General features: G+C 70.4%; 48 protein-coding genes and 1 tRNA gene. 22 read left to right on the top strand and 27 right to left on the bottom strand.

Going from position 1 to position 57,671, the window contains the following annotated elements:
- Window positions 1–683: 683 nt before the first annotated feature.
- The 4 genes from rplI to rpsF form a co-directional block, all read right to left on the bottom strand.
- Entirely contained in the window at window positions 684–1,139 is a 456-nt protein-coding gene (rplI, locus tag AHOG_RS27845; RefSeq protein ID WP_093943950.1) for a 50S ribosomal protein L9, read from the bottom strand.
- Between the two features lie 17 nt (window positions 1,140–1,156).
- Window positions 1,157–1,405: a 30S ribosomal protein S18 gene (gene rpsR, locus AHOG_RS27840; protein ID WP_069853009.1), complete on the bottom strand. Its 249-nt coding sequence runs from the start codon at window positions 1,403–1,405 to the stop codon at window positions 1,157–1,159.
- A gap of 76 nt (window positions 1,406–1,481) precedes the next feature.
- Complete coding sequence (locus AHOG_RS27835) at window positions 1,482–1,982, bottom strand: single-stranded DNA-binding protein (RefSeq protein ID WP_093943949.1); 501 nt, start codon at window positions 1,980–1,982, stop codon at window positions 1,482–1,484.
- Window positions 1,983–2,000: 18 nt separating this feature from the next.
- Window positions 2,001–2,297 carry a 30S ribosomal protein S6 gene (gene rpsF / locus AHOG_RS27830; protein ID WP_093943948.1) on the bottom strand — a complete coding sequence of 99 codons (297 nt, stop codon included), beginning with the start codon at window positions 2,295–2,297 and terminating at the stop codon, window positions 2,001–2,003.
- A 181-nt stretch (window positions 2,298–2,478) separates the two neighbouring features.
- Here rpsF and AHOG_RS27825 point away from each other — a divergent pair, with 181 nt between their 5' ends.
- Both AHOG_RS27825 and AHOG_RS27820 read left to right on the top strand, forming a co-directional pair.
- Window positions 2,479–3,249 (top strand): deoxyribonuclease IV, encoded by a 771-nt coding sequence (locus AHOG_RS27825; protein ID WP_093943947.1) that lies wholly within the window; start codon window positions 2,479–2,481, stop codon window positions 3,247–3,249.
- Between the two features lie 102 nt (window positions 3,250–3,351).
- Window positions 3,352–4,734 (top strand): glycosyltransferase family 87 protein, encoded by a 1,383-nt coding sequence (locus AHOG_RS27820; protein WP_221438903.1) that lies wholly within the window; start codon window positions 3,352–3,354, stop codon window positions 4,732–4,734.
- 495 nt (window positions 4,735–5,229) lie between these two features.
- On the opposite strand, the gene AHOG_RS27810 is transcribed toward AHOG_RS27820, so the two are convergent.
- The 3 genes from AHOG_RS27810 to AHOG_RS27800 all read right to left on the bottom strand — a co-directional run bounded on the left by AHOG_RS27810 (window position 5,230) and on the right by AHOG_RS27800 (window position 11,533).
- Window positions 5,230–6,723 (bottom strand): glycosyltransferase family 87 protein, encoded by a 1,494-nt coding sequence (locus tag AHOG_RS27810; protein WP_245857116.1) that lies wholly within the window; start codon window positions 6,721–6,723, stop codon window positions 5,230–5,232.
- A gap of 447 nt (window positions 6,724–7,170) precedes the next feature.
- Window positions 7,171–9,927: a transglycosylase domain-containing protein gene (locus tag AHOG_RS27805; protein ID WP_157737082.1), complete on the bottom strand. Its 2,757-nt coding sequence runs from the start codon at window positions 9,925–9,927 to the stop codon at window positions 7,171–7,173.
- A 1,201-nt stretch (window positions 9,928–11,128) separates the two neighbouring features.
- Window positions 11,129–11,533: a DUF5318 domain-containing protein gene (locus AHOG_RS27800; RefSeq protein ID WP_093944884.1), complete on the bottom strand. Its 405-nt coding sequence runs from the start codon at window positions 11,531–11,533 to the stop codon at window positions 11,129–11,131.
- Between the two features lie 187 nt (window positions 11,534–11,720).
- Between AHOG_RS27800 and AHOG_RS27795 the strand changes: the two genes are divergently transcribed.
- The 3 genes from AHOG_RS27795 to AHOG_RS27785 all read left to right on the top strand — a co-directional run bounded on the left by AHOG_RS27795 (window position 11,721) and on the right by AHOG_RS27785 (window position 14,111).
- The gene (locus AHOG_RS27795) at window positions 11,721–12,287 is read left to right on the top strand and encodes a PadR family transcriptional regulator (protein WP_093943944.1); all 567 of its coding nucleotides are present in this window, start codon (window positions 11,721–11,723) and stop codon (window positions 12,285–12,287) included.
- An 85-nt stretch (window positions 12,288–12,372) separates the two neighbouring features.
- Window positions 12,373–13,464: an inositol-3-phosphate synthase gene (locus tag AHOG_RS27790; protein WP_093943943.1), complete on the top strand. Its 1,092-nt coding sequence runs from the start codon at window positions 12,373–12,375 to the stop codon at window positions 13,462–13,464.
- Window positions 13,465–13,598: 134 nt separating this feature from the next.
- Window positions 13,599–14,111: a YkvA family protein gene (locus tag AHOG_RS27785; RefSeq protein ID WP_093943942.1), complete on the top strand. Its 513-nt coding sequence runs from the start codon at window positions 13,599–13,601 to the stop codon at window positions 14,109–14,111.
- A 34-nt stretch (window positions 14,112–14,145) separates the two neighbouring features.
- Here the strand turns inward: AHOG_RS27785 and AHOG_RS27780 are convergent, their stop codons facing one another.
- Window positions 14,146–15,480: an erythromycin esterase family protein gene (locus tag AHOG_RS27780; protein WP_093943941.1), complete on the bottom strand. Its 1,335-nt coding sequence runs from the start codon at window positions 15,478–15,480 to the stop codon at window positions 14,146–14,148.
- Window positions 15,481–15,916: 436 nt separating this feature from the next.
- Between AHOG_RS27780 and AHOG_RS27775 the strand changes: the two genes are divergently transcribed.
- Together AHOG_RS27775 and AHOG_RS27770 are read left to right on the top strand one after the other, a co-directional pair.
- Window positions 15,917–18,055 carry a PhoX family protein gene (locus AHOG_RS27775; RefSeq protein ID WP_093944883.1) on the top strand — a complete coding sequence of 713 codons (2,139 nt, stop codon included), beginning with the start codon at window positions 15,917–15,919 and terminating at the stop codon, window positions 18,053–18,055.
- Between the two features lie 203 nt (window positions 18,056–18,258).
- On the top strand, window positions 18,259–18,945 hold the full coding sequence (locus AHOG_RS27770) for an SDR family oxidoreductase (RefSeq protein ID WP_093943940.1): 687 nt from the start codon (window positions 18,259–18,261) through the stop codon (window positions 18,943–18,945).
- A 657-nt stretch (window positions 18,946–19,602) separates the two neighbouring features.
- Here the strand turns inward: AHOG_RS27770 and AHOG_RS29205 are convergent.
- Entirely contained in the window at window positions 19,603–19,758 is a 156-nt protein-coding gene (locus AHOG_RS29205; protein WP_169725915.1) for a hypothetical protein, read from the bottom strand.
- A gap of 419 nt (window positions 19,759–20,177) precedes the next feature.
- Between AHOG_RS29205 and AHOG_RS27765 the strand changes: the two genes are divergently transcribed.
- The gene (locus AHOG_RS27765) at window positions 20,178–20,810 is read left to right on the top strand and encodes an SIMPL domain-containing protein (RefSeq protein ID WP_093943939.1); all 633 of its coding nucleotides are present in this window, start codon (window positions 20,178–20,180) and stop codon (window positions 20,808–20,810) included.
- A 57-nt stretch (window positions 20,811–20,867) separates the two neighbouring features.
- Here AHOG_RS27765 and AHOG_RS27760 read toward each other — a convergent pair whose 3' ends face one another.
- From AHOG_RS27760 to AHOG_RS30305, 4 genes are all read right to left on the bottom strand, one after another.
- Window positions 20,868–22,253, bottom strand: a complete 1,386-nt coding sequence (locus AHOG_RS27760; protein WP_093943938.1) for a dihydrolipoamide acetyltransferase family protein — start codon at window positions 22,251–22,253, stop codon at window positions 20,868–20,870.
- Window positions 22,254–22,265: 12 nt separating this feature from the next.
- On the bottom strand, window positions 22,266–23,342 hold the full coding sequence (locus tag AHOG_RS27755; RefSeq protein ID WP_093943937.1) for an alpha-ketoacid dehydrogenase subunit beta: 1,077 nt from the start codon (window positions 23,340–23,342) through the stop codon (window positions 22,266–22,268).
- A complete protein-coding gene (gene pdhA / locus AHOG_RS27750; RefSeq protein WP_093943936.1) occupies window positions 23,342–24,580 on the bottom strand; it encodes a pyruvate dehydrogenase (acetyl-transferring) E1 component subunit alpha in 1,239 nt (412 codons plus the stop codon). The genes AHOG_RS27755 and pdhA overlap by 1 nt, the downstream gene beginning before the upstream one ends.
- A gap of 242 nt (window positions 24,581–24,822) precedes the next feature.
- Window positions 24,823–24,948, bottom strand: coding sequence for a hypothetical protein (locus AHOG_RS30305; protein ID WP_260404346.1), 126 nt, complete (start codon window positions 24,946–24,948; stop codon window positions 24,823–24,825).
- A 247-nt stretch (window positions 24,949–25,195) separates the two neighbouring features.
- Here AHOG_RS30305 and AHOG_RS27745 point away from each other — a divergent pair, with 247 nt between their 5' ends.
- From AHOG_RS27745 to AHOG_RS27715, 7 genes are all read left to right on the top strand, one after another.
- Window positions 25,196–26,599: a M20/M25/M40 family metallo-hydrolase gene (locus tag AHOG_RS27745; protein WP_093944882.1), complete on the top strand. Its 1,404-nt coding sequence runs from the start codon at window positions 25,196–25,198 to the stop codon at window positions 26,597–26,599.
- Between the two features lie 322 nt (window positions 26,600–26,921).
- Window positions 26,922–27,704, top strand: coding sequence for an ABC transporter substrate-binding protein (locus AHOG_RS27740; RefSeq protein WP_157737081.1), 783 nt, complete (start codon window positions 26,922–26,924; stop codon window positions 27,702–27,704).
- Window positions 27,705–27,799: 95 nt separating this feature from the next.
- A complete protein-coding gene (locus AHOG_RS27735) occupies window positions 27,800–28,735 on the top strand; it encodes an ABC transporter substrate-binding protein (RefSeq protein WP_211290727.1) in 936 nt (311 codons plus the stop codon).
- Between the two features lie 227 nt (window positions 28,736–28,962).
- On the top strand, window positions 28,963–29,793 hold the full coding sequence (locus AHOG_RS27730) for an amino acid ABC transporter permease (RefSeq protein ID WP_093944880.1): 831 nt from the start codon (window positions 28,963–28,965) through the stop codon (window positions 29,791–29,793).
- Window positions 29,790–30,605, top strand: coding sequence for an amino acid ABC transporter ATP-binding protein (locus AHOG_RS27725; protein WP_093943934.1), 816 nt, complete (start codon window positions 29,790–29,792; stop codon window positions 30,603–30,605). The genes AHOG_RS27730 and AHOG_RS27725 overlap by 4 nt, the downstream gene beginning before the upstream one ends.
- A 343-nt stretch (window positions 30,606–30,948) precedes the next feature.
- Window positions 30,949–32,223, top strand: a complete 1,275-nt coding sequence (locus AHOG_RS27720; RefSeq protein ID WP_093944879.1) for a M20 family metallopeptidase — start codon at window positions 30,949–30,951, stop codon at window positions 32,221–32,223.
- A 180-nt stretch (window positions 32,224–32,403) separates the two neighbouring features.
- Window positions 32,404–34,053 carry an AbgT family transporter gene (locus AHOG_RS27715; protein ID WP_157737080.1) on the top strand — a complete coding sequence of 550 codons (1,650 nt, stop codon included), beginning with the start codon at window positions 32,404–32,406 and terminating at the stop codon, window positions 34,051–34,053.
- Window positions 34,054–34,087: 34 nt separating this feature from the next.
- Here AHOG_RS27715 and AHOG_RS27710 read toward each other — a convergent pair whose 3' ends face one another.
- Complete coding sequence (locus AHOG_RS27710) at window positions 34,088–34,927, bottom strand: SDR family NAD(P)-dependent oxidoreductase (RefSeq protein WP_311770186.1); 840 nt, start codon at window positions 34,925–34,927, stop codon at window positions 34,088–34,090.
- 149 nt (window positions 34,928–35,076) lie between these two features.
- On the opposite strand from AHOG_RS27710, the gene AHOG_RS28965 reads away from it, so the two are divergent.
- On the top strand, window positions 35,077–35,238 hold the full coding sequence (locus tag AHOG_RS28965) for a hypothetical protein (RefSeq protein WP_157737079.1): 162 nt from the start codon (window positions 35,077–35,079) through the stop codon (window positions 35,236–35,238).
- A 316-nt stretch (window positions 35,239–35,554) separates the two neighbouring features.
- Complete coding sequence (locus AHOG_RS27705; RefSeq protein WP_157737078.1) at window positions 35,555–36,469, top strand: septum formation family protein; 915 nt, start codon at window positions 35,555–35,557, stop codon at window positions 36,467–36,469.
- 93 nt (window positions 36,470–36,562) lie between these two features.
- On the opposite strand, the gene AHOG_RS28960 is transcribed toward AHOG_RS27705, so the two are convergent.
- From AHOG_RS28960 to AHOG_RS27690, 4 genes are all read right to left on the bottom strand, one after another.
- Window positions 36,563–36,748, bottom strand: a complete 186-nt coding sequence (locus AHOG_RS28960; RefSeq protein ID WP_157737077.1) for a hypothetical protein — start codon at window positions 36,746–36,748, stop codon at window positions 36,563–36,565.
- A 454-nt stretch (window positions 36,749–37,202) separates the two neighbouring features.
- The gene (locus tag AHOG_RS27700) at window positions 37,203–39,023 is read right to left on the bottom strand and encodes a phosphoenolpyruvate carboxykinase (GTP) (protein ID WP_093943931.1); all 1,821 of its coding nucleotides are present in this window, start codon (window positions 39,021–39,023) and stop codon (window positions 37,203–37,205) included.
- A gap of 307 nt (window positions 39,024–39,330) precedes the next feature.
- Entirely contained in the window at window positions 39,331–40,224 is an 894-nt protein-coding gene (locus AHOG_RS27695; RefSeq protein WP_093943930.1) for a DUF6802 family protein, read from the bottom strand.
- Window positions 40,225–40,457: 233 nt separating this feature from the next.
- Window positions 40,458–41,057: a TetR/AcrR family transcriptional regulator gene (locus AHOG_RS27690; protein WP_093943929.1), complete on the bottom strand. Its 600-nt coding sequence runs from the start codon at window positions 41,055–41,057 to the stop codon at window positions 40,458–40,460.
- 102 nt (window positions 41,058–41,159) lie between these two features.
- On the opposite strand from AHOG_RS27690, the gene AHOG_RS27685 reads away from it, so the two are divergent.
- On the top strand, window positions 41,160–41,582 hold the full coding sequence (locus tag AHOG_RS27685; RefSeq protein ID WP_093944877.1) for a VOC family protein: 423 nt from the start codon (window positions 41,160–41,162) through the stop codon (window positions 41,580–41,582).
- 93 nt (window positions 41,583–41,675) lie between these two features.
- On the opposite strand, the gene AHOG_RS27680 is transcribed toward AHOG_RS27685, so the two are convergent.
- The 5 genes from AHOG_RS27680 to AHOG_RS27660 all read right to left on the bottom strand — a co-directional run bounded on the left by AHOG_RS27680 (window position 41,676) and on the right by AHOG_RS27660 (window position 48,868).
- Window positions 41,676–42,548, bottom strand: coding sequence for a siderophore-interacting protein (locus tag AHOG_RS27680; protein WP_093943928.1), 873 nt, complete (start codon window positions 42,546–42,548; stop codon window positions 41,676–41,678).
- 279 nt (window positions 42,549–42,827) lie between these two features.
- Entirely contained in the window at window positions 42,828–44,669 is a 1,842-nt protein-coding gene (locus AHOG_RS27675; RefSeq protein WP_093943927.1) for a dynamin family protein, read from the bottom strand.
- Window positions 44,666–45,040 carry a nucleotide exchange factor GrpE gene (gene grpE / locus AHOG_RS27670; RefSeq protein WP_376700079.1) on the bottom strand — a complete coding sequence of 125 codons (375 nt, stop codon included), beginning with the start codon at window positions 45,038–45,040 and terminating at the stop codon, window positions 44,666–44,668. Before grpE ends, AHOG_RS27675 begins: the two co-directional genes overlap by 4 nt.
- A 233-nt stretch (window positions 45,041–45,273) precedes the next feature.
- Window positions 45,274–46,890: a dynamin family protein gene (locus AHOG_RS27665; RefSeq protein WP_245856485.1), complete on the bottom strand. Its 1,617-nt coding sequence runs from the start codon at window positions 46,888–46,890 to the stop codon at window positions 45,274–45,276.
- Window positions 46,891–47,026: 136 nt separating this feature from the next.
- Window positions 47,027–48,868: an acyl-CoA dehydrogenase gene (locus AHOG_RS27660; RefSeq protein WP_093943925.1), complete on the bottom strand. Its 1,842-nt coding sequence runs from the start codon at window positions 48,866–48,868 to the stop codon at window positions 47,027–47,029.
- Window positions 48,869–49,159: 291 nt separating this feature from the next.
- Between AHOG_RS27660 and AHOG_RS27655 the strand changes: the two genes are divergently transcribed.
- Window positions 49,160–50,299, top strand: a complete 1,140-nt coding sequence (locus tag AHOG_RS27655) for a polysaccharide pyruvyl transferase family protein (protein WP_093943924.1) — start codon at window positions 49,160–49,162, stop codon at window positions 50,297–50,299.
- A 3-nt stretch (window positions 50,300–50,302) separates the two neighbouring features.
- Here AHOG_RS27655 and AHOG_RS27650 read toward each other — a convergent pair whose 3' ends face one another.
- On the bottom strand, window positions 50,303–51,733 hold the full coding sequence (locus tag AHOG_RS27650; RefSeq protein WP_093943923.1) for a sugar porter family MFS transporter: 1,431 nt from the start codon (window positions 51,731–51,733) through the stop codon (window positions 50,303–50,305).
- Between the two features lie 143 nt (window positions 51,734–51,876).
- Here AHOG_RS27650 and AHOG_RS27645 point away from each other — a divergent pair, with 143 nt between their 5' ends.
- On the top strand, window positions 51,877–52,863 hold the full coding sequence (locus AHOG_RS27645) for a cation diffusion facilitator family transporter (protein ID WP_093943922.1): 987 nt from the start codon (window positions 51,877–51,879) through the stop codon (window positions 52,861–52,863).
- A 184-nt stretch (window positions 52,864–53,047) separates the two neighbouring features.
- On the top strand, window positions 53,048–53,749 hold the full coding sequence (locus AHOG_RS27640) for an HAD-IA family hydrolase (protein ID WP_093943921.1): 702 nt from the start codon (window positions 53,048–53,050) through the stop codon (window positions 53,747–53,749).
- A 95-nt stretch (window positions 53,750–53,844) separates the two neighbouring features.
- Here AHOG_RS27640 and dcd read toward each other — a convergent pair whose 3' ends face one another.
- Window positions 53,845–54,426, bottom strand: coding sequence for a dCTP deaminase (gene dcd / locus AHOG_RS27635; RefSeq protein ID WP_093943920.1), 582 nt, complete (start codon window positions 54,424–54,426; stop codon window positions 53,845–53,847).
- A gap of 66 nt (window positions 54,427–54,492) precedes the next feature.
- On the opposite strand from dcd, the gene AHOG_RS27630 reads away from it, so the two are divergent.
- A tRNA-Gly gene (locus AHOG_RS27630) sits at window positions 54,493–54,563 on the top strand.
- Between the two features lie 472 nt (window positions 54,564–55,035).
- Here AHOG_RS27630 and AHOG_RS27625 read toward each other — a convergent pair.
- Both AHOG_RS27625 and AHOG_RS27620 read right to left on the bottom strand, forming a co-directional pair.
- Complete coding sequence (locus tag AHOG_RS27625) at window positions 55,036–55,461, bottom strand: hypothetical protein (protein WP_093943919.1); 426 nt, start codon at window positions 55,459–55,461, stop codon at window positions 55,036–55,038.
- A gap of 323 nt (window positions 55,462–55,784) precedes the next feature.
- A complete protein-coding gene (locus AHOG_RS27620) occupies window positions 55,785–56,618 on the bottom strand; it encodes an SDR family oxidoreductase (protein ID WP_093944876.1) in 834 nt (277 codons plus the stop codon).
- Between the last annotated feature and the right edge of the window lie 1,053 nt (window positions 56,619–57,671).

Below are 57,671 nucleotides of genomic sequence, written 5' to 3'. Positions count from 1 at the left end.
GAACCGGGTCCACGCCGGAACAGGGTCATCGCCGAAGCCCAGTCGCCGAGAGCGAGTCGCCCCGGAGCCGGTTCGCCCGAGGACGACCCGTCGGCCTGCCGCTGCGGCGCGGCGGCCCCACGCCGCCTGCCGGACCCGGGCGCCGGCACCCGGAGACCGAACGCTAGATCCCTCTTCTGGAGCAGGCAAACACTCCTGTGGACGTGCCTGTGGATAACCTGGGGATGTGTCCGGCGAACTGACCACAGCCTGCGGCAAGCCTGGGGACAACCTGTGGATAACTTGGGTGGCCTTGATGAAATGGCCAGGTCAGCGCCTGTGGATAATGTGTGGGGAAACTACTCGGGACACCAATCGGCGTGTCGCGAAATCTGATCCTTCGGCGTGTCGTTCGACTGGATCGGGCGAAATGATCCACAGGGGCCGGCCAAGCTGTCCACTAGTGCTTCTGAGTGATAACACTGGGCCGATCGGCGCGGTGACGGGCGGGGCGCACGGCGCACGGCACTCGGCTCATCACACTCGGCGAAGTGCTCGACCCGACAGGGGGCAACACGACTCACCTCGCCGAGTGTCGGGTTAGAGGCACTTCACGCTCCGATCGGACCCGAAACAGACGACCGCGACGCCGCCCTGTCGAGACAGGAGCGACGCCGCGGCCGGTGCAGCAGTCGTCGGGCCGATCACTCGGCCGGGGCGACCTCGAGGTTGAACGACACGGTGACCTCCGGGTGGAGCCGGACGCTCACCGGGTGCTTGCCGGTCTTCTTGATGTGACCGGGCAGCTGGATCGCCCTCTTGTCGAGCAGCGGGCCGCCCGCGGCCTTGACCGCGGTGACCACGTCGGCCGTCGTCACCGAGCCGAACAGCTTGCCGCTGTCCTGCGAGGCGCGGACCTGGTGACGTACCGCACCGAGGCCCTCCAGGCTCGACTTGATCTCCTTGGCGTGGTCGAGGTCGCGGATCCGCCTGCCCTCCTGGGAACGGCGGATCGTGGCGACCTGCTTCTCCGCGCCGCGCGTGGCCAGGATGGCCAGGCCTCGCGGCACCAGGAAGTTGCGGCCGTAGCCGTCCTTGACCTCGACGATGTCGCCGGGGCCGCCGAGACCGCTGACGTCAGCGGTGAGGATGAGCTTCATCTTCGCTCCCTACCCTCTCAGCGAGCAGTCGACGTGTAGGGCAGCAGCGCCATCTCACGGGAGTTCTTCACCGCGACGGCGACGTCCCGCTGATGCTGGCTGCAGTTGCCGGTCACTCGACGAGCCCGGATCTTGCCTCGGTCGGAGATGTACTTCCGAAGCAGTGTGGTGTCCTTGTAGTCGATGTTCTGCGGGTGGCCCTTGCGGGCGTCCTTGCAGAAGACGCAGACCTTCTTCTTCGGCTTGCGTACGGGTGGCTTAGCCATTGGTCTTACTCCTGGTTGTCATCCTCATCGGCCGCGATCGTCCTTCGTCGGCCGGAATCGCCGGTGGCCGAACCGCCTAGAACGGAGGCTCGTCGCTGTATCCGCCGGAGCCGCCACTCGGGCCTGCCGGAGGTGCGGAGCCCCACGGGTCGTCGGCGGGAGCGGTACCGCCACCGCCGCCTGATCCGTAGCCGCCGCCACCGCCGCCGCCTCGGCTCACCTTGTTGACCTTGGCGGTCGCGTACCGCAGCGACGGGCCGATCTCGTCGACCTCGAGCTCGACGACGGTCCGGTCCTCGCCTTCCTTGGTCTTGAAGGATCGCTGGCGCAGCCTGCCCTGCACGACGACGCGCATGCCTCGGCTCAGCGACTCGGCGGCGTTCTCCGCCGCCTGACGCCACAGGCTGCAGCGGAGGAACAGCGCCTCGCCGTCCTTCCACTCGCCCGACTGCCTGTCGAAGGTGCGCGGAGTGGAGGCCACGGTGAAGTTCGCCACCGCCGCACCTGATGAGGTGAAGCGAAGGTCTGGGTCTGCGGTCAGGTTCCCGACCACGGTGATTGTCGTCTCACCAGCCATCAGTGCACCTCCGCCCGATCACTTCGAGGCGGCGTCGCGCCGCAGGACCTTGGTGCGCAGCACCGTCTCCTGAAGCGTGAGCTGACGGTCGAGTTCCTTCACCGTGTCCGGCTCGGCGTGCACGTTGAGCAGCGCGTAGATGCCCTCGGCGTGCTTGTCGATCTCGAAGGCCAACCGGCGCCTGCCCCAGACGTCGACGTTCTCCACGTTGCCGCCCGCGGTGCGGATGACATTGAGGAACGTGTCCAGGGACGGAGCGACGGTGCGCTCGTCGAGACTGGGGTCGAGGATGACCATTACCTCGTAATGACGCATGACAGACCTCACCTCCTGTGGTCTCATCGGCCACGGGCTGTCCGTGGCAGGAGGGTCGTCGCGTCGACAACGGAACTACGTTATCAGCGTCGAGCCCGAGCGCCGTTCGGCCCCCGTCACCAGCTCACATGGCCCCACCGCAGACCTCACTCATCCGCCGTCCGTTGGTTACCCTCACCGCATGCCTATCGGTGCGCACGTCGATGCCGACGATCCGCTCGGCACCGCTCGGGAACGTGGGGCGGAGGTCGTGCAGTTCTTCCTGTCCGATCCGCAGACCTGGAAGTCCCCGACCCCCCATCCGCAGGCGGCGGAACTGCGTGCGGCGGGCGTCTCGGTCTTCATCCATGCCCCGTACGTGCTCAACGTGGCATCCACCAACAATCGGATCCGCATCCCGTCCCGCAAGGCAGTGATCGCGCAGGCGGAGGCCGCGGCGAAGACGAACGCCCTCGGGCTGATCGTGCACGGCGGGCATGTCCGGCAGGGCGAGGACCCGGCGGTCGGCGTGGCCAACTGGCACAAGTTCCTCTCTCGGCAGGCTGCCGAGGGCGGCTTCGCCGTGCCGGTCCTGATCGAGAACACCGCGGGCGGGGACGGCGCCATGGCCAAGGGCCTGGACGCGCTCGCGCGGCTGTGGGACGCCGTCGGCGAGTTCGAGCCCGGCTTCTGCCTGGACACCTGCCACGCCTTCGCCTCCGGTGAGGAGCTCTCGGGCCTCGTCGAGCGGGTGCGGGCGATCACCGGCCGGATCGACCTGGTGCATCTGAACAGCTCGCGGGACGCCTTCGGCTCCTTCCGAGATCGCCACGCCAACATCGCCGACGGCACGATCGACGCGGCCCAGCTCGTCGCGGTCTGCGCCGAGGCCAGGGCCCCCGTGATCGTCGAGACTCCCGGGGCGGGCCAGGCGGCCGACATCAGTCATCTACGTCGCGAACTGGGAGTCTGATCCACCGTGCCGAGCGATGATCGGGACACCGTGCAGGCACGGGATCAAGACGACGCCCAGGGCCGACCGCCACGATCCGGCGGCGCGGGTCGGGTGCGCGCGCTGACGAGGTACGCGCTCGCGTTCCTGGTGCTGATCAGCGGGGTGACCCTCTTCCTCGGATACGCGAACAAGGCACGGTGCACCGGCCCGGAGTTCGACCAGTTCGGCCGCAGCCAGCCGGACTACAAGGAGCGCATCGACGGGGACGTCTGCTACTCCGACATCCAGCACCTCTGGCTCGGCCGGGACATCGACCAGCACGTCTTCCCCTATCTCAGCGGCGGCATCACCGAGGACGGCCAGCTGGTCGGCGGGGTCGTCGAGTATCCCGTCCTGAGCGGCCTGTTGATCTGGGCGGGCGCGCTGTTCGCATCCAACGACGCGCAGTTCCTGCTGGGCTCCGCGCTGGTGATGGCACCGTTCGGCCTGCTGACGGCCTGGCTGCTGGGTCAGCTCGCCCGCTGGCGAGCACTCGTCTGGGCCTTAGGGCCGCCCATCGTGCTCTACGCCTTCCACAACTGGGACCTCCCCGTCGTCGCCTGTGCGGTCGCCGCCGTCTACGTCCTCCAGCGGGGTTGGGGACGGGCGGGGCCCGATCGCCCGCTGATCGACCGCGCGGTGGCCGCCTCGGTGCTGCTCGGCCTCGGATTCGCCTTCAAGGTCTATCCGGGCATCTTCGTGCTGCCGTTGATGCTGTACGTGCTCTCCGGCGGCTACCGAGGGCGGGAGCTGCCCGCCGACGTCGCCGCGCGCGGGTCCCGGTGGGACGTCGTCGGCACGATCAAGGTGGCCCTGGCCGCCATGGTCACGGTCGTCGCGGTCAACCTGCCGTTCGCCGTGCTCGGTTACGAGGGCTGGCTGGCGTCCTTCGAGTTCCAGGGCAACCGGTTCGTCGACGTGACGACGAACTCGATCTGGTACTGGGGCTTCCGTCCGTGGTCGAACAACGACAACGCGGGCTTCCAGGGCGCGATGGACGTCATCTCGCCTGCCGCCGTCCTCCTGTCGTTCGTCCTGGCCTGCTGGCTGGGCTGGCGGCGGATGCAGCGCGACGGCACGTTCCCGTGGATTCAGGTCTCGGCGGCGATGCTGTGCGGCTTCCTCCTGCTGCACAAGGTCCACTCGCCGCAGTACGCGCTCTGGCTGCTGCCGTTCTTCGTGCTGCTGCGGATTCGCTGGGAGTGGATCGCGGCGTACTTCGTGGCCGATCTCGCGATCGGGATCGGGATCTTCCGCTGGCTCTACATCACCAATCAAGGGCTGCCCTCGACGATCTACGACGGCTTCGCGCCACAGGCGTTGATGATCGGAGTCTGGGGACGGGCGGCGCTGCTGGTGGCCTTGTTCTTCGTCTTCCTCGCCGCGCGCTCCACCGTCGATCACGAGGTGCCGCCGAGAGCCCGACGGCCCCGCCGAGGTGCGGCGCCGTCGATGTCCGGTTAGCGGCGGCGCGCGGGCCGGAGCGGCGGCGAATTGGTCGGGGGGCGTACCAACCCGCCGCCGCCGATGCTCAGTGTTGACTATCCGACCCGTTTCCGTAAGGGGTTCCTGCCCTCGACACCGGCGATCGAGTGAATTTCTCTCGACCGTCCGCTTTCGCACTGCCGGACTCTCACCGGGGTACCACGCTCTAGTTCGAACGTGATTCAGGTTTGTGCGGGTGTGCGAGGTCGAGAGGCCGACCGGGGGCGGTGACGTGATGCGTGATCAGAGACGGTGCGGCATTCGAGTGCTCTTCGGAGACGGCGTCATCGGGGTGCGGGACCGGAAGAAGGTTCGCGGCCCGTCCCTGCTGGTCACCACCGAGACCTGGCTGCGGTTCGTCCGAGCGGTGCGCCGCGACGAGTTCTTCGACTTCGACGTGCCCGACGAGCTGGTCGCCGGCACGGACCACGCGCCCGACGCCGTCGAGCGGACCGACGTCCTGGGACTGCCCGATCAGCGCACGCCGCTCGGCGGGGAGCCCGTCGAGTCCGAGCCCGCGGTGCTGGCCGGTTCGGTGATCCTCGGCTCGGCACGCCGGGTGAGCTTCCACCGCACGACGTCGGACGCGCCGTCGAGCACGCCGCCCGCGGGATCGTCCGTCCCGGACGACCTGACCGGGTCGCCTGCCGGCCGGTAGACGTCGCGCAGCACGAGCACACAGAGCGCGACCACCACGAGGTCACGGAGCACCACGGTGCCGAGGAACCACTCGATCGGCAGGCCCTTGTTCTCCTCGCCGAGGTAGAAGAACATCCTGGGCACCCACACCAGGGCGTCCAGCGCCATCCACGCGAGCAGCGGTCGCCAGCGCGGCAGCGCCAGCACCGCGAGCGGCACCAGCCACAGCGAGTACTGCGGACTCCACACCTTGTTGGTCAGCAGGAACAGCGCCACGACCAGGAAGGCCAGCTGCGCCACCCTCGGCCTGCGCGCGGCGGTGAGCCCGACGACGGCGATGCCCGCACACCCCAGCAGGAAGAGCACCACCGTCACCGTGTTCAGCACGACCGGCGTCTGGCCTGGCTCCAACGCACCATCGAAGCCCGCCCAACCCGTGAAGCCGCTGATCACGTTGTAGATCGAGTCCGGATCGGCGACGCGCTCGCTGTTCAGGCGATAGAACTCGCGCCAGCCCGCCGGATACGCCAGCGCGATCGGCAGGTTCACCGCGACCCACACGGCGACGGCGGCGATGGCGGCGCGCAGCCACGACTTCAGCCTGCCCGCCCGCAGACACAGGATCAGCAGCGGCCCGAGCAGGAACAACGGATACAGCTTCGCGGCGGCGCCGAGGCCGATCAACACCCCCGCGAGCACAGGCCGTCGTCGTGCCCAGGCGAGCATGCCCGCCGTGGCGAAGGCGGTGGCGATGGTGTCGAAGTTCGTGAAGGCGTGGACGACGACCAGCGGCGAGATCGCGACCAGCGCCGCGTCCCACGGCCTGCGGCGGGCCAGCAGCGTGACCGCCCAGACGGTGACGAGCCAGCCCGCGGCCAGCCACAGCGAGGTGATGGTGAAGTACACCGCCACCGGTAGCGCGGTCGGCACGAGGCCGGTCTCCGCGATGCCGAGCCAACCCCGGGTCAGCTCGGCGTTGAGCCACTGGAACATCCCGGTGACCACCGGGTACTCCATGTAGCGGACCTGCTCGTGATCGGTGCCCTCGTCCTCCACCCAGGAGTCTCGGTAGGGGAAGGCGCCGACGTCGAGATGCTCCGCAGTGTAGAGCGGCACGATGTCCGAATAGCACATCGCGACGTACTGCCGGTTGCCGCTCCAGTCGAGCTGTGCGACGCCCTGTTCGTCGACGTACTGCTGGATGCAGGGCGCCTTGAGACCCCAGCCCAGGGTGAGCGCGAGCGCGGCCAGGAGCAGACCGACGCGCAGCGGGCTCCAGAACCAGTGCCGTCCCACGACGGCGTGTCGACCGAGCGGTCCCCCGAACATCCGACTCGCGGTGCGGGCGAGGCCTTCCGTGTGCGTGGGAGCGATCCGCTCCTCGGGCGGCAGTGTCGCCGTGTCCACTCGACGGCCTGGGCCCAGTCGATCGGAGCCCGGTCGATCGGAGACCGGTCCAGCGGACTCCGGGTGCCGCACCGCCTGGTCGGCGGACGCAGGCATCGACGACTCCGGAATCGGCCGGTCCGCCGTCGATCCGTGCTCGGCGTGGCCGTCGACATCCGACACGTCGTCGGCGGACGACGCGGACCGGATCTCCCGCTCACTGGGCACGGGCGGATCGTACGTGCCCGCGTCCGGGCCTCCAGTGATCCCCCGAAGGCGCGGGCCCGGGTGTCGCCGAGGGCGCGGACGTGCCGAGACGACGAACGGGGCGCCCTGGAGGTCAGGGCGCCCCGTCGGTCGACGAGCAGACGGATCAGTCGGGCAGACGGATCAGTCGGGCAGCGGCACGTCCCGGGTGGGAACGGGGTCTGCTCCGCCGCGGCTGCTGGTGTCGCGACCGGATCCCGTTTCGGGCGTGAAGCCCCAGGGCGGCGGACCGTCGCCGCCGCCACCACCACCGCCGCCGTTGTCCTCGCAGGCCCAGGGGGGGCAGTTGCCGTCGGGCGGCGTCGGGCTGGACGGGTCCGTCCCGCCGTCACCCGGATCCGTGCTGCCGTCGCCCGGATCGGGCGAATCGGACCAGCCCGGCTCCTCGTCGTCCTCGTCGCGGCCGTCCTCGTCCTCGTCCCGGCCCTCGTCGTCCTCGTCGCGGTCCCGGTCGCGGTCCCGATCCCCCTCGGGCGGCTCCGGCGGCCTGGGCCGGGGCTGCTCGTCGAAGATGCCGATCCGCTCGATGTCCGTCGGGAAGCCCACGGCGTCCTTGTCGGCGAGGTAGCCCTCCATGAAGGCCTTCCACGCGAAGGCGGGGACGTTACGCCCCCAGAGCTGCTCGGTGGCGGGATTGGTCGCGGTGGCGTTGACCGTCAGCGCCGCGGGCACCTCGGACCCGACCCAGACGGCCACGGAGATCTGCGGCGTGTAGCCGACCATCCAGCCCGCCTGGTTGCCCGCGCTCTGTCCGAACTGGTGGGTGCCGGTCTTGGCCGCCACCTCCCGGCCGGGCAGGTCGTGACTGGTGTGCGCGGCGACCGGCTTGAGCACCTCGGTGACGTTGTCCGCGACGGCCTTGCTCCTCGGGCCGAACGCCTGCTCGCCCTCGTGGCCCTCGTTGGCTCGGTCGAGCAGCACCACGTCGTCCGGCCCGTCGCCCTCGTGGCCGACGAACTCGACGAAGTACGGCTCGTGGTGGATCCCGCCGTTGGCGAAGGAGGCGTAGGCGACGGCCATGTCGATGGTCCGCACCTCGTACTGGCCCAGCGCGATGCCCGCGGCGGTGAAGCCCTCGCTGTTCACGAGGGTCTTCGTCTCGCCGATCTGCTCGGGGATGCCCGCCGCGTGCGCGGTCTCCGCGACGGAACTCGGCCCGAACTGATGCGCCATGTCGATGAACGGGGTGTTCGCCGACACCAGCATCGCGTTGCGCACCGAACAGTGTTCGTTGGCTCCGGTCGGGCATTGCGCCGTATTGCTGAAGACGGTTCCCTCGATGTCGATCGTCTCGCGACCGTCGTAGAACTCGCCGATGCCCTGGTCTCGTTGAAGCCCGGCGGCGACGACGAACGGCTTGAACGAGGAGCCCGGCGGCTGCATGGACGCCGCGAAGTCGATGCCCGAGCTCCACTCACCGCCGTTGTAGGCCCGCACCGCCCCGGTCGCGGGGTCGACGGCCACCATCGCGCCTCGCAGCTCGTCAGGCTGACCCGCGAAGTGCTCCGCCATGACGGCCTCCGAGTGCTCCTGGGCGGCCTTGTCGATGCTGGTCCGGATGACCATGCCCTGGCGGCGGACCTCGTCCATCGAGATGTTCCGGCCCGCCAGCTCGTTCTCGATCTGCTGCTGGAGGTGTACGTCGGTGATGCTGCGTCCGGTGTTGCCCCCCGCGCCCCGGGGCAGATAGTCGGGGAACTCGACGGCGTCGGCCTCGGCCTGGGACAGGTGCTCCCGTTCGACCATCTTGTTCACGACGTAGTCGAAGCGGGCCTCCATGCCTTCCCGGTTGTTGTCCGGGTCGTAATGGCTCGGGGCATTGAGGATGCCCGCCAGGAACAGCGACTCGTTGAGCTCCAGCTCGGGGGCCGACTTGCCGAACCAGGTCTGCGCGCCCGCCTCCAACCCGTAGGTGTTGCGGCCGAAGGAGGTGAGGTTGGCGTAGGACTCGAAGATGTACGGCTTCGACTCCTCCTGGGTGAGCTTGAAGGCCTTCACCACCTCTTCGAACTTCCGGGCGTAGGTCCCGTCGTCGTTGCCGGTGGAGAGCTTGACGTACTGCTGGGTGATGGTGGAGCCGCCGCCGGTGCCGGTGACGGCCGCTCGGACGATGCCGACGGGCGAGAAACCCATGTTGTTCTCGAACGACGGGTCCTCGGTGGCGGTGACGCCGTTGTAGAAGTCCTCGGGGATGTCCTCGTAGCTCAGGAAGCGTCGGTCGCCCTCGCCCTCGCCGTTCGGAACGATCCGCAGCATCTCGCTGCCGTCGGCGTAGGTCACCGTGACGGTCTTGTCGAGGTTCGCGAGGATCTGCTCCGGCGACGGGGCGTCCCACATCTGGTAGCCGATGGCGAAGGCCACCACCGGGGTGAGGATCGCCAGACCCGTCATCACGTAACAGGTTCGTCGGACCCGCCGCCAGATCTTCTTGCGCTTGGCCTTCTTCACGGCCTCCGGCGACTCCTCCGCGTCGTCCTCGTCGTAGTAGTCGTCCTCGTCGTAGTCGTCGTCGATCCGGACGGGCTCGTGATGCGTCAGCAGCTGGGGCTCGATCTGTGTCGTCGGCTGCTCGTCGGAGGGCTGCATCATCGGCGTCGGCTGCTCACCGGGACGGCGTGGCCCCGGCCCTGTGCCCTGTCGCAGCGCCTGGGTGTGGGCGGGCGGCGGCAGCTCCGAGGACCCGTTGACGGGGCCGGGACCGCCGGGGGAGCCCACACCGGGGACGCCGCCGGGAGGAGTGCCCGGTCCCGGGGGTGCTCCCGCGTTCATACCCGCGACCGCGGCGCCGCCTGCCGCACCGAGGGCGGCGCCCGCGGCCGCGGCGCCGAGGGGCGACGGCCCGCCCTGGCGTGGCCTGCGCTCGCCGTTCTGCGGCGGCATGCCCGCCGGTCCGGATCGGCCGTCCGCCGGGGCGCCGTGCTGCGACCGGGTCGTGCCGGGGTGACCGTTCGGGCCCGCGCCGCCTGTCTGCGGCCCGCCGGGTCCTCGGCCGCCGGAGCCTGCGCCGGTCACGCCGTCCGGACGCGGACCAAGCGCTCGGCCCGCCGGACCGCCCACGCCGGGTCCGCCTGCCGCAGGGGAGTCGCCGGAGCCGAGCCTGTCACTCAGAGAGGCCGCGCCGGGTGCGCCTGCGGGGCCGTTCGAGCCCTGGGAGCCGCCTGCCCCGTTCGGACCAGGGTGGCCGTTCGCACCTCCCGGCGGCCGTCCGTTGGGAGCCTGCCCGTTCGGCGGTTGCCCGTTCGGCGGTTGGCCGTTCGGCGGCGGGCCGCCGGCGGGACGTCCGCCCGGCGCCTGCCCGTTCGCGGGCCTGCCGGGCGGCGGCTGGCCGTTGCGCGGCGAGCCGTTGGGCGCCGGATGGCCGTTGGGCGCCGGATGGCCGTTCGGGCCGGGATGACCGTTCGGGCCGGAGTGGCCGTTCGGGCTGCCCGAGGGCGGCTGGCTCGCCGGGCCGCGACGTCCGTCCGGCCCTGCGCCGTCGGCACCGTTCACCGCCGGACCGCCTGCGCCGTTCGGGCCGGGCCTGCCCGCGGGCGGCCGTCCGTTCTCCGGCCCGCCGGGGAAGCCCGACGGCGGCGTGGCAGGTCGTTCCTGAACGCGCGTCGCACCCGGGCGGCCTGCTTCGGCGGCACCCATGGGAGTGTGTGATCCGTCACGGGGCCTGTTCCTGCCGGGGAGACCGCCAGGATCGCCGAGATTTCCCGCGTCGCCGCGAGGCCCCGCGCCGTTCGGCGGCGGGGCGAAGGAGCCGCCCGGCGGCGGCTGATTCGGCCGAGGGGCACCGGGCGGTGGCGGACCACCGGGGGGCATCCCCCCTGGCGGACCCTGCCTCGGGGCGTCCGGCGGGCCGTCCGGCCGGGGCGACGGTTCACCCGCCGATCGAGGACGAGCGCTGCTCGCCTCGCCTGGGACATACGACATCTGGCCCTCCACCTGCGGCCTCGGGGTGTGGCCGGCAGGCGGCCTGCCGTTGTGTGCGTCGTTCACGAGTGGGCCTCCCACACCGACGTGCCCGACGGGCACGCAGTCCGGTGATCGTCTGTGCTCTGGCGCTCTCGCGCCCGCGCACGCACTGGCGACGGACTCACTCGGAGGCCGTCCTCCGCCGTGGGCGTCCGTCGTCCATGCCGCGCGTTCCCAAGACGTATGACTGCACCAGGTGGTTCCAACTACAGGTGCGGCAGACCTCCACCACGTAGACGGTGAACTCCTCGAAGAGGGTTGCCATCCTGGCGAGCTCGTCATTCGTCCTTGCTGATCCCGCCGCGTGCTTCAGTTCGTCGCCGTAGACCCAGGACACCTGGGTCAGGGGCTCCTTGCGGCACACCGGGCAGGTCACATCGCTTGCCTGACCATGAAACTTCGCCGCCCGCAACAGGTACGGACTGGCGTCGCAGACCTCCATCACCCCGACCCGACCGGAGTGGACGCCTGCGAGCAACGCCCTGCGCTGCAGCGCGTAGTCGACCACCTGTCGTTGGGTCCGCACGTTGACAGCGTACGTGTCGTGGGCCCACCGACGATGGGCCGTTCGGGGAGCGCGGCCGCGCCTGTCGTCACTCCACGCGCCCAGCGTGAGGGAGATGTATCGGACCGATATAGTGGGGTAATCCATCGCAGCGACGCGGTGGCGCGGTGGGTCTGCGGAGCTCAAGAACGGTGCTGGGAGGTGCGACGTGCTCGAACTGGCGGTGCTCGGTCTGCTGCACGAGGCGCCGATGCACGGTTATGAGCTGCGTAAACGACTCCACGCTCTGCTGGGTGCCTTCCGTGCGTTCTCGTACGGCTCGCTCTACCCGACTCTGCGCAGGCTTCAACTCGCCGGGCTGATCACCGACGAGTCTGCCCAGGACGCGGTGCAGCGGACCTGGAACCGACGCGCCAAGACGGTCTACAAGCTGACCGCCGACGGCAAGGAGCGCTTCGCCGAATTAGTCGCCGACGTGGGCCCGCAGACTTGGGACGACGGCTCGTTCGGCATCCACCTGGCGTTCTTCTCGCGCACCCCGGCGGAGGCGCGGATGCGGATCCTCGAGGGACGACGGCGCCACGTCGAGGAACGTCGAGAGGGATTCCGATCGACCCTGGGGCGGGCGAGCGAACAGATCGACCGCTACACGCTCGAACTGCACCGCATGGGTCTGGAGAGCTCCGAACGCGAGGTTCGCTGGCTCAACGAGTTGATCGCGCACGAACGAGCCGAGCACGAGGACCCGCCGTCGTCGGGGAGGCCGCGTGACTAGAAGAAGCAAGGACCACCGCGTCCAGCCGGCGACGACTGGCAGTCGTTCCCCGGTACCTGAGGATTCGAAGAAGGAGGACCCGGCAATGGGCGTAGATCGTCGTAGCGTGCGGGTGGCAATCGTCGGTGTCGGCAACTGCGCGGCATCGCTGGTGCAGGGCGTTCAGTATTACCAGGACGCCGCGCCGGACACCCAGGTCCCGGGCCTGATGCACGTGGAGTTCGGCGAGTACCACGTCCGCGACATCGAGTTCGTCGCCGCGTTCGACGTGGACGCCAAGAAGGTCGGTCGCGATCTCTCGGAGGCGATCGTCGCCAGCGAGAACAACACCATCAAGATCTGCGACGTGCCCCCGCTCGGCGTGCCGGTGCAGCGAGGCACGACGCTGGACGGGCTGGGCCGCTACTACCGCGAGATGATCGAGGAGTCCGACGAGACCCCGGTCGACGTGGCCGCGGTGCTGCGGGAGAGCGCGGCGGACGTGCTGGTGTGCTACCTGCCCGTCGGCTCCGAGGACGCCGCGCGGTACTACGCCGCCGCCGCGTTGGAGGCCGGTGTCGCCTTCGTCAACGCGCTGCCGGTGTTCATCGCCTCCGACCCGGAGTGGGCCGAGCGGTTCCGTGCCGCGGGCGTGCCGATCATCGGCGACGACATCAAGTCGCAGGTCGGCGCGACGATCACCCACCGGGTGATGGCCAGGCTCTTCGAAGACCGGGGCGTGCTCCTGGACCGCACCATGCAGCTCAACGTGGGCGGCAACATGGACTTCAAGAACATGCTGGAGCGGGACAGGCTGGAGTCGAAGAAGGTCTCCAAGACGCAGGCCGTGACCTCCCAGGTCGACCGCGACCTCGGCAAGCGCAACGTCCACATCGGTCCGTCGGACTACGTGCAGTGGCTCGACGACCGCAAGTGGGCCTACGTCCGGCTCGAAGGACGCGCGTTCGGCGACGTCCCGTTGAACCTGGAGTACAAGCTCGAGGTGTGGGACTCGCCGAACTCGGCGGGCATCATCATCGACGCGGTGCGTGCGGCCAAGATCGCGAAGGACCGGGGCGTCGGCGGGCCGATCCTGTCCGCCGCCTCCTACTTCATGAAGTCCCCGCCGGAGCAGTACGCGGACTCGGTGGCGCGGCAGCGGGTCGAGGACTTCATTCGAGGCGACGTGGAGCGTTGACGTCGGGCGGGCGGGCCGTTCGGCTCCGCCCGCACCACCTCGGCGGTGTCCGCCTGCTCGGCGAGGCACGCAGGGCCGCGCCTTTCGCGACGCGGTGGAGCCGCCCGCACGCGGACTTCGGAGGTCGATCGGCCATGATCCTCTTCGGCGCGGTGCTCGTCCTGGCGGGGCTGTTCTCCTACTTCATGGGTGAGACGGCGGTGTTCGGCCTCGAGCCGGACGTCGTCGGTCTGTCGCTTCTCGTGCTCGGCGGCGTGGTGCTGGCCGTCGCCGTGGCGCGGCGGGTCCGGGCGCGCCGTGACTCCCCGGAGACGGAGCCGATCGGCGGCCCGGTGCGCAGGCTGCGTGCCGTCCCCCGGCTGATCCGCTCGGCGGGCCGGGAGTATCCCGGCATGCGGCGTCGGCACCTCGCCCTGTGGGCCCTGGCGGTCGTCTATCTGATCTCGCCCGTCGACCTCATCCCCGCGTTTCTGCCGATCATCGGGTTCACCGACGACGCGGCGCTGCTGTTCTGGCTGCTCGGCGACGTCTCCGCCCACTCGGGACGCTTCTTGAACTGGGAACGGCGCCGGGGACCGTCCACGGAGATCTCGGCGGGGTCGAGGCCCGAGGCCGGGCGGGACGAGTCGGAACCGCCGGCGTCCTGACCCGCGCAGCGCCCCCTCGATCCCCGCCTGTCGGTCAGAGACGGATGTCCGGATCGACGGTCGCGGTGGGAGTGCACACGACGGCGTCGAAGGCCTCGGCCAGTGGGGTGCGCAGCAACGCGGACTGCGTCCGGATGCCGTCCAGCGCGGGTCCGTTCGTGGCGGTGTCGGCGGTCGGCCGCAGGTCGGTCAGGGTCGGCTCGTCCCCGCGCCCCGCCGCGAGAAGCGCGGCCTCGATGCTCCCCTCGGCCGGTGGCACCAGCCGAGTGTCGGCCACGGTGAAACCGAGGTCGGCCGTCTCGTCCGGATACATCTCGGGGGCGTGGTCGGCGGTGTGGGTCAGGGCGATCACCCGGTAGTCCCGGCCGAGCATCCGATGCAGATACAGACCCATCGGCAGCGCGGTGAGCACGCCGTCGAAGCTCACCGGGGTTCGTTGCACGTGGTTGTTGTGCGCGACCAACACGAGGCGGGCCTCGGGATCTGAGCGTTCCAGGTGCCAGCGCACGGATTCGGCCATGAACGACTCGCGCACCGAGAGGTCGGCGGGCTGCGGCACGCCCGCGAAGAGGCCGTGCATGGCCCGGAACATGTGGTCGGCGTGGCAGGCCGCCTCCACCCGGCGCAGCGCCACGTCGTATCGATGCCGGTCGCCGCGTGCCTCGTACATCGGGGCGGCGGCTGTGAAGCGCAGCAGCAGACGCCGCAGCGCCGCGGTCAGCGCGTCCTGCTCGGCGGAGGCGAGTCGGCCCCAGGCTGGGGCCGCCGCCGCGGCGGACGCTCCGGCGATCCGGTCCGAGATCTCCAGTGCGGCGATGACCAGGGGCAGGGCGTCCGGGTCGACGGCACGCAGATAGTCGGCGACCGGGTCGAGCGCGGGTCGTAGTGAGCCTCCGGCCTGTGGGATGTCGATGCCCGCGAACCGCAGCGTCGCCGTGCTGGTGCGGTTGTGCCGCCGCAGTCGGCGCAGCACCGCGCCACCCACTCCGTCGACGACTCGGCCGCCGAGCGGCTCGGAGTCGGTGCGGTGGGCGGAAGTCCGCCCGGCGTCGGTGGTCTCGGCTGTCCGCGACGTCTCGGCGGCGAGTCCGGCGTCGGCGACGACGCCCTCGCTGAAGCCGAACTCGACGGCCAGGACGGTGAATCCGCAGCGTTCGGCGAGGAATCGGACGATCCGTTGCTGGAGAAGGCCGAACTCCTGGACGAAGTGCGCGTTCTCTCCGACGGCGACGACGCGAGCGTCGCCGACGATCTCTCGCAGAGGCTCCAGGTCGTCCAGTGGCGCGTCCGGGTCCAGGCTGGTCAGGGTCGTCGTGTGGTGACGAGACCAGTCCGGCGGAGGGTCGTGCTCAGTGCGGTCGACACCCATGGTCGTCTGTCCTCGGTTCGCGGGCGGCGGGTTCGTCGTCGGCAGCGGCCGACGACGCGGCGGGTTCCGTCGCCGCGGTGACGTGGGTCGGCGGACGCCGGATCAGTCGTGCGGAGACGTTAACAGCGACGACGCCCGCGATCGGCGGGAAGCGGCGCGGTCGGCCGACGTATCCCCGGTGCCCGTCGCGGGAGGCGCGACGGGGCCGTCACCGGCCGGTGCTCGCCGAGCAGCCGACCGCCTCCGGTCCGACGACGTCCAGGTGTGCTCCTTGTGAGGTTCCGTGCTCCTCGTCGCCGGCCCGCGCGCCGGAATTCGTGCCTGCGCCCGCTTCCCGCACCACACCGGCGGCGGTTGTTCGACTCACGTTCACCTCGGAGTCGGAATGCGCTCCTACGGTCGGCGCGTTCCCACCCGCCACCTCCCGGAGGTCAGCGTGTCGACTCCACCCGCGGAAGACCGCCGCGTCATCCCGCTGCCCCTGCTCGCCACCGACCACCACGGAAACCGATCCTCGATCACCTGCCGATACCGCTGCGGCGACGCCTGCGGCCACGAGGCGCCCAACACCTCCTCGAACCCCTACTTCGGCGACGTCGTCAAGCAGGTGATGAGCCGTCGGGGCGCGCTGCGTGCCGCCGCCGTGGTCACCATCGCGGGCGGTGCCGTCGGAGCACTGAGCGGGACGGCCGCCGCCGAGACGATCGCGACGCAGGGACGGGGACCCGGCCACGGTCCCGGCCAGGGCGGGGCGCCGGACAGGACCGGCAGACCGGCCCCCGGCACCGACTACTCACCCGTCGCACCGAACACCGAGGACGCGGTGGTCATCCCGGACGGCTACCGGCAGAACGTCGTCATCCGCTGGGGCGACGCGGTGCTCGACGGCGCCCCGGAGTTCGACTTCGAGAACCAGACGGCCGCCGCGCAGGCACGCCAGTTCGGCTACAACTGCGACTTCGCGGGCCTGATCCCGCTGGACGGCAGCGGACGGCGCAACCTGCTCGTGGTCAACCACGAGTACACCACCGAGCCGTTCATGTTCCGCGGCTACGACGCGGAGAACCCCACTCGGGAGCAGGTCGAGATCGCCTGGGCCGCCCACGGCCTCAGCGTCGTGTTCGCCGAGCGGGACAGGCACCGAGGCGGGCTGAGCACGGGACCCAGTCGCTACAACCGACGGATCACCGCCACCACCGAGTTCGAGGTGCGCGGGCCCGCGGCGGGCAGCGACCTGCTCAAGACGGCCGCGGACCCCACCGGAACCAAGGTCCTCGGCACGCTGAACAACTGCGCGGGCAGCGTCACCCCGTGGGGCACGGTGCTCTCCGGTGAGGAGAACTTCAACCAGTACTTCGGCAACGCCGAGCGGATCACCGACCCGGACCAGGCCGCGAAGCTCGCCAGATACGGCATCTCGGGCGGGGCGAGCGAACGGCGCTGGGAGCAGTTCGACCCGCGCTTCGACGTGGCTCAGGAGCTGAACGAGACGCATCGGTTCGGCTGGGTCGTCGAGATCGACCCGCACGACCCGGACTCGACTCCGGTCAAGCACACGGCGTTGGGCCGGTTCAAGCACGAGGGAGCCGCCGTGCGGGTCGCCCGCGACGGGCGGGTGGTCGCGTACTCCGGGGACGACGAGCGGTTCGACTACATCTACAAGTTCGTCTCGAAGGGCCGGGTGAAGAAGGGCGAGAGCAGGCACGCCCGCAGGCACAACATGCGCCTCCTCGACGAGGGAACGCTTTACGTGGCCCGCTTCACCGGCGACAGCCCGGTCGAGGAGATCGACGGCTCCGGTGATCTTCCCTCGGACGGCGAGTTCGGCGGGACCGGCGAGTGGATTCCGCTCGCCGACGGCGACCGGTCCTTCGTACCGGGGATGACGGCGGAGGAGGTCTACGTCTACACGCGGCTCGCGGGGGACCGGGTCGGCGCCACGAAGATGGACCGGCCGGAGGACATCGAGCCGAACCCGGTGACCGGCAGCGTCTACGCGGCGTTGACCAACAACACCAACCGGGGAGCGACCGGCGCCGCCGCGGCGGACGAGGCCAATCCCAGGAACGACAACAAGCACGGCCACGTCCTGGAGTGGACGGAACACCGCAACGACCCCACCGCCACACGTTTCACGTGGAACCTGCTGCTGGTCTGCGGTGACCCGGAGTCGCCGGACACCTACTTCGGCGGCTTCGACAAGAGCCAGGTCAGCCCGATCACCAGCCCGGACAACGTCGCCTTCGACCCGCACGGCAACCTGTGGATCTCCACCGACTCGACGGGTGCGCTCGGCATCAACGACGGCCTGTACTCGGTGCCCGTGCAAGGCCGGGAACGCGGACATCTGAAGCTCTTCCTCACCGTGCCACGCGGCGGTGAGACCTGCGGTCCGATCATCACCGAGGACCTGGTCACGGTGTGCGTGCAGCATCCCGGCGAGGTCGACGGCGCCACCGTGGAGAACCCCGCGTCGAACTGGCCGGACCGGGGTGACTCTCAGCCTCGGCCGTCGGTGGTCAGCGTCTGGCGCACCGGCCGGGGCGGGCGCGGAGTGGGACGCATCGGCGAGTGACGTACGCCGAGTGACGTACGCCGAGTTCGGTCGGCGGGGGCTCGTCGAACGCTGTACGACGCCCCCGTCGCCCGGTGACGCGTCCCTGCCCGGCGCCGTCGCCGGTCTGAGAAGTCGCCGCCGCCGCAGGCGGGCCTCCGACATCCGCCTCGGCCGTGCGGCGGAGCCGGGAACGCGGGCCCGTGCGGTCTAGGCTCGCGCGCATGACTTCACGACCTCTTGCCCTGGTCACCGGCGCCTCCCGAGGGGTGGGGGCCGCCGTGGCCAGGGCGCTGGCGCCGACGCACGATCTGTTGTTGGGCGGCCGCGATCGGCAGCGGCTCCTTCCGCTCGTCGAGGAGCTGCCCACCGCCGATCCCTGGATCGTGGAGCTGACCGACGGGGCAGCCGTGGCCGAGGCCGTCGCCGACATCGCCTCGTTGGACGTCCTGGTGCACAGCGCGGGGATCGTCGAGCTCGGCTCGATCGCGGAGACGTCCGCCGACTCGTGGCGTCGTACCTTCGACGTCAACGTGATCGCCGTCGCCGAGCTGACCCGTCTGCTCCTGCCCGCGCTGCGGTCCGCACGAGGCCACGTCGTGCTCGTCAACTCCGGCGCAGGCCTGCGAGCGAACCCGGGCTGGGGTTCGTACGCGGCCGGCAAGTTCGCCCTGCGTGCCTTCGCCGACGTGCTGCGGGCGGAGGAGGCCGACGCGGGAGTCCGGGTGACCTCGGTGCATCCGGGCCGGGTCGCCACGGACATGCAGCGGGCGGTCCGGGCCGCCGAGGGCGGCGACTTCGAGCCGGAGCGCTATCTGCGCCCGCAGACGGTCGCCGACGTGGTCGCGACGGCCGTACGACTCCCCGCCGACGGTCAGCTCAACGAGATCGTCCTGCGGCCGCGTTCGTAGCCGCCTTCGGCGGGCATTCGGCGGTCGTCGTCGGTTTCTCCGGAGCTGACGCGGGGTGCGTCGAAGCGGAGGAGCCACGGGGACGGCCGGTGTGCTCGGTCCGCGGCATCGCCGGTATGGGCATGAGCAGACGCCCCGGTGTCGGGACCTGACGGCCTCGTCCGCCTCGATGCGCGCTGCCTCTCCGCTGTCGGTGCGGGGCGCGGCTCAGGTGTGCGTGGCGGGCAGGCCAACGAGCGGAGGCGCGTCGAGCCGTGGTGCGGTGCTGTCGGACGACCGACAGCGGGGGCCGGGATGAGGATCTCGACCGGGCACGTCCACGTGGACATCGCGGATGATCTGCGATGCACCGCCTGCGCGGCTCGGTGGTGGTCACGCTGTGAGGTCGTCGCCAAGGGCCGCCGGGCGGTGCCGGGGCGGAACGGGCGGCCGATCGCTGGACTCGCCGGTTACGGAGCGACGGCCAGAGACGCGAGAAGCCTCACCCACATGGGTGAGGCTTCGGGCTTTGGAATTGGAAAACCCCGCAGTGCTGCCAGGTCGGGGGTCCGCCAGCACCGCAGGGTCACTTGGTTCATCGTCGGTACATCCAAACGTGTTACACCCTGTCTGGATGTGACGCGCGACACCGTGACTGCCGGTGCGGTGCCTGTCGGCTCAGCGGTTCAACAGGTTGTGACGCTGAGCGATGATCAGCAGCTCGTCACGAAGCGCCGGGCTCGATGCCGAGTCGATCGCCTCCTGGAGGGCCTTGTTCGTCCGAGGGCGGGTGCTGCTGTTCCTACGGAGACGCAGGCGGGCGGCGAGATTCATCGGGTGTCCATCACCTTCGTTATTCTTGACTTCTCGGTACGACTCAAGTATGCCCCATTGATCGCGAGATTGCACCCGATTGTCCGGTGAGGAGCGGCACACGCCGATGATTGTCCGGTGGCTAACGCTTGAGGCCGCCGATGCGATGGAACTGGAAATAGCCACCCGTCATCTTCCGGACACGTGCCCGCCACCGGGGCGCCTACTGAATCGGTACGGCCGATCACGAATCCGCAACATGGCCCCGGCCGGCGAATCCTCGGCGAGCGGTCGCCTGCCGATCGGCGCCCGCCCGGTCGGCGGCTCGCACCTTCGGATCGGCACAGCCGCGCCGCGTAGGTCGGCGGACACGGTGCCCAGGACGGTGCGGCGGCCTGGGCTCCTTGCCACCGGAGGATTCACGGGGTTGGCTGGGCCGCGTGACCGAAGTCGTGACACAGGGGACGGGCAGGGCCACGGCGCGGGCCGATCAGGCGATGCTGCGGGTGACGTTCAGCAGTACGGCCAGGACGCGTGCCGAGGCGGTGGCACTGCTGGGCGAGCGAGTGGACGGCGTCGAGCCGCTGCTGGACCGCGCGGGCGTGGTGGTGCGGTCTCGGCGACTCGGAGTCCATGCCGACTGGCAGCGACAGCGGCAGGTCGGCTGCCGGGCCGAGCAGCATTACAACCTGGAGGTGACCGACCCCGAGGTGCTGGCCGACCTCGCCGGGGTGCTGCTGGCCGCCGAACCGGAGCGGCTGGACGGACCCACCTGGTCGTTGCGGGACGACACGGCGGCCCGCAACGCCGCGCAGCGCGCCGCCGTCGACGACGCGAGATCCAAGGCCGTCGGATACGCCGACGCACTCGGCCGGTCGCTCGGACCGCTGCTGCGGATCAGCGACGCGGAGGCGAGCGGCTCGGCCGCACGCGGCGCCTACGGCGGAGCGGAGGCCGCGGGCATCGCGCCCGCGGGTCGGAGCACCGCCGCGGACGTCCGTCGACTCAACCTCGAACCACAGGACATCGTGAGCACCGTCCGCTGCGTGACGCACTGGACGCTGACGGACTAGACGCCGCCGACGGGCCCCGTCCTCCCGGCGCGCGGCGGCGGGAGGACGGGGCCCGGTTCAGTAGGTCATCGCCAGGCCGGGATCGGCGAGCAGCGCCCCGATGTCGGCGAGGAACCGCGAGCCCTGCTGGCCGTCGACCACCCGGTGATCGAAGCTCAACGCCAGCTGACACACCTTGCGCGGCACGACCTGGCCGTCGACCACCCACGGCATGTCGCGAATGGCGCCCAGCGCCAGGATCGCCGACTCGCCCGGATTCAGGATGGGCGTCCCGGTGTCGACGCCGAACACCCCGACGTTGGTGATGGTGATGGTGCCGTCGACCATGTCCGCCGGGGTGGTGCGACCCTCCCGCGCGGTCGTGGCCAGCGCGTCCAGCGCCTCGGCCAGCTCACGCAGCGACATGTCCTGCGCCTCACGCACCTTCGGCACGACCAGCCCACGCGGGGTGGCCGCGGCGATGCCCAGGTGCACGTAGGACTTGTAGACGATCTCGCCTGCCTGCTCGTCCCAGGTCGCGTTGACGTCCGGCGTCCGACGCACCGCGAGACACAGCGCCTTCGCGGCGAAGGCCAACGGCGTGATCTTCACGCCCTGGAACTCCGGATGCGTCTTCAGTCTGGCCCGCAGCTCCATCATCGGCGTGACGTCGACGGTGAGGAACTCCGTGACGTGCGGCGCGGTGAAGGCGCTCTGCACCATGGCCTGGGCGGTGGCACGTCGCACGCCGCGGATCGGCACCCGCTCCTCGCGGGCAGGCTGCCCCCGCGTCGGCGTGGCCGGAACCGCTGCCGCCGCGACGGCGCCGGTGACGTCCTCGCGGGTGATCACGCCGTTCGCGCCGCTGCCGACGATGGTGCGGAGGTCGATGCCCGCGTCCTTGGCGAGTTTGCGCACCGGGGGCTTGGCGAGCGGCACCCGTCCGGTGGTGCGAGGCTGCGCACCGCCCGCAGGCATCGCCGCCGGAGCCGCAGGCTTGGGGGCGGGTGTGGCGGGCACGGCCGCCACCGGCTGGGGAACGGGCGCGGGCGGTGCCGCCTGCGGTGCCGAGGCACCGGACTTCTTGCGGGGCCTGCGCGTCGCCGCCCCGGTACGAGGCCCGTATCCGACCAGGTTCGACACCCGGCCCTCCGCCTCGGCGGGCTTCGCGCCGTTGACGGCCTGCTCGTCTGTCGATTCCCCGTCCGCCGAGCCGTGCGGATCGACGTCGATGGCGATGATCGGCACGCCGACCTCGACGGTCTCGCCGACCTCGACCAGCAGTTGCGACACCTGCCCCGCGAACGGGCAGGGCAGCTCGACCACGGCCTTCGCCGTCTCGATCTCGACGATGATCTGGTTGACCGTCACCGTGTCGCCCGCGGCGACGTGCCAGGTGATGATCTCCGCTTCGGTGAGTCCCTCGCCGGTGTCCGGCAGCGGGAAGTGCTTCAGTCGTGGCATTGCGGCCTCCCCCTACCAGCGCAGCGAACGTTCGACGGCATCCAGCACCCGATCCAGATCGGGGAGGAACTCCTCCTCCAACTTGGCGGGCGGGTAGGGAGTGTCGAAGCCCGTGACACGCAGCACGGGAGCCTCCAGCGAGTAGAAGCACTCCTGCTGCACCTGGGCGGCGATCTCCGCCGCGATCGAGGACTCGCCCGGTGCCTCGCTGACCACGATCAGCCTGCCGGTGCGACGCACCGACTCGAAGACGGGGGCCAGATCCAACGGCGACAGCGACCGCAGGTCGATCAGCTCCAGTCGATGCCCGTCCTCCGCCGCGACCCGGACCGCGTCGGTGCAGGTGCGCACCATCGGCCCATAACAGACGACGGTGGCGTCCGACCCCTGCTGAAGCACCCGCGAGGCATGCAGCGGGAAGGGCGTCGCACTCGTGTCGAGTTCCGCCTTCTCCTGGTAGCGCCGCTTCGGTTCGAAGAACAGGACCGGGTCATCGGAGGCGATGGCCTGCTGGATCATCCAGTAGGCGTCCACCGGATCGCCGCAGGCCACGACCTTCAGGCCCGCGGTGTGGGCGAAGTAGGACTCCGGCGACTCCGAGTGGTGCTCCACCGCGCCGATGCCGCCGCCGAAGGGCACTCGGATCACCACGGGCACCTTGATCCGGCCCTGGGTGCGGAAGTGCAGCTTGGCCAGCTGGCTCACGATCTGGTCGAAGCCGGGGAAGATGAAGCCGTCGAACTGGATCTCGCAGACCGGTCGATAACCTCGGATGGCCAGACCGATCGCCGTGCCGATGATGCCCGACTCGGCCAGCGGGGTGTCCATCACCCGCTGTTCGCCGAAGTCCTTCTGGAGCCCGTCGGTGATGCGGAAGACGCCGCCGAGCTTGCCGATGTCCTCACCGAGCAGCACGACCTTGGGGTCCCGTTCCATCGCCGCGCGCAGGCCCAGGTTGAGGGCCTTGGCGATGGTCACCTTCTGCGTCGTGCCCGCAGGGCCGCCTGCCGCGCCCGCCGCCTGTCGCGTGGACCCGTCGCCCGCCGTGTCGGTGCCCTGTGCCGTCGTCCGGGATCTCGTCTCGGCCATCAGTGCGCACCCCCCGAGTGATCGAAGTCGGCCAGGTAGGTGAGGAACTCGTCGCGCTGCCGATCCAACGGCGGACTGCTCTCGGCGTAGACGTTCGAGAAGATCCGCTCGGCGGGCGGGGTGGGCATGTCGACGCAGTACGCGCGGAGTCGTTCGGCGAGGGCGTCGGACTCGGCGTCCACGTGGGCGAAGAAGTCCGCGTCGGCGAACTGACCGCGCACCAGATGCACCCGGACCCGCTCGATGGGGTCCTTCAGCTTCCACGCCTCGAGCTCGTCGGAGAGGCGGTAGCGAGTGGGGTCGTCCGACGTCGTGTGGGCGTCCATCCGATAGGTGAAGGCCTCGATGAGGACGGGGCCGTTGCCGCTGCGACACTCCTCCAACGCCCAGCGGGTGACCGCGAGCGTGGCGAGCACGTCGTTGCCGTCCACCCGGATGCCGGGGAAGCCGAAGCCGTTCGCCCGCTGATACAGCGGGATGCGGCTCTGCCGTTCCATCGGCTCGGAGATCGCCCACTGGTTGTTCTGACAGAAGAAGACGACGGGCGCGTCGTACACCGCGCCCCAGACGAACGCCTCGTTCACGTCGCCCTGGCTGGTGGCGCCGTCACCGAAGAAGACGATGGTCGCCTCGTCGTCCTGATGGTCGTCGCCGACCTTGCCGTCGAGCCGCTGCCCCATCGCGTAGCCGGTCGCGTTGAGGACCTGGTTGCCGATGACGATGGTGTAGGGGTGGAACCGCTTCTCCAGCGGGTCCCACGTGCCGTGATCGGTGCCGCGGAAGATGCCCAGCAGCTCCGTCGGATCGATGCCTCGGCACCAGGCGACCCCGTGTTCCCGGTAACTGGGAAACGCCATGTCGGTGGGGCGCATCGCGCGGCCCGCGCCGATCTGCGCTGCCTCCTGACCGAGGAGCGGCACCCAGATGCCGAGCTGTCCCTGGCGCTGGAGGGCGTTGCACTCGCGGTCGGCGCGTCGGACCAGGACCATGTCCCGGTAGAGGTCACGCAGGCCTTCGGGAGTGATGTCGAGGTCGAAGTGCGGGTGCGCGACTCGCTCACCTTCGGGGGTGAGGAGCTGCACCAGGTCGGGGCCACCTTCCGAGGTGGCGCGCAGTCCAGCGATCACCTGCTCCGCCGTGGGTCGAGCCGCCACGGCGGCCGGGGCGCTCTCCGATGGCGGCGGTATGTCGGCCGAGGAACTCGGCCAAGGCTTGGTCCAGTATTCGGGCGACGACATGCCTGTCTCCTCAGTCTTGAGGCCCGCGCTCACCACTTGTGATGACGGAACGCGGACGCACCGCCGGGCGCCGCCACCGTCCTTTGGGACTGCGACATCGACCGTCGGCACTGACGGTTCGCTCCAGCAATACTTGCACGGCCGCTGGGCGCGCAAGAGTATCGATGGTTGCTAAAGATGCTCCGGGTTTGTGGTGGGGACCGTCCCTAGCTGCACGTTCGGCGACACACCGTGTTCGTCGGTCACCTGTGGTCACCGATCTCGTGGGCGTGAACGGCGATCGCGTTCGCGAGGATGATCAGGCGGGTGCCTGCCTGCGTCGATCGGATGCCGAGCCGACCGATGCGCGGCGGCGTCCGTCGGCTCATCGTGCGGCTGCTTCCGGCGCCTCGGGCGGTTCCCCGCCGGGGCTTCCTCGTGGCTTGCCGCAGGGGCCTCTCTCAGCGATCCCGCCGCTGGTGTCCTTCTCGGCGGCCCGCCGCCGCGCCCCCAAGCGCACGCCGCACCCGCGCGGACCCGCTACGTCCTGCCCCGCGCCCCGACCCCGTCCGCCCCGCATCGGCCGATGGTCGGGCGATCCGATGACAGGATGCGGGCGTGACGCACGAAGACCTGATGACGACGGTGCAACGACAGTGGGACTCGGCGGTCCAGCCGAGCCTGGAGCGGCTGGTCGAGATCCCGGCCCTCTCACCAGCCTTCGATCCGGACTGGGCCGCCTCCGGACACCTGGACGCGGCGATCGCGCATGTCGAGACCTGGATCGCCGACCGGGGACTGGCGGGGGCGACCACTCGGGTCCTGCGGCTGCCCGGTCGGACCCCGTTACTGGTGGTGGACGTCCCCGCGACCTCGGGTGCCGAGGACGCCGGGACCGTCCTGTTGTACGGACATCTCGACAAGCAGCCGCCCGTCGGCGGCTGGTCGGAGGGCCTCGGCCCGTGGACGCCGGTCGTCAAGGACGGCAGGCTCTACGGGCGCGGCGCCGCCGACGACGGCTACGCGGCCTATGCGGCGACGACGGCCGTGGAGGCGCTGCGGGCCACCGGCGGCGCCCACGCGAGGGCGGTCATCCTGCTGGAGACCGGCGAGGAGTCCGGCTCGCCCGATCTGCCCGCCTACCTCGCGGAGCTGAGCGAGGAGCTCGGCGAGGTCAGCCTGGTGGTCTGTCTCGACTCGGGCGCGGGCGACTACCGGCGCATATGGCTGACGACCTCGCTGCGGGGGATGGCGCAGCTGCGGGTGCGGGTGACGGTGCTCGACGCGGGCCAGCACTCGGGCATGGCCGGCGGGGTCGTGCCCAGCTCCTTCCGAGTCCTGCGGGTGCTGCTGGACCGGATCGAGGACGCCGAGACCGGACGGCTGCTGCTGCCGGAGCTGTCCGTCGAGGTGCCCGCGAACCGTGTCGAGGAGGTCCGGGAGGCGATCGAGGCGGTGCCGAACCTGGTCTCCGACGGCATCCCGATGCCCGCCGACGTCCGGCCGATCGTCGACGACCCGGTGGAGCAGGCGTTGAACAACACCTGGCGGCCGACGTTGTCGGTGATCGGGGCGGCCGGTCTGCCGGATCCCGACGAGGCGGGCAACGTCCTGCGGCCGTCGACGACCCTGGCGCTGAGCTTCCGCCTGCCGCCGACGGCCGACCCGGAGGCCGCGCTGGCGGCGCTGCGCACGGCGCTGACCTCGGACGTGCCGTACGGAGCCCGCGTGGAGCTGGAGCGCAGCGAGTGCGCCCCCGGCTGGAACGCCCCCGAGGTGGCGCCGTGGCTGGCGAGCGCGTTGGCGACGGCGAGCGACGAGGTGTTCGCCGCGCCGTGGCGGACGATGGGCATCGGCGGCTCGATCCCCTTCATGGGGCTGCTGCACGCGGCCTATCCCTCGGCGCAGTTCGTGGTGACCGGAGCGCTCGGTCCGGGCAGCAACGCGCACGTACCGGACGAGTCGCTCCAGCTGGACTATGCGGCGAAGATCACTGCGGCGGTGGCCGTGGTGCTGGACGCGCACGCCCGGCGGGATTGAGGAACCGCTCGCCTGCGGTGACCGAGGTGTCACCGCAGGTGAGTCGGCGGCGGGTGTCGGACGTGGCGGACTCCGGGAAGGGATCACCGAATTCGGCTGGACCCGGTGAGGCGCGAACGCCCTAGTCCACCTGGCGGATCAATTGCACCCACATGCGTCACATCTCTACGGATGGTTCGGTCCCTTAATCCAATGGTTACATTCAATTTCGCCCAGTAGTGGAATGATGCCTTCCGTTCGATACGGATAGTGATCGGAGGGCGACGTTTTGGTGCAGCGGACTCGACCGCGGGCCATGGTGGTCGCGGCCTGCACACTGGCCGTGTCCCTCGGACTTGCCGCGTGCGGATCGACCACGGATGCCGCCGAGCCGACCGAGGAACGGGTCGTCCCCGACGTCGACCTCGTCTCCGAGGGCAGGCTGTTGACCTGTACGCACCTGCCGTACCAGCCCTTCCAGTACGAGGAGGGTGGCGAGGTGGTCGGCTTCGACGTCGACATCGTCGACCTGATCGCCGACGAGCTGGGCGTCGAACAGGCGATCGTCGACATGCCCTTCGAGGGAATCCAGAACGGCGAGGCGCTCGACGCGGGGGAATGCGACATCGCCGCGGCGGCGATGACGATCACCGGGCCGAGGGGCGAGGTGATCGACTTCGCCTATCCCTATTTCAACGCCGCCCAGGCACTGCTGGTGGAGCGCGCATCGCCCGTCCGGGGCCTGGACGGGATGCACGGCATGCGCCTGGCCATTCAGACGGGCACCACCGGAGCCGAGTTCGTCGAGCAGTACAACGCCGAGCACGGTGACCCGATCGAGCTCGTCTACTACAGCAATCTCAGCGCGTTGACGCAGAGCCTGCGCTCCGACGAGACCGACGGCGTGGTCTCCGACAACGGGCCGCTGCACGAGTTCGCCGAGGTCTACCGCGACACCGAGGTCGTCGCCGAGTTCGACACCGGCGAGCAGTACGGGCTCGCGGTCCGCAAGGGCAACACCGAGCTCCTGGACGTCGTGAACCGGGTGCTCGAAGAGGCTCGCACCGACGGCAGGTATGAAGAGATTCATCTGAAGTGGTTCGGCGTCACGCCGAATCAGTGGTGATCTCGCAGGTCAGGGCCGTCCTCGACGGCGTCTCCACGGACACCGGCTACGGTGCCCATCTCGCCCCCGCTCACCGGAACCGAAGGATCAGGACATTGGAACGGCGTAGTAGAAGGATCTTCCACCCGGCCGTCGCGCTCGCGCCCGCTCTGGCGCTGACCCTGGCGGCCTGCGGTGGCGACAGCGAGGGCGCCGGTCAGGGCACCACCGTCGACGGCATCGAGCTGGTCGCCGAGGGCACGCTGACGACCTGCACCCACCTGCCCTACCAGCCGTTCCAGTTCCGGGAGGGCGACGAGGTCGTCGGCTTCGACGTCGACCTGGTGGACCTGGTGGCCGAGGACCTCGGCCTCGACCAGGCGATCGTCGACACCCCGTTCGACACGATCCAGTCGGGTGCCGACCTGGACACCGGCAAGTGCGACGTGGCCGCGGCGGGCATGACCATCACCCCGACGCGCGAAGAGAACATCGACTTCAGCGACCCGTACTTCGACGCGACCCAGGCCCTGCTGGTGGCGGCGGACTCCGGCATCGCGGGCGAGTCCGACCTCGACGGCCTGCGGGTCGCGGTGCAGACCGGCACCACCGGTCAGTCCTGGGCGAACGAGAACCTCACCGACGCCGACCTCGTCACCTATGAGGACCTTGCGCTGCTGACCGCCGCCGTGCAGAACGGCGACGTCGACGCGGGCATCAACGACAACGGCGTCCTCTACGACTTCGCGAGCGACAACCCCGACGTCGAGGTCGTCGCGGAGTTCGCCACCGGCGAGCAGTACGGCGTCGCGGTGCGCACCGGCAACGACGCGCTGCGGGAGCGGATCAACGAGGTCCTGGCCGCCGCCCGTGAGGACGGCCGGTACGACGAGATCTACGAGAAGTGGTTCGGTACGGCGCCCGCGGCCCCCGCTGACGCCGAGGAGACCGAGGACGCCGAGGGTGACGACGCCGAGGGTGACGACGCCGAGGCCGAGGACACCGACGCCGAGGAGTCCGAGCCGGAGCCGACCGAGACCTCGGGCGACTGATCGAGCAGACCTGACGGGGCCGGCGTGCACAGCGCGCCGGCCCCTCGCATTCGCCAACGGCAGCCGACGTCGTGCCTGCCGCATCGACCTTCGCAGCACACCTCACAGGAGCACGAGAGACCATGGCGGGAAACAAGACGGCAGGCCGGGGCGTCGGGGGCGATCCCCCGACGGCGCCGCCTCGGCCGGTGGGCGGAGAGACGCCGGGCGGGCAGCCGCGACGCCGGATGAGCAAGCGGCAGCGGGCCAGACTGTTCCGCGGCGTGCAGTATCTGGTCTTGATCGCAGCCGTCGTCGCCCTGGTACTGGCGGCCGACTGGGGTCAGATCCGGCGGGCCTTCTTCAACATGGAGGTGGCCGCCAACCTGTTCCCGACCGTGATCACCGTCGCGCTGGGCAACACCATCTTCTACACGGTGCTCGGCTTCGCGCTCGGTCTCGGACTCGGCCTGGTGCTGGCGTTGATGCGGCTCTCCTCGGTGGGGCCCTACCGCTGGATCGCGGGCATCTACATCGAGTTCTTCCGCGGTCTGCCCGCGATGCTGGTCTTCCTCGCCGTCGGCGTCGGCATCCCGTACGCCTTCGACACCCGGCTCGACCGCAACGTCCAGATCATGGTGGCCCTCGGCCTGGTCGGCGCCGCCTACATCGCCGAGACCATCCGCGCAGGCATCCAGGCGGTGCCGAAGGGACAGATCGAGGCGGCCCGATCGCTGGGCATGTCGCCCACCCGGACGATGATCACGGTGGTCATCCCGCAGGCGTTCCGCATCATCCTGCCGCCGCTGACCAACGAGCTGATCCTGCTCACCAAGGACTCCTCGCTGGCCTTCTTCCTCGGCAGCACGCTGGCCCAGCAGGAGTTGGCCCAGTTCGGCCGCGAGGCGCTGAACACCAACCAGAGCATGACCCCGGTGCTGGTGGTCGGGCTGTGTTATCTGATCATCACCATCCCGCTGTCGTTCGTCTCCCGAGGCCTGGAGAAACGATTCGGCAAGGGAGCCGCCAGGAAACCAGGGAAGATCAGCAGGACGCGGACCGGAGGGGCAGCGACATGACGAAGCCCGAGAGCGATGCCACCTCGGGACCCGCCGCCGATCGTGCGGCGCCGGTGATCGAGGTCGGCGACCTGCACAAGTCCTTCGGCGACCTTCAGGTGCTCAAGGGCGTCGACCTGAACGTCCGGCGGGGCGAGGTGGTCTGCGTCATCGGGCCGTCCGGCTCCGGGAAGTCGACGCTGCTGCGCTGCGTGAACCTGTTGGAGCAGCCCAGCGGCGGGCGCATCGTCGTCAACGGCACGGAGCTGACCGACCCCGACTGCGACATCGACGCGGCGCGGACCGGCATCGGCATGGTGTTCCAGCAGTTCAACCTGTTCGCACACCTCTCGGTGCTGGAGAACCTGACCGTCGCCCAGCGCAAGGTCCTTCGCCGCGACAAGGCCGAGGCCGAGAAGATCGCCCGCGCCAACCTCGACCGCGTCGGCCTCTCGGACAAGGCCTCGGCGATGCCCGCCCAGCTCTCCGGCGGCCAGCAGCAGCGTGCCGCGATCGCCAGGGCGTTGTCGATGAATCCGGACGTGATGCTCTTCGACGAGCCCACCTCGGCGCTGGACCCGGAGCTGGTCGGCGACGTCCTCGGCGTGATGCGCGGCCTGGCCGAGGAGGGGATGACCATGCTCGTGGTCACCCACGAGATGCAGTTCGCCCGTGAGGTCGCCGACACGGTGCTGTTCATGGACGGCGGCGTCGTCGTCGAGCAGGGCGATCCCGCGCAGGTCATCGGCGCGCCGAGGGAGACCCGCACGCGGGAGTTCCTGGCGCGGGTGCTGGACCCGACGCACCACGGTCCGCGCGACCCGGCGATCTGAGGTCCCGCTCCCGCGCATCCGGGCGGGCGAGTGTGGTGCCTGCGCTGCCGGGCGGAGCCGGCACCACACTCGCTGGAGTGAATTCGGGCCGGTTCTTCTCGCCCGCCCGCGCCTCGGCCGCCGTGCGCTGTTCGGCCGTTCCGCGCCGATCTTCCCGCTCAGGCCCCCGACCTCCGTCTCCCACTCTGTGGGCGACCGGTCTACTTGCGTGTCAAACGTCCTGGTCGCGGTTCGCGAGCCCTTCGCAGGCTGCTCCTTTCGAGTTAGGGTGCCGGCCGTGAGCACCCCCGATGACGTCGACCCGACCCGGCCCACCACGCCAGACGCGGCCTATCTGCGATCGATGACCGCCGCCACCGCCCGCGCGGTCGCGGCGGCCGAACCGCTCGGCTCGGCGCATGGCGGAGTCGCCGAGAGTGTCCGCGCGGCGATCACGACGGCCTCGACGCAGGCGGGCCCGGACCTGGTGGCGTTGAGCCGGGACCTGCACGCCCACCCCGAGGAGGGGTTCGTCGAGCATCGTTCGGTGCGCGCGGTCGCCGACCTGCTCGCCGCCCACGGCCATCGGGCCGAGGTCGGCGTCGGCGGACTGGACACGGCGCTGCTGGCCACCGGCGGCTCCGGCGACGGCCCGCACGTGGCGGTGCTCGCCGAGTACGACGCGCTGCCCGGCATCGGGCACGGCTGCGGCCACAACGTCATCTGTGCCGCGGGCGTGGGCGGCTTCCTCGGCGCCGCCTCGGCGATCGGCACGCTCGGCGGCCGGGTCTCGCTGATCGGCACGCCCGCCGAGGAGGGCGGCGGCGGCAAGGAGATCCTGGCCAGGCAGGGCGTGTTCGACGACGTCGACGCCGTGATCATGCTGCATCCCTTCACCCACGACCTCGCCATGCATCCGTTCCTGGGCAGGCGTCAGCTGGAGATGATCTTCCACGGGGTCGCCGCGCACGCCTCGGCGCAGCCCTTCATGGGGCGCAACGCCGTGGACGCCGCCGTCGCCGCCTACCAGGGCGTCGCCGCGCTGCGGCAGCACATCCCGCCGGGGGACCGGGTGCACGGCGTCTTCACCGACGGCGGCGCGCGCCCCAACATCGTGCCCGACCGGGCCGCCGTGCTGTTCTATCTGCGCTCCGCCGAGCCCGAGACGCTGCGCGACCTGGCCGCCCGGCTGGAGCGGATCGCCGAGGGCGCCGCCGAGCTCACGGGCTGCGGCGTCGAACTGCGCTGGGACACCCAGCTGCCCTACCTGCCGATCCGACACAACGCCACGCTGGCCGGCCGCTGGGCGGTCAACCAGGAGCCGTGCGGGCGCAGACCGCTGCCGCCCGGTGTGGTGCCCGACTTCCTCACCGGCTCCACCGACCTGGGCAACCTCAGCTTCCGGATGCCCGCCATCCATCCGATGATCGCGGTGTCCGGGCCGACCGGCGCGCTGCACACCACCGACTTCGCCGCCGCCGCGGGCAGCACGGCCGGGGATCAGGCGGTGCTCGACGGCGCGCTCGGACTGGCGCTGACGGCTGCGGACTACCTCGCCGACGCCGAACTGCGTGCCGCCGTGCACGCCGAGTTCGCGGCGGCGGGCGGTGCGATCGACGTGCCCGCGTACTTCGACTGATCTCCGCTCACCTCCTCGACGGTTCACGCCGCGACGGCCTGGCGGTTCGACAGCCTCGGCAGTCGTCGGACCCGTCGCGAGCCGCGCCGGGCACCTGTTCGACCACTGAGTCGGCGAACCGGACGGCTCGGCGGCTCGCCATCAGACAGCCCCCACAGCGCAGCGCAGGAGGTGGCCACGGTGACCGACACCGCGACCTCGGCCAAGGGCAATCGGCTCGATCGAGTGCTGGACTGGATCGAACGGGCAGGCAATCGGCTGCCGGAGCCGTTCATCCTCTTCGTGTTGCTCACCCTCGTCGTCGCCGTCGTGTCGACGGTGATGGCGGGCCTCGACGTCTCGATCCTCATCCCCGGCGAGGCGGAGCCGACGCCGATCCGGGGTGCCTTCACCGGTGAGGGCGTCGAGTTCATGTTCACCGGCCTGGCCGCGAACTTCATCGAGTTCCCGCCCTTGCAGACGGTGGTCACCATCATGCTCGGCGTCGGCCTCGCGGAGCGGACGGGTCTGCTGGCGGCCCTGATCAGGCTGGCCTTCGGCAACGCGCCGAAGCGGCTCCTGCCCTACGCACTGGGCTTCATCGGCGTCACCGGCAGCATCATGTCCGACAGCGCGTTCATCATCATCCCGCCGCTCGCGGCGATGGTCTTCACGGCGGCGGGCAGGCATCCGGTGGCGGGGCTGCTGGGCGGCTTCGCGGCGGCGGGCGCGGGCTACTCGACGTCGATGCTGGTCACCAGCCTGGACGCCTTGTTCTCCGGCATCACCAACGCGGTGGCGGCCACGCTGCCGTTCGCGGGCACCGAGGTCAATCCGGTGTCGAACTACTTCTTCAACCTCGTCTCGGCGATCGTGCTGAGTCTGATCGCGGGCGTCGTCATCGCCAAGGTGGTCGAGCCGGGGCTGGAACGTTCGAACTTCCCCCGCGAGGAGGTCGGCGCCGCGGCGGCCCCGGCTCCCGCCGCGACGCCCGGCCCCGCGTCGGCACCGCGCACCGTGGAGGCGGCCGAGGAGTTGGACGAGTCCCGAACGTCCGGCGCGGGTGAACTGACCGCCGAGGTCTCGGACCTGGAACGTCGCGGCCTGCGGTGGGCGGGCGGCACTTTGCTCGTGCTGACCGCCGCGGTCCTCACACTGGCGTCGGTCCCCGGTTCGCCGCTGCGCAACGAGGACGGCGGATACCTGCCCTCCTCGCCGCTGCTGGGCTCGGTCACCACCCTGGTGTTCCTCGCGTTCTTCGTGCCCGCCCTCGCCTACGGGATGGTCGTGGGCGCGATCCGGCGGGGCGCGGACGTGCCGTTGCTGATGGGGCGGGCGCTCAAGGACCTGTCCGGCTTCATCGTGCTGGCGTTCGTGCTCGGCCAGTTCATCGCCCTGTTCGCGTGGACCAACATCGGCGCCTGGCTCGCGGTCTCGGGCGCGACCCTGTTGGAGGGCATCGGCCTCACCGGGTATCCGGCGGTCTTCGGCTTCATGGTGCTGGCCTCGCTGCTGAACCTGTTCATCATCTCCGGGTCGAGCCTGTGGACGTTGATGGCGAGCGTGTTCGTGCCGATGTTCCTGCTGATCGGCTTCGAACCCGGGTTCACGCAGGCCGCCTTCCGCGTCGGCGACTCCGCCACGCAGGTGATCACGCCGCTCAACCCGTACATGATCGTGCTGCTGACCTTCGTCCGGCGTTACCAGCCCAACGCGGGCCTGGGGACCCTGATCGCGAAGATGCTGCCGTTCGTGGTGCCGTTCTGGGTGTTCTGGGCAGGCATCCTCACGATCTTCTACTTCTTCGACCTGCCGCTGGGGCCGGGGATGGGCGTTCATCTGGCGGACTGATCGCCCGGCCCCGACCGTGCCCGTGCCGGTGCCCTCAGCCTGCGGCGCGAGGGTGCAGCGCCCGTGCGATCAGGTCCTCGGACAGGGCGCGCAGCCTGCGTCGCGCTTCGAGATCGTAGGCCTGCGGGTCGGCACGATCCTCCCGGGTCGTGTTGACGTAACAGCCGCTGAGCTGCCCGAACCGCTCGTCGCCGATCAGCCGCATCGTCGCCTCGACGCCCTCCTCGACGGTGCTGACCGGGGTGACGTTCCAGTCCCGGACCATCGTGGTGTTCATGAACGTCGCCGGATGGATCGCGTTGACGGTGACGCCCCGCTCGCGCAGCTCCTCGGCCAGGTCGAGGGTGAGCATGACCTGAGCGAGCTTGCTCTGCCGGTAGGCGCGGACGCCGCTGTAGGCATCGGTGATCAGCGGGTCATCGAAGTCGATCGCGGACTGCCCCGCCGAGGCGATGTTGACGATGCGGGCAGGCGCCGAGCGCGTGATCAGCGGTATCAGCCTGCGGCTCAGGTGGGCGCCTGCGAGATAGTTCACCGCGAAGCGCAGTTCGATGCCGTCCGGGCTCTCCTGCCGGGTCTCGATGTCCGGGCCCGCGCCGATGCCCGCGTTGTTGACCAGGACGTCCAGTCGGGAGAACCGCCGTTCGAGCTCGGTCGCCAACGAGTCCACCGCCGCCAGGCTCGCGAGATCCGCCAGCACCGTCTCCGTCTTCTCGTTGCCGGTGGCGGCGACGACCTCATCGTGGGCGCGCGCGATGCGCCGGGCGTCCCTGCCGTGCATGACGACTCGGGCACCCGCGGCGGCGAGCCGCTCGGCCAACCGCCTGCCCAGCCCGTCGGTCGCCCCGGTGATGAGCATCGTCTGTTCGTTCATCGGTCGCATGAGCGGTGTCTCTCCCTCGTCGTCGACGGTGGATGGCGTCTGGACCACCCGCGACGTCGGGCGGTCTGGCGAAGAACGACGACATCGCCGCCGCCCGGGTCCTCGATCCTTCCGTCACGGTCCTGCATGAACAATAAGCCGTGAAGATCAACAAGCTGGTGCCGTTGCTCCTGATCGCTCTCGGGGCGTACGCGGTGCTCGTGGACCCGGACTGGGCGTCGGGACTGGTGCTGTGCCTGTTGTCCTGGCTGCGGACGGCGGCCGAGTCGATCGCGACGTTCCTGCACGGCCTCGGGCGGTAGCGCGGTCGGGGAGGCCCGCGGCCGGTCCGAGGACCTCCGTCCACCGCCGCCGAGCCGTGTCGCCGGTGAACCGTGCGGCCGGTGGCCCGTGCCGCCCGGCCGCACCGGGCGGAGTGTCGCGTCGATTCCGGCCGACGACGCCCTTCGGGCGGTCCCGGGCCTCGTAAAGGGCAGGCGGCGGCATGGCGGTGGCACCACCCGTATCGGGGTCCGGCCGGGCGGCGATCCGGCATCGATCGACGAGGGCGTGAGCCTCGCCGGGATGTCGCTCGGTACCGTGTCGAATGGGGACAGTGAAGACCGGGAGGCGAAGGCCGTGTCGCGACGCTTGTCGATGATCGGCGTGGTATCGGCCGCCGCCGTGCTCCTCGGCGCCTGCACTCAGTCGCCCGACGAGCCGACGGACGACGGATCGCGGATCGTTCCGCCGTCCCGCGTCGAGCTGCCGCCCTCCGCCGAACCCGAGATCGCCGACGGCGAGACCGGCGGCCCCGGCGTCGTGCCCGCGGACGGGCTGCCCGCCGCGGGCGACTGCATGGTGCTGGCCGACTTCCGTCCCGTCGACTGCGCGGAGCCGCACACGATGGAGATCGCCGCGGTCGGCGAACTGTCCGCCGACCTCCCCCGGATGCGGCCGGAGGACGACGAGATGCTGCGGCTGACGACGCAGGAGTGCGCCGAGCCGGTGGCCGACTATGTGGGCAGCGGCGACATCGACGCGACGCGGCTGCACCCCTGGACGGTGTGGCCCTCGCAGGACGGCTGGGCCAAGGACGAACGGTGGCTGGTCTGCGGCCTCGCCGAGCTGGGCTCCGACCTGGTGCCCGTCAGCCGCACGGGATCGGTACGCGACGCGCTGGTCGGCGAGCCGTTCTACGACTTCCAGGCCTGCCTGCCCGACTCCGCGGCCGAGACCGACGAGCTGCGCTACGTCCCCTGCGACGAGCCGCATCGCGCCGAGGCGCTGCCCGGCGTGCTGCCGCTGCCGGGCGGTCCGAACGATCCGATGCCCGGCGCAGAGGAGATCGAGGAGATCGCCGCGCCGCACTGTGAACAGGCTCGGGCGGCGTATCTGGGTGGCGACCGGCGGGACGACATCGCGCTGAGCTGGCGGGTTCCCGAGCCTGCCGACTGGCGGCGCGGCGCGAACACGGTCGTCTGTTACGTGTCGACGGTCGAGGAGGTCGGCGGACGGCTGCTGGGCATCGGGGACCGTCCGCTGCCGGAGTGATCTCCTCCGGGCCACTCCGGCAGGTCCTCAGGCGGGCTGAGCCCGCCGATCTCGTCTCTCGTCGGAGCGGTCAGATCATCGTCTCGCCGCTCGTCACGGCGTCAGGCGAACCCGTTGTGCGGCCTCGAGCGAGCCGTCGTCCGCCGTCGTCCGCGCCTCCGATTCCTCGTCGAGCCGCTCCGCGCTCTCAGCGTGCGGACGCAGCGAACCGGTGAGCACGGTCAGCAGCACCGCCCCCGTCGCCAGCGCCGTCATCGCGATTCCCGCATACATCGTCATCCACCCCCGGTCTCCCAGATGTGATCTACGTTACTAGGACGCGCGGGGGGTGGGGCGGGTTCCCAGGAGGAGACCGCGTGTCGAGAGGCTGCTCCGTTTCGGTGGGATGCCCCCTCGACGCGAGGACGGGTGGTCGCCGCGGCGACGCGGGGAATCGCCGTCGGCTCCGGCGTCGGCGAGCGGTGGGTGTCTCCCGGTGCCGCGTGTTCGGACGGACACGCCGTCGCGCAGGGCCACCCGCCCCCCCACGCCGGAGAAGACGTCGGTCCGGCGGCCGGTTCGCGGGGAGGCCGCCCCCGGCCTGTCCGAGTCGCCGGGCTCGAGCCTGGCGCCACGGACGGCGACCGTGCCCCGCCCCCGGCATGGCCGCCGTCGGCGCCTGGTGGCACGGGATCGAGTCGGCCGAGCCGGGGCGGACGGCGCTGGATCGCCCGTCGCCCGCCCCGCCCGTCGCTCAGCCGAGCCGCTGCCGCAGCGCGGCCAGCTCGTCGCGCATCGTGCTCGGCAGCGCGGGCCCGATGGTGTCGAACCACTCCTCGATCAGCGGCAGCTCGGCTCGCCACTCCTCGGCGTCGACGGCCAGCGCCGCCTCGACGTCCGCCTGCCGCACGTCCAGGCCGCTCAGATCGAGGGCGTCGGCGCCGGGGACCAGACCCACGGCGGTCTCGGCCGCCGTCGCGTCTCCGTCGAGCCGCTCGACGATCCACTTGAGCACGCGGGAGTTCTCGCCGAATCCGGGCCACAGGAACCGGCCGTCCTCGCCGCGGCGGAACCAGTTCACGTAGAAGATCGACGGCAGGGCGCCGGCGTCGGCCTGCTTGCCGAGATCGACCCAGTGCTGGAAGTAGTCGCCCGCGTTGTAGCCGATGAAGGGCAGCATGGCCATCGGGTCGCGCCGTACCTGCCCGACCGCGCCGGTCGCCGCCGCGGTCTTCTCACTCGACAGCGTGGCGCCGAGGAACACGCCGTGCTGCCAGTCCCGTGCCTGCGCCACCAGCGGAACGGTGGTGGCCCGCCTGCCGCCGAACAGGATCGCCGAGATCGGGACGCCCTGCGGATCGTCCCACTCGGGGGCGAGCACCGGACACTGGTTCATCGGAGTGCAGTACCGCGAGTTGGGGTGCGCGGCCGGTTCACCCGCCTCGCCGTCGGCAGGCGTCCAGTCCTGTCGCTTCCACGAGGTCAGGTTCTCCGGGGAGCCCTCCATCCCCTCCCACCAGACGTCGCCGTCCGCGGTCCTGGCCACGTTGGTGAAGATGGAGTTGCCCCGTTCCAGGGTCCGCATCGCGTTGGGGTTGGTCTTCCAGTTGGTGCCCGGCGCCACCCCGAAGAAGCCGTTCTCCGGATTGACGGCGTACAGCCTGCCGTCCTTGCCGAACCGCATCCACGCGATGTCGTCGCCGAGGGTCTCCACTCGCCACCCGGGAATGGTCGGCTCGAGCATGGCGAGGTTCGTCTTCCCGCAGGCGGAGGGGAAGGCGGCCGCCACGTAGTGCACCTTGTCGGTCGGGGACGTGAGCTTGAGGATCAACATGTGCTCGGCAAGCCAGCCCTCCTCCCTGGCCAGGGACGAGGCGATCCGCAGCGAGTAGCACTTCTTTCCCAGCAGCGCGTTGCCGCCGTAGCCGGAACCGAAGCTCCAGATCGTCTTCTCCTCCGGGAAATGGGTGATGTACTTGGTCTCGTTACACGGCCACGGCACATCCTCGACGCCCTCGTCCAGCGGCGCGCCGACGGAATGCAGACAAGGAACGAAATCGGCGTCCGAACCCATCCGGTCGATTACTCGGCGACCCACCCTGGTCATGATGTGCATGGAGACGACCACGTATTCCGAGTCGGTGATCTCCACCCCGAACATGGGTTTGTCGGCGTCCAACGGCCCCATGCAGAACGGGATGACGTACATTGTCCGACCGCGCATCGAGCCGCGGTACAGATCGGTCATCACGGACTTCATCTCGGCGGGATCCCGCCAGTTGTTCGTGGCCCCCGCGTCGGCCTCGTCCCGAGAGCAGATGAAGGTCCGCTCCTCCACCCGCGCGACGTCGTCCGGATCGGAGGCGCACCAGAACGAGTTCGGCCGCCTCGGCAGCGGGACGAACGTTCCGGCGTCGACGAGTCGCCCGGTCAGGCGATCCCATTCCTGCTGCGTGCCGTCGCACCACACCACCTCGTCGGGGCTGGTCAGCTCGGCTACCTCGTGCACCCACGAGAGCAGCCTCTCGTGGGTGGTCGGTGCGTGATCGAGGCCGGGGATCGCCAATGCGGTCATCGTCTCGTCTCCTGACTGGGCGGCGGCCCTAGGGGAGTCGCCTCGTCGGCGCCGGGGTGACGTCACCATTCAGCGGGAATGGCTCGGTCCGCCCGATGCGATCGACGGGCGTGGGAAAAAGGGATGTCGTCGAGGCTAGCGCTCGTGACCAACACCGCTCTACGAGAACGCTGTCACATCGCTCACACGACCGATCAGGTTATCGATTCAGCACTCCAGTGGGTCACGTGTGTGGGAACAATGCAGAAATATGAAAGACCCCGTATCCCGACATCGGGATACGGGGTCTTTCGGGGCGAGTGGCGGCTCAGCCCCACGCCGCCTGCGCGTCGGCGTCCGGCCCCGCGTCCGCGGAGTCGGGGCGGCCGAAGGCGGCGGAGACGTCGTAGGAGCGCGCGGCCGCGACGTTCGTCTCGGCCTCGTCCGCGTCGTCGGCCCAGGCGTCGTCCGCCCAGGCCGCATCGTCGGAGACCGCCGAGGAGAAGGAGCCGCCCCTGCCGCCGGCCTCCTCGCCGACCCCGGGCCCCGCTCCGTCGCCCGGCCCGAAGCCGGGGTCCGGTACGAAGTCGCCCTGGGAGTCGATCCGGCCGGACTCGGTGACGATCCATTCGCCGTCGCCCGTGTGTTCGGAGACGACCACCGTGCCGTCGGCACGGAACTCGGCGATCAGGTCGGCCTCTCCGTCGCCGTTCACGTCGCTGACCACCAGGATCGTGCCGTCCTCGCCCACGATCGTCGCGGTGTCGGGCACGCCGTCGCCGTCGAGGTCCTCGGTGGGCGGGCCCGCCTCGACGGGACCGTGCGGCGTCTCGACGATCATCGGCGCCCCGTCGCCGGTCAGCACGTCGGAGTCGTCACCGGTCTGGTGCTGGTCACCGACCTCGTCGACGCCCGTGCCGCCGATCGCGTCATCGAGGTCGGTGCTCACCCAGTCGCCGGTCGACTCGTCGTAGCCCGCGGCCGACGTCGCCTCGCCGTTCTCGTCGAGCTTGACCAGCAGGTCGGCGTCTCCGTCACCGTCGACATCGGTGAAGACGGCATACCCCTCGTCCGACTCGATGACGATCGAGTCGTTGATGCCGTCGCCGTTCATGTCGTAGTCGGCCTCGGCGGTGTACTCCTCGCCGTCCACGGTGACCTTGAGTTCGGTGTCGGTCGTCGCTGTCGTGTCGGCTGAGCCGCCCGCGTCCTCGATGTACACAACGTCCCCTCATCCTGGTTTCCGCGAACCGCTCGCTGGCGCGCACTGTGTCGACGTTCTCGGGTTGGACTCGACAGGGGGTCGGTCGGTTCCGCGCCCTCGGCAGGTCGTTTTCGTCGCCGCAGGTACGGCGCCTGTGACGCCGTTCGACGCGAGCCTAGACACGGGTGGCGTCGCCGGTCCAGGCCGGCGACGCCGATCGACGGGGCGTCGTACCGGGCCGACACGGGTCTTCAGTCATCGACCCGCAGGCCGCTGAGCAGCCGCTCCAATGACCGGTTCGCGGCAGCGAGGTCACGGGCGGGGTCGTCGGACCGTGCGATCCACAGCGCCGCCTCGTTCATCGCTCCGGAGAGCAGCCGCGCGAGCGGTTCGACGGGCGTCGCCTCGATCACGCCGTGTTCGACGAGCGTGGCCAGTGCTTCGGTGAGCTGCGCCGCCGAGGTGGCCTCGTCGAGCAGACGCCACTCGTGCCAGCCGAGCACGGCGGGCCCGTCGACGAGCAGGATGCGTCGTCTGCCGGGATCGGAGGCCGCGGTCAGGAAGGCGCGACAGCCCGCGCGGAGCCGGTCCCACGGAGTCGCCTCGGCATCGGCGACGGTCGAGACCTCGGAGGCGACCTCGTGCGCGATGTCGTCGACCACCGCGTGGAAGAGGCCGGCCTTGCTGCCGAAATGGTGATAGAGCGCGCCCTTGGTGAGGCCCGCGGCCGCGGCGATCTCGGTGAGCCCGACGGCGTGGTAGCCGCGCTCGGCGAACAGCTCGCGGCCGAGGGTGATCAGGAGACGGCGGGTCTCCTCCCGTTGTCGGGCCTTGCTGCCGTGGGGACTCATCGTCGCCGCCCTTCGCCGGAACACCGTTGACATACCGAGGGTACGGGACTAGTTTCCAACACCATACCTACCGAAGGTATGTATCTGAGAGGTGTGAATCTCATGGCGCTGACCAGCTTCTATCCCGTCCTCTGCACCCATGACATCCCGACGGCGCACGCCTTCTACACCCGATGGCTCGGCTTCGAGACGACCTTCGACTCGGACTGGTACGTGAGCCTGCGTCGAATCGACGCGCCGCATCAGGAGTTGGCGCTCCTCGACCCCCGGCACTCCTCCGTCCCCGAAGGACATCGCGAGTCGGTGCGCGGCGTGCTGCTGAACCTCGAGGTCACCGATGTCGACGCCGAACACGATCGGCTGGTGACCGAGGGCGGCCTTGCGCCGATCCTGTCGCTGCGCAACGAGCAGTTCGGGCAGCGGCACTTCATCATCGAGGCGCCGGACGGGGTGTTGATCGACGTCATCACGCCCATCCCGCCGTCGGAGTCCTTCCGCGCCCAGTACCGCGATCAGCCGAGCTGACGGCGTTCGGCACGTCCGTCCGCGGTTTCGTGGGCGTCGAACCCGGCCGCGAGCGGCAGGCGGTGTGCGCGGTCGCGCCGGATCGGCCCGGGGTCATCGTGTTCGCGCGTCGGCCGCGCGCGCTCGGGCGTCGGCGAGATCGGCGGCCGTGGGCGCGTCGTCCTGTGTGCGGCCCGCCCGCCAGTACCCGGCGAACTCGACGGCCGAGCCTGCCATGCCACGTTCGGCGACCAGGTGTCCGCGCATCCCGCGTGCCACGGCGGCCTCCGCGGCGAGCCAGGCGACCGTCCGCTCCGGCGGGAACTCGGCGGCGCGCAGCGCGTCGAGCAGCGACCCGCCCGTGCCCGGTGGGGTCTCCCCCCGGTGCAGCCACCGCACGGTCACCTCGCCGTGCGTCTCGAAGCGCTGCTCCTCGGCCCGGTCGGCGACCTCGATCAAGGCAAGCGCGCGGGTGCGGGCGGGCAGGGTCTCGATCAGTGTGCCGATGCCGGGCAGCGCCGACTCGTCGCCCGCGAGCAGGAGCAGCCCGCCGGCGGCGATCGACGCGCTGAGGGGACGGGACCGGGCGAAGATCGGTGACGGACCCACCATGCCGACGACGTCGCCGACTCGGGCGTCTCGGGCCCACCGGGTCGCGGGCCCGGCGTCGGAGCGAAGGGCGAAGTCGACGTCGATCACGCCCTCGTCCGCGCGATGCGCGCGAACGGTGTAGCCGCGCATCCGGGGACGCTCATGCTCCGGCATCGCCAGGTACTCCCGGTACCAGGGCAGCGGATCGCCGTCCGGCGTCGGCGCCGGCAGCCGGGGCACGGCCGCGCCCGTCGGGGGAAAGCACAGTTTCACCTGCTGGTCCGGGATGAACGCGAAGTCGGCGAGGTCCGGGCCGCCGAAGGTGATGCGGCAGGTCATCGGGGTCGGTCGCCGACGGCCGACGACCTCGATCAGCCGGACTGGAAGTGCTGTCATGGACGCCCTCTCGCTCGAACCCGCCGGAGGTGGTCGCCGTTCGCGAGAATACTTTACGCCGTAAAGAGATCCAAGGTCGGCGCCACCTTCACACGACGCTGCGGAAGACGGCACCTTCGAGGGCGGCATTCCCGGAGATCGGCCGGACCACGCGGTGCCACCGCGCCGTCGTCGGGCGCCGAGCGCGCACCCGCGCAGCTCGACAGCCGCCCCCGCCTCGTCGACGGTGCCGCGTGAGACGGGAGGACCGCGATCGCCGAGCGCCGCGGACCTGCCGGGTCAGGCCCGCGCGCGGACCTCGCGGATCCGCCGCAGCAGCTCCTCCACCCGGTCTCGACCCGCCGTCACCTCGGCGAGTCGACGGTTCGCGGTCTGCAGCTCACGCTTGCGCTCGGCGACGTCCATCCGCAGCGCCTTCTCCACTTCGCGCAGCTCCTCCTCGATCGCCGCGATCCGGCGGGCCAGCGCATCGTCCAAGGCCAGCGACAACTGAAGCTCCGCCTCGATGAGCTGCTCGGAGATGAGCTGATCCAGCGTCGACCGGGACTCCGCGATGGCCTCGGTCAGCCACTGCTTCACGTGCTGCTTGTCGGCGGTGTGCTTCCTCGTCTTGCCGATCCACCAGCCCGCGCCGAGGCCCAGCACGATGGCCGGGACCGCGAGCAGCGGCGCCGCGATGGCCAACGGCGCCAACGGAAGGGTGGCCAGCTTGCCCGCGCCCAGGCCACCGGAGAGACCCATGAACACGAGCAGCCGATCCTCCGCGGTCGCCGGCCGCTTCTCCGGGAGCCGGACGACCACCGGCGGTCGGGTGGCCCTGGCGACCTGGTTCCGCAGCACCGCCAGCTCGTCGGCGGAGAACAGTTCGGACAGGGAGGTGTCCGCGACCCTGGCGAGCCGCTCGCTGAGCATTCCGCTGATGCGCGAGGACAACATCTGCAACGCGGCGTCCACATGGTGCGGCAGCTCGACGAGCTTGTCCTTGTCCGCCACGTCGATGGCCTTGCGGAACCAGGACTGGAGATCGCGCACCTGCCTGCCGACGTCGTGAGCGCATTCGACCCGGGCCCGATTGATCTCACCGCGCAGCCGCAGCTGCCAGCCCCGGTTGTTCGCCCGCCGCTCGCCCGCGAGCTCGTCGCGCCGGGCCCGCAGCACCTCGGCCTCGTCCTCCCCGACGGTCAACGCCCGCTGCTCGGCCGCGAACCGGACCACCAGGGCGTTCAGCGAACTCGACAGCGCCCGCATCGTGTTGGCCTCGCCGAGCATGTTCGCCCGCCCGCCGACCAGCTGCGACAGCGACTCGGCGAGCTGGCCGACGCCGGACCGCTCCCGCAGCATCCCGCCCGCGCTCTCGTTCGGCGCCTGCGCGGCGAGCTGGAACATCCGTGCCGACACCGGGTGGAACTCCGTGTCGGCGAACCTCGGCGCGTGCTCGGCGAGCAGTGCCCGATTCGCCTCCAGGATCTGCCGCCAGCCCCGGTACTGGTCTGTCTTGGTGAGCGCGAACAACACCGTCTCGACCCGGTCCGACACGGAGGTGAGGAACGCCAGCTCGCCCTGGGTGAACGGCGCCGAGGCGTCCACCACGAACAGCAGGGCCGTGGCGTTGGCGGCGGCCTCCGCGGCCAGCTCGCCGTGTATCTCGCTGAGCCCGCCGACACCGGGGGTGTCGACCACCCGGAGGTTGCTCAGCAGCGGAACCGGCCCGTCCACCTCCACGTAGCGCGGCGGCAGCGCACCCGCGGGCAGCTCGTGGGTCGCCGACGCCCAGGACGGGATCGACTCCATGGTGATGTCGACGGGCTCGGCGCCGACGCCGTAGCAGGCCCGCGCGGACCACTGCTCGCCGTGACCGAAGGCGAGGTAGACGGCCGTCGCCACCTCGGCGTCGACCGGCGAGAGACCCTGCCGACCCAGCAGGGCGTTCACCAGTGAGCTCTTGCCCCGATTGGTCTCGCCGACGACGACGACCGACGGGGTGGCGACCTTGCTCGCCCGGACCTTCTCCACCCAGTCGGCCGACTCCGGGTCGAGGTCGGTGAGCAGCTCCACGAGTCGCTCCCGGGTCTGACGGACCAGCTTCGGCAGCGGCAGCTTCTTGGTGCCCTCGGTGGTCATCGCTCGGCACGCGGGGTGTAGACGATCACCACGGGCGGGCGCAGCTGCGTGCCGCGGTCCGCGAAGCCGACGACCTCCGTCTCGGCCACCGTGCCCGCCAGCGTGGGGGAGTCCGGGGTGACGACCCCGCCCGCCTCGTGGTGGGCCGGGTCGAACGGTTCGCCGTCCGGACGCAGCGCCGTGACGCCGACCGAGGCCAGCCCCTCCTCCAGACGTTCCGCGACGCCCGCGCTGCGTGCACGATCCAGCGCGTAGAGGCAGAGTCGGATCAGTTCTCGACGCTCGCGGAGTGCCTGCTCGAACAGATCGGCGTCGATGCCTGCCACCACGGACGGCTCCGGTGCGGCCGGCGGATCAGCATGAGAGCCCACGTCGGGATTCGACGGACGCCACCAGGCCCCGGTTCCCACCGCTTTCCTCGCCGCCGCGGCGCTCGCGGACCGCGACGTCTCGCCGCGGGGCCGTCGAACAGCGGTGGAGCCGAGGACGCGGATCGGCCCGCCCCGGTCGGCATGCTCCGTCACGACCGGCTCGGCGACGTCCACGGCGACGGCGCCCCGGGGGCGCCGCCCGGACACGGGCGCCGTACCCTCGCCGGGGCCGTTCAGCGCGCCCCCTCCCGCAGCTGCTGCCAGATCAGGAAGTACGCCCGGTGCACGACGTGCGCGATCCGGCTCTGCGCGGGAGTGGCGCCGAACGAGGCGAACGACCGCCACCAGCCTGCTCGCTCCAAGGCGTAGGCGGCCCATTCCGCAGGCGGCCTGCCGACCATCCCGAGCTGCTCCCCGACCGAGGACGTGCTGCCCACGCGCAGCACCTCCTCCGCGAGGTCCTCCGGCATGGACACCGCCCCCGCCGCCACCAGCGTCAGGGCCTCCAGCAGCCGGAGCTGGTGGGCCTCCGGCTTGGCGAGCAGCACCTCGATGGCGTCGTGCACCCGCTGCCGCTCGCCGGGATCACCAGAGGCATGCGCCAACGCGCTCACCGAGGCCATCGCCGCCGCCGCCTTGATGCCGTCGGCGCGTGCCCGGAACAGGCTGTCCAGCCTGCCGCGCACCGCGGCCAGACCGGAGGAGTCCAACAGTTCCCGACGCAGCGCACCGGCGGTGATGTCGGGCCTGCGGGTGACGGCACGCACCCCGCAGCGGATGCCGTAGAGGTCGAGCCGTTCCAGCAGTCGTGCTCGGTCGGCGGCGGGCACCTCGCACTCCCAGGTGGTGAAGAGGTCGGCGGAGATCAGCATCGTCTCCAGCGTCGCCTCATCCAGGTCGGCGAGCCTGCGCAGCGCGTCGGCGTCGGCGGAGGTGAAGCCGCCCGCCTCCGAGGTCTCCGCCAGCAGCCCGATGACCGGCAGCACGTCGGCGACCCTCGGCTTGAGACTGCCCGCCTGTCGTTCGGAGAGCAGCGTGGCGGCCCGCCAGAGATCCCCGTCCGAGCCCGTGACCGAATCCGGCTCGATGGTGTCGGCCTTGTTCAGTACCGCGATGGCGTTCACCGGTCCTGCCTCCCGGCTCGCCGTCGCCGCGGTGAACGCCGCCAACGCCTGCTCGTCGTCGGCGCGGACGGACTGCGTGAGCACGTAGAGCACCGCCTCGGCACCCGCGACCGCATTGCGGGACACCGGGTCCAGCTCGCCCACGGGCTGATCCGGGCCTCGGGTCGCATCGACGTCGTCGGGTGTCGTCCGGGACTCCGTCCGCCCGCTGACGGGCTGCTCGACGGTCGCCGATTCGTCGCCCCCGTCCCGCCGGGCGCCCAGCAGCTCCTCGGTGCGCTTCACCGAGGCCGCGTCGAGCGAACCGAGGCCGGGGGTGTCGATGACGGTGAGATCACGCAGCACGGCGTTGGTGAGGAAGGCCTCGATATGCGAGACCGCGTCGATGTCCACGCCCAGCGAAGCCGGGATCATCCCGTCGGCGTCGAAGGGCAGCACCTGCTTGCCGCCGTCGGTGAACACGACCTCGATGCGGTCGACGGTCCCGTATTGGAACCGGGTGACCAGCCGGGTGCACTCCCCGACGTCGGTGGGCGCGACCCGGCGGCCGATCAGGGCGTTGACCAGTGTCGACTTGCCCGATTTGATCCGACCCGCCACCGCGAGCTGAAGCGGGGCGTCCAGCCTGCGCAGCACCTCGCGGAAGCCCGCGGCGGTGCGCGGGCTCACCTGCGGCTGGAGCCGGTGGCACAGACTGGCGACGGCGGCGGACAGCGGCCCGGTCACGGGTCCTCGTCCGCCTGCTGCCGCCACCCCTGACCCCTCGCGCCGTCCTACACCGTCGACCCACTGTGACCAGATGGTGTCATGACCGAGAGTGTCGTCTCGACCCGCCGGGGCCCGGGGGGTCCGACGGGCAGGCTCAGAACGCCCCTTCCGGCAGGTCCATCAGTGCGTTGTCGGTCGTCTCCAGGCTGCGCCTGCGGGCCGACAGCTCCGGGAGGACCGTCGTGGCGAAGAACCGCGCGGCGGCGACCTTGCCCTCGTAGAACAGCCGGTCCTTCTCGCCGGGGTCGGCGTCGAGCGCGGCCGTGGCGATCTCCGACTGCCGCAGCAGCGTCCAGCCGATGAGCAGGTCGCCCGCGCTCATCAGCAGCCGAACCGTGTTCTGGCCGACCTTGTGGATGTTGGCCTGATCCTCCTGGGCGGAGGTGAGGAAGCCGACCATCGACCCGAGCATGCCCTGGAAGTCCTCCAGCGCCTGCTTGAGCAGTTCCCGCTCCTCCTTCAACCTGCCGTTGCCGGACTCGGCCGCCAGGAAGGTCTGGATCTCGGTGGCGACGTGCAGCAGAGCCTGGCCGTTGTCGCGGATGATCTTCCGGAAGAAGAAGTCCATCGACTGGATCGCCGTGGTGCCCTCGTAGAGGCTGTCGATCTTGGCGTCCCGGATGTACTGCTCGATCGGGTAGTCCTGGAGATAGCCGGAGCCGCCGAGCGTCTGCAACGACAGCGTCAGCATCTCGTAGGCGCGTTCGGAGCCGACGCCCTTGACGATCGGCAGCAGCAGGTTGTTGACCCGCTCGAGCAACGACACGTCCTCGCCCGCCGCCTTACCGGCCAGGATCCGATCCTGGAAGCTCGCCGTGTAGAGGTAGAGCCCGCGCATGCCCTCCGCGTAGGCCTTCTGCAGCATGAGCAGCCTGCGGACGTCGGCGTGCCGGGTGATCGGAACCCGGGGCGCGTTCTTGTTCGTCATCTGCGGGAGGTCGGCGCCCTGCACCCGCTCCTTGGCGTAGTCCAGCGCGTTCAGGTAGCCGGTGGACAGCGTGCCGATGGCCTTGGTGCCGACCATCATCCGGGCGTACTCGATGACCTGGAACATCTGGGCGATGCCGTCGTGCACCTCGCCGAGCAGCCAGCCCTTGGCGGGCACGCCGTTCTGCCCGAAGGTCAGCTCGCAGGTGGCGGAGGCGTTGAGTCCCATCTTGTGCTCGACGCCGGTGACGAAGGCGCCGTTGCGCTCACCGAGCTCGCCCGCCTCGTCGAAGTGGAACTTCGGCACCAGGAACAGGCTGAGGCCCTTGGTGCCGGGCCGAGCCTCGATGCCGGGGCCCTCCGGCCGGGCCAGCACCAGGTGCATGATGTTCTCGGTCAGGTCGTGGTCGCCGGAGGTGATGAAGCGCTTGACGCCCTCCAGGTGCCAGGAGCCGTCCTCCTGCGCGACGGCCTTGGTGCGACCCGCGCCGACGTCCGAGCCCGCGTCGGGCTCGGTGAGGACCATGGTGGCGCCCCAGCCCTTGTCGATCATCAGCTGAGCCCACTTCCGCTGCTCCTCCGTGCCGCTCCGCGAGATGACCGTCGCGAAGTTCGGGCCCGCCAGGTACATGTACGTGGCGGGGTTCGAGCCGAGGATCAGCTCGGAGGCGGCCCACTGCACGGTCGGGGGGATGCCGTAGCCGCCCAGCTCGACGGGCAGGCTCAGGCGGTACCACTCGCCGTCCCACAGCGCTCGGTACGCCGCCTTGAAGGATTCGGGGAGCGTGACCGAGTGCGTCGCGGGGTCGAAGGTGGTGCCCAGGCGGTCGGCCTCGGCGAAGGACTCCGCCAGCGGGCCGGACGCGAGCTTCTCCAACTCGGCGAGGACGCCTCTGGCGGTCTCCTCGTCGGCTTGGTCGAAGGGCCCGGTGCCGAGGCTCTCCTGCACGCCCAGGACCTCGAAGAGGTTGAACTCCAGGTCCCGGAGGTTGCTCTTGTAGTGACCCATCGTGTGCTCCCCGCGTCGTGCCGTGTGCAGCGGACGTATCCCCTACCGGTCGGTAACAACACTATATTACCCGCTGGTAACCATCGGCAAGACAAGTCACGATGATCGAGGTGGACGCGCCGGCCCGAGGCGGCCGTCCGGCGCCGTCGAACAGGCGCCGCGATCCGACCCGAGCCTCCGATTCGGGCGACCGGACCGAGGGGGCGGCCGTCGGCCGACACGTCCCCGCTGCGGAGTCGTTATGCGAACGACGCTGTCCCGTCCGTAGATCAACTGCGACAATCCATTCCGATGAGCACCGACAGCGGGCGTCCGCTCTACTACCTGGTCGGCACCACCGGCTTCCCCAACTACGGAGACGAGATCATCGCCGCCACCTGGCTGCGGTATCTCGCCCAGACGGCGCCGGACGCCGAGGTGTGGCTCGACTGCCCGAGCCCCGGCCCGGCACAGGTCATGCTCGGCGACCTGCACCCGAGGGTCCGGTTCACCGACACCCTGTGGCGGTTGTGCTGGGAGGCTCCGACCGACGAGCCGTGGGGCGTCGCCGACTTCGCCCAACGCTGCGTGGACTTCCCCGGCATCGCCCCCCGCTGGGTGGCAGGCGTCGAACTGCTCGCCCGCGCCGACGTCGTGCACATCATCGGCGGCGGCTACGTGAACCGCATCTGGCCGAGACACGTCGGGCTGCTCGCGGGCGCGGTCGCCGCCGTGCGTCGGTCCGGCGGACGCGCGGCGATGACCGGCATCGGCCTGTACCCCGCGCCCAGCCACTGCGAGCCCCTGCTGCGTGAGCTCTCCCAGCGTTTCGAGGTCGTCGACGTCCGCGACGCCCCGTCGGCCGAGATGCTCAGCAAGACCGTGTCCGTCACCCACTCCTGTGACGACGTCTTCTTCGGGCTCGGCCCGCAGCTCTACCGGCAGGACGACGACGTCCGTGAGGTCATGGTCTGCATGCAGTCCGACCTCGTGGAACTCGGCGTGCCGCGCTTGGCGGGCTTCGTGCTGGACACTCTACGCGACTGGGGCGTCGACTCCTCGCGGCTGGGCGTGGTGGAGTGCATCCCGCGCGTCGATCGCGAGGTGTTCTCCCTCATCGAGCACGAACTGCCCGACGCCCGCTTCTATCCCCTCTCCGAGTTGATGGACACCGGCCTGCCCGCCGCGCCGGGCCAGACCTGGATCTCCAGTCGTTTCCACCCGCATCTGATCGCCTCGGCGGTGGGCGCCAGCGGCATCGCCGTGAGCGTCAGTCCCGACTACTACGCCACCAAGCACCGCTCGCTGATCGACTTGGGCAGCGGCTGGACGATGGTGGAGGACGTCACCGAGACGCCCGCACGTCCCACGGACGGCGGTTACAGCCCGGAGGCCCTGCGCGAGTATCGAATGCGCAAGGACCAGGTCGCTCGCCAGGTGTACGCGCCCTGATCGTCACCCCATCTGCTCCAGGGTCTTGCCCTTCGTCTCCGGCACGAACTTGAGCACGAAGAAGAACGACAGCACGGCGAACGTCGTGTACATGCCGTAGGCGAAGGTGAGACTGAACTCGGCGAGGCTGGGGAAGCTCATCGACACCACCCAGTTCGACAGCCACTGGGCCGCGGCGGCGACCGACAACGCCGCCGCGCGGATGCGGTTGGGGAACATCTCGCCGAGCAGCACCCACACCAGCGGGCCCCACGACGCCGCGAAGAAGAACACGAAGGCGTTGGCGGCGACGAAGGCGATCTGCCCCTGCGGGTCGGGCAGCACCGTGGCGCCGTCGACGACCTCGGAGTAGCCGAAGCACCAGGCGGCGACGCCCAACGAGGCCGACATCCCGATGGAGCCCGCGAACAGGATCGGCCTGCGTCCGACCTTGTCGATCAGAGCGATGGCCAGGAACGTGCCGAGGATGTTCACCACGGCGCTGACCACGCTGTTCAGCAACGCGGCGTCCTCGCCGATTCCCACCGACTGCCACAGCGTGGCCGAGTAGTAGAAGATGACGTTGATGCCGACGAACTGTTGCAGCATGGACAGGGCGATGCCCGCCCACACGATCGGCAGCAGAACCCGCCGCCCGCCGAGCAGATGTCGCAGCCTTGGTTTCGGCTCGTGTTCCAAGGACCGGCGAATTTCACCCAGACGTTCCTCTGCCGCGCCTGGTTCAATCCGATCGAGTACCTCACGGGCCTCGGTGAATCGATTCTTCGTCACCAGATGGCGTGGTGTCTCGGGAATTCGAGAGACAAGTATCCCAAAAATGATCGCGGGAACGACGGCGATTCCCAGCATCCATTGCCAGGCGCTGAACGGGCCCAGCTGATTCGCGCTTCCCCCCGCCACGGCGACGATCCCGTAGTTCAACAGCTGCGCGCCCGCGATCCCGACGACCATCCCGAGCTGTTGCAGCGAACCGAACCTGCCGCGGTAGGCGGCGGGCGAGACCTCCGCGATGTAGGCGGGACCGGTGACCGACGCGAGCCCGATGCCCAGGCCGCAGACGATCCGCCAGAACACCAGGTCGACGGCCGAGAAGGGCATCGCGGCGGCCAGTGCTCCGACGGCGTAGAGCAGGGCGGCGACCTGCATCGTCCTGACCCGGCCGAACCGGTCGGCCAGCGAACCCGCGAACCAGGCGCCGAAGGCGCAACCGATCAGCGCCGAGGACACGACGAGTCCGGTGGCCCCCGCGCCGATGGAGAATCGATCCTGAACGCCGGTGATCGCGCTGTTGATCACCGCTGTATCGAATCCGAACAGGAAACCGCCCAACGCCGCACTTCCCGCGATGAGCGCGACATACAGCAGCCGGTCGGACCCGGGTGGTAGAGCCGCACCTGTCGAGTGCGAAGTCGTATATGAACCTGTTTCCACCATCGAGACGTCACCTCCAATGGATCAGACGAACTCCTGGCCGAAGTTACGGTCTGAACTTGATGTCAGATGAGCGTCGAAAGGCAAGATCAGCCGATCGGTTTTACCGTGAGAGTGAGGCAGCGGCCGCCGGGGCGGAGGACAGCATGACGGCTGGGGAGTCGGAGCCACCCGAGAGCGGCAGCGGGCTCACCGTGGTGATCGCGCTGCTGGCGAACGCGGGGATCGCGGTGCTCAAGGCGTTCGCGGGGCTGGTCACGGGATCGGCGGCTCTCTTCGCCGAGGCGGCCCACTCGGTGGCCGACACGATCACGGAGATCCTGTTGCTGACGGCACTCCGACGCTCCCGAAGACCCGCAGACCGGCTACACCCGTTCGGGTATGGCAAGGAGCGATACTTCTGGTCGCTGATGGCGGCGGTCAGCATCTTCGCCTCCGGCTCCGTCCTCGCGATCGCGGAAGGCATCCGCGCGCTGACCGACGAGGCCCGTGAGCAGGCGAGCCCCGAGGTGGCGTACGTGGTGCTCGGGCTGGCCTTCGTGCTGGAGAGCGTCTCGTGGCTGCGGGCGGTCCGGCAGCTCCGTTCCGAGGCGGCCGAGGAGCGAACGCCGTTCTTCCGTTACCTGCGCTCGGTCGACGATCCGACGGCCAAGACGGTGCTGTTGGAGGACAGCGCCGCGCTGATCGGGCTGACCTTGGCGTTCCTCGGCGTCGGGCTGCACCAGATCACCGGCTCGTCCGTCTGGGACGCCTCGGCCTCCCTGGCCATCGGCGCGCTGCTCGCCGTCGTCGCCTACGTTCTCGGGCGCAGCAATCTCGATCTGTTGATCGGGCGGCAGGCCTCCCGCAGGCTGATCGATCGAATCAGACGCAGGCTCGGCGAAGTGCCGGAGATCGACGTCGTGGTGGACCTGCTCACCATGAGCACGGGGGCCGACCGGGTGCTGCTGTGCGTGCGCGTGGACTTCGTCGACGACCTGTCGGTGGCCGAACTGGAACGGGCCTGCGTGCGCGTCGACGGGGAGCTGCGCGCGGAGTTCGCCGAACTCGACGAGATCTTCCTGGAGCCGGTCCCGCGCACCGACGAGGAGCTCCGCTCCAGGGTCTTGGCCCGATACGGACGTATCACCTGACGGGTGCCGGGCGAGAAGGCCGTCCGTCTCGGGGCGAACCGCCGCGATCCCGGCGCCGCGGCGTTCGCGCCGCCCCGCATCGAGAGGCGACCGCCCGCGCCGGGCCGCCGAGATCCATGACGTGCGCAAGGTCATGCCGTCCGCCTTCTGGACATCCACTCGGATGGTCTGCACGGTGTAGGGCATGGCGACGGGAACGAGCGGACCCACGACGGAACCCATCGGACGACGTCGGGGAGCCGACGACGGCTTCGTCGTCGCCGCGGTGCTGTTCGACCTCGACGGGACGCTCATCGACTCGACGCCCGCGGTGACGCGCTGCTGGCGCGGCTGGTGCGACGAGTTCGGGATCGCGCCGTCGATACTGGCGGACAGCCACGGCCGCCGGGCCGTCGAGATCATCGGCGAGGTGCTCCCCGCGGCCGACGTGGCGGAGGCCGTGCGCAGACTGGACGAACTGGAACTGGCCGACCTCGACGGGGTGACCGCTCTCCCCGGGGCGGCGACGGCGCTGGCCGCCTTGGGCGCGGGCCAGGGCGCGATCGTCACGTCGGCGGTCCGGACGCTGGCGCTGGCCAGGCTCGCGGCAGCGGGACTGGTGCCGCCCACGACCGTGGTCACCGCCGATGACGTGCGGGTCGGCAAGCCGAACCCGGAGCCCTATCTCACCGCCGCTCGACTGTTGGGCGTGGACCCGGCGGACTGCCTGGTCGTCGAGGACGCGGCGGCGGGCGTCGCCTCGGCCAGGGCGGCGGGAATGCGGGTCCTGGGAGTGCTCACCAATCCCCACGTCGCGGGGCTGGACGCCGATCTCGTGGTGCGCGGCCTCGACGAGGTGAGCTGGCGCAGCCAGGACGGCTCGGTCGCCGTGCGTGCGGGGCGCTGATCCTCGGCGGGTCGATCGGCGGGTCCGTCGCACGACCGGACACGGCGAGAACAGGCGACCGGTGGTGATGCGACCGGGGCGGTGACGCGGCAGGGTCAGCGCTTCGTGTCGGTGCGCCGGAAGTTCAGGTAGGCCCGCGAGGGCGTCGGACCACGTTGACCCTGATACCGGGAGCCGGTCGAACTGGACCCGTACGGACTCTCGGCCGGGCTGGACAGCCGGAAGATGCACAGCTGCCCGATCTTCATCCCCGGCCACAGCGTGATCGGCAGATTGGCCACGTTGGACAGCTCCAACGTGATGTGCCCTGAGAAGCCGGGGTCGATGAAACCCGCGGTGGAGTGAGTGAGCAGGCCCAGCCTGCCCAGCGACGACTTGCCCTCCAGCCTGCCCGCGAGATCGGCGGGCAGCCCCACGGTCTCGAACGTGGAGCCCAGCACGAACTCGCCGGGGTGCAGGACGAACGGGTCCTCGCCCTCGGTCTCGACCAGGGAGGTCAGCTCGTCCTGCTGGAGCGACGGGTCGATGTGGGTGTACTTCGTGTTGTCGAACACCCGGAAGAACCGGTCCAGACGGACGTCGATGCTCGACGGCTGCACCATGTCGGGCTCGAAGGGGTCGACCGTCAGCCGGCCTCCGTCGATCTCTTTACGCAGGTCCAGATCACTGAGGAGCACGACCCCACCCTAACGGCAGGCCAGGTGTCGACCCCGGCATGGGCGGCGTGTACGATGTGATCTGCTGCGGATGTAGTTCAATGGTAGAACATCAGCTTCCCAAGCTGAATACGCGGGTTCGATTCCCGTCATCCGCTCAGTGAACGAAGGCCCAGGTCAGAGGGTGTCTCCTCCGGTCCTGGGCCTTCGTCGTTCCTCATGGGGGCGAGTCCTCCAGCAACACGCCGGCAACCAGCCGTCGATCGAATCGTCATGCGGTTCGGCATCGCTCACAGGTCTTGCCGTGAGGGCGGCCGGGAACCTGATTGCGACGTGGCGTCCCGCTCACCCGGGAATCGCCGAGTGTGGGAGCCGCCGCAGGCGCCTCGAACACGGCCTCGTCCCGGTACCCCTCGTCGAACGCTGGGGGCAGACCGCACGCGCCACACCCCGGTTCACCAATGACGCCAACGTGCCCGACTCCGAGTCGCGGATCGCCGGGACCGTCTCGGCGATCCGCCGATCGAATCCCGCCGCCTGCTCGTCGCATCGACCGGATCGCCCCACCAGCGAGCACACCCGTGCTTCCGGCTCAGGATCGCCCCACCGGTGCGCGTGCTCCCACGTCGTTCAACTGCCCGGCCGTCGCCTCGTGTTCCGGATGATGTCGCCGCCCGCCTGCTGGATCTCGGCGTTGCCTGCGGCCTCGGCATGCTGGTGCAGCGTCGGGGATGCGTCGTTGACGACGATGCCCCCCGTGATGTCGCGGGCCTGGACGACCGATCCGCCGACGGTGCCGGAGATCGAGTTGTGGACGGGTGCCGAAGGGGGAGTCTCAGGCGTGCCCCGCCGCGCCGCCTTCTCGGCGTCCGATCCGCCGTCTTGGCGTCCGGAGTCCCGTTGGGTCCAGAGTGTCACGCCCGCGCCTGCGAGCGTCAGCACGACGACGGCGACCCAGGCGAGGACGTTGTCCAACGACTCCGTCGCCACGTTCACGGCGATGCCGCCGCCCGTCACCACCAAGGCCGTCGCCAGCGCCTGCCACCATCGCCTCATGCTCGATCCCTCCGGCCGGGTCGTCGCTGTCACCTTCAGTATCCGGATGACGACGGGCCCGATGGTCCACCGTGGATGAATTGATGTCCGCGCGGCCCGGCGCGTTCGTCACCAGCCGGATCCGCCTGGCCGCGGAGTGCCGACGGCTGGGCTGCCTGTCGGGCATGGTTTCGCCGCCGGCCGTCGTCGGTGCGGCCGGCGGTCGCGAGGGTGTCGGTCACGGTGCTGCTCCACAGGCTGTGGCGACGCCGCCCTCACAGGCCTCGGGCCCGCCTTCGCGGGGCTCCGGCCTGGGGCGTGCCGTGCCCGGAGCCGCGATGTCGTCAGCGCCAGCGGCGGAAGCCGCCCTCGGAGTTGATGACCTGGCCGGTGATCCACCGTGCCTCGTCGGTGACCAGCCACGAGATCAGTCTCGCCGGGTCGTCCGGCTCGCCCCAGCGGCCGCCGGGAAACCGGGCCGCCACGGCCTCCCGTGCCGCCGGGCCTGCGTATCCGGTGTCCACCGGGCCGGGGTTCACCGCGTTCACGGTGATGCCTCGGTCCGCGAGATGGTCCGCGATGGTGGGTGTGATGGCGGCCAGCGCTCCCTTGGCCGCGGCGTAGGCGACCTCGCCGGTCATCGGGCCCTGGCCCTGGCCCGAGGTCATGAACACGATGCGTCCGCCGTCGCCGCCGCCGTGTCGAGTGGCGAACTCGCGGGCCAGCAGGATCGTGGACCGGGTGTCCACCGCCCAATGCCCGTCCAGGATCTCGGCGGTCATCGCCTCGAGATCGCCGTCCGGCTCGGAGCGGGCGTGGTTGCACACCAGGATGTCGAGTCCGCCTGCCGCGGTGGCGGCGTCCAGCACGGCGGCGGGCGCGCCGGGTGCGGTCAGGTCGGCCGCGACGTCCGTGACCCGTGTCGTCGGCCCCGCCGCCTGGATGCCCGCCGTGATCGCCGGGATGCCTGCCGGGTCGGCTCCCCAGGCCTGCGCGGCGTCGTGCGGGACGTGATGTTGGAAGACGACGTCCGCCCCGTAGGCGGCGAGCCTGCGTGCGACGGCGAAGCCGATGCCCTGTCTTCTGCTGACTCCGGTGACCAGAGCACGGCGACCGCGCAGCGGACGTGGATCACGGTGGGGCGGTGCGGACGTCGGCTCCGCAGAGGATGCGCTCACACGCCGATCCTGCTGTGTGCCGCTCTTCACAGTCACTCGATTTTCTCGACGCTTCCGCGCCGCATGATCGACCGCCTGCGGAGCCGGGCCGTCGTGCCGGCATGTCCACGCCGGTGACCTGCCGTGCGACGGCACCTCTCCGTGCTGTCCGCACGAGTGTGGGAGCGCTCCCGAAGTAAGGGCGACGCCAGCCGCCCAGCGTGGCCGGGTCGTCGTGTGGTCGGCCGTCGCCCCGCCGAACGCCCATGGTGCGCCGCCGGACGGGCGTCGAGCACTGCCTGCGGACGGGCGCCCCGACGGCTCGGAGTCGGGATCACTGCGCGCCGGGGGTTTACAGCGTGTTTCTCTCCCGTTACCCTTCTCATCATTGGGAGCGCTCCCAGTTTCGCACCGGGAACGCTCCGATGAAACTCCGGTCTAGGGCGTGCTGCGCGCCCTCACGTCCTGGGCCGGTCTCCAACGAGTTCCGTGTTCCGTCGCACTGCCGATTCGTGACAACGGAATAGGCCTGCCGAAGCAACCTCGGCAGGCGCCTGACCTGTCCGGGCGTTGAGCTACCGGCTCATGCTCGGCTAATACCGTTGCCGGCGGTGGGTTCGCAGGGGAACCCACCGCCGGCAACGGACCACGGTCCCTGATCGCGCGTCGACGTCGTGATGGCAACAGCGCAGGCCGCCCGCGACGACGAAGAGCACTGCGGCCAGTGAGAACGTCAGGATGCCGCCGATGCCGGTCGAGGTCGGAGCATGCACTTCTGACGCGTCCGGGCTTTGCGGACGCCCGTTCGGCCCGGGAGCCCGTCGGGGGACATCACCTTCTGGGCCATCGAGATCGACCGCCGCACAAGGGGTCGAGCAGTACATCCTTGCCCGCCAGGCGGCGGACAGGCCGGATCACGCCGGTACACCGTCGACGAACTGATGCTCAAGATCGAGCCGACTCTCATCGGGCAAGGGCATCCCGCTGTTCGACGGCGAGTACGAGGTCAGCCGCTTCGAGGTCGACGTCGCGGCAGGGTTCCTGGCGCTCTTCGGCGCGGCGGTGCGTGCGACA

The sequence above is a fragment of the Actinoalloteichus hoggarensis genome (assembly GCF_002234535.1).
Classification (GTDB): Bacteria; Actinomycetota; Actinomycetes; order Mycobacteriales; family Pseudonocardiaceae; genus Actinoalloteichus_A; species Actinoalloteichus_A hoggarensis.
The sequence above is the reverse complement of the archived record's forward strand: the minus strand, read 5'-3'. Positions and strand labels throughout refer to the sequence as shown.

Bases quoted from the DNA above. Each gene is read 5' to 3' on its own strand.
- AHOG_RS29205 (WP_169725915.1), bottom strand. From the start codon at position 19,758: ATGAATCTCGCCGCCCGCCTGCGTCTCCGTAGGAACAGCAGCACCCGC.
- AHOG_RS27700 (WP_093943931.1), bottom strand. From the start codon at position 39,023: ATGACCGCATTGGCGATCCCCGGCCTCGATCACGCACCGACCACCCAC.
- AHOG_RS27640 (WP_093943921.1), top strand. From the start codon at position 53,048: ATGGCGACGGGAACGAGCGGACCCACGACGGAACCCATCGGACGACGT.
- AHOG_RS27720 (WP_093944879.1), top strand. From the start codon at position 30,949: ATGACCGCCGCCACCGCCCGCGCGGTCGCGGCGGCCGAACCGCTCGGC.
- AHOG_RS27690 (WP_093943929.1), bottom strand. From the start codon at position 41,057: ATGAGTCCCCACGGCAGCAAGGCCCGACAACGGGAGGAGACCCGCCGT.
- AHOG_RS27835 (WP_093943949.1), bottom strand. From the start codon at position 1,982: ATGGCTGGTGAGACGACAATCACCGTGGTCGGGAACCTGACCGCAGAC.
- AHOG_RS27825 (WP_093943947.1), top strand. From the start codon at position 2,479: ATGCCTATCGGTGCGCACGTCGATGCCGACGATCCGCTCGGCACCGCT.
- AHOG_RS27645 (WP_093943922.1), top strand. From the start codon at position 51,877: ATGACGGCTGGGGAGTCGGAGCCACCCGAGAGCGGCAGCGGGCTCACC.
- AHOG_RS27785 (WP_093943942.1), top strand. From the start codon at position 13,599: ATGATCCTCTTCGGCGCGGTGCTCGTCCTGGCGGGGCTGTTCTCCTAC.
- rpsF (WP_093943948.1), bottom strand. From the start codon at position 2,297: ATGCGTCATTACGAGGTAATGGTCATCCTCGACCCCAGTCTCGACGAG.
- AHOG_RS27710 (WP_311770186.1), bottom strand. From the start codon at position 34,927: ATGAACGAACAGACGATGCTCATCACCGGGGCGACCGACGGGCTGGGC.
- AHOG_RS27770 (WP_093943940.1), top strand. From the start codon at position 18,259: ATGACTTCACGACCTCTTGCCCTGGTCACCGGCGCCTCCCGAGGGGTG.
- AHOG_RS27805 (WP_157737082.1), bottom strand. From the start codon at position 9,927: ATGCCGCCGCAGAACGGCGAGCGCAGGCCACGCCAGGGCGGGCCGTCG.
- AHOG_RS27625 (WP_093943919.1), bottom strand. From the start codon at position 55,461: ATGAGGCGATGGTGGCAGGCGCTGGCGACGGCCTTGGTGGTGACGGGC.
- AHOG_RS30305 (WP_260404346.1), bottom strand. From the start codon at position 24,948: ATGAGCCGACGGACGCCGCCGCGCATCGGTCGGCTCGGCATCCGATCG.
- AHOG_RS27755 (WP_093943937.1), bottom strand. From the start codon at position 23,342: ATGGCCGAGACGAGATCCCGGACGACGGCACAGGGCACCGACACGGCG.
- AHOG_RS27675 (WP_093943927.1), bottom strand. From the start codon at position 44,669: ATGACCACCGAGGGCACCAAGAAGCTGCCGCTGCCGAAGCTGGTCCGT.
- AHOG_RS27685 (WP_093944877.1), top strand. From the start codon at position 41,160: ATGGCGCTGACCAGCTTCTATCCCGTCCTCTGCACCCATGACATCCCG.
- AHOG_RS27680 (WP_093943928.1), bottom strand. From the start codon at position 42,548: ATGACAGCACTTCCAGTCCGGCTGATCGAGGTCGTCGGCCGTCGGCGA.
- AHOG_RS27760 (WP_093943938.1), bottom strand. From the start codon at position 22,253: ATGCCACGACTGAAGCACTTCCCGCTGCCGGACACCGGCGAGGGACTC.
- AHOG_RS27725 (WP_093943934.1), top strand. From the start codon at position 29,790: ATGACGAAGCCCGAGAGCGATGCCACCTCGGGACCCGCCGCCGATCGT.
- AHOG_RS27660 (WP_093943925.1), bottom strand. From the start codon at position 48,868: ATGGGTCACTACAAGAGCAACCTCCGGGACCTGGAGTTCAACCTCTTC.
- AHOG_RS27730 (WP_093944880.1), top strand. From the start codon at position 28,963: ATGAGCAAGCGGCAGCGGGCCAGACTGTTCCGCGGCGTGCAGTATCTG.
- rplI (WP_093943950.1), bottom strand. From the start codon at position 1,139: ATGAAGCTCATCCTCACCGCTGACGTCAGCGGTCTCGGCGGCCCCGGC.
- pdhA (WP_093943936.1), bottom strand. From the start codon at position 24,580: ATGTCGTCGCCCGAATACTGGACCAAGCCTTGGCCGAGTTCCTCGGCC.
- AHOG_RS27780 (WP_093943941.1), bottom strand. From the start codon at position 15,480: ATGGGTGTCGACCGCACTGAGCACGACCCTCCGCCGGACTGGTCTCGT.
- rpsR (WP_069853009.1), bottom strand. From the start codon at position 1,405: ATGGCTAAGCCACCCGTACGCAAGCCGAAGAAGAAGGTCTGCGTCTTC.
- AHOG_RS27655 (WP_093943924.1), top strand. From the start codon at position 49,160: ATGAGCACCGACAGCGGGCGTCCGCTCTACTACCTGGTCGGCACCACC.
- AHOG_RS27790 (WP_093943943.1), top strand. From the start codon at position 12,373: ATGGGCGTAGATCGTCGTAGCGTGCGGGTGGCAATCGTCGGTGTCGGC.
- AHOG_RS27745 (WP_093944882.1), top strand. From the start codon at position 25,196: ATGACGACGGTGCAACGACAGTGGGACTCGGCGGTCCAGCCGAGCCTG.
- AHOG_RS28960 (WP_157737077.1), bottom strand. From the start codon at position 36,748: ATGACGATGTATGCGGGAATCGCGATGACGGCGCTGGCGACGGGGGCG.
- AHOG_RS27810 (WP_245857116.1), bottom strand. From the start codon at position 6,723: ATGTTCGGGGGACCGCTCGGTCGACACGCCGTCGTGGGACGGCACTGG.
- AHOG_RS27650 (WP_093943923.1), bottom strand. From the start codon at position 51,733: ATGGTGGAAACAGGTTCATATACGACTTCGCACTCGACAGGTGCGGCT.